This window comes from Bacillus cereus group sp. MYBK195-1 (genome assembly GCF_051916605.1).
GTDB lineage: Bacteria > Bacillota > Bacilli > Bacillales > Bacillaceae_G > Bacillus_A > Bacillus_A cereus.
Window position 1 is genome coordinate 800809 of sequence record NZ_JBQAGZ010000001.1, and the last position, 55730, is coordinate 856538.

The following is a 55730-nucleotide window of genomic DNA, read 5'->3' on the forward strand; positions in this document are numbered from 1 at the left end:
TACAATGATATTATCGTTAATCGTTATTACAGTTGCGTTATGGCAATTTAAGAGAACAAAATCATTCCAAGAAGAGGATATGATGTAAATGAATATTAAAAGACAGAAGATGTTACGTCTCTCATTAAGTTATTTAGTTATTTTCGTAATGTGTGCCATCATTTTCTATCCGTTATTATGGATTATTGGCTCATCGTTTAATCCGGGTGATAGTTTATCTGGATCAAGTATTATTCCACAAAATGCAACGTTAGATCATTATCGTAAGTTATTAGATCTAGAGAATAGTAATTACTTACTATGGTATAAAAACACATTAAAAGTAAGTGTTTTAACGATGATTTTCTCAGTGTTAGCAATTAGTTTTACCGCTTATGCATTTTCGAGATATCGTTTTGTTGGAAGAAAAAATGGTTTATTAACATTTTTAATTCTGCAAATGATTCCAAACTTTGCAGCGTTAATTGCTCTATACGTATTAGCTCAATTAACAGGATTAATTGATACACACCTTGCATTAATTTTAATTTATGTAGGCGGGGCCATTCCGATGAATACATGGCTTATGAAAGGGTATTTTGATACGATTCCGAAAGAACTGGATGAATCAGCTCGTATGGATGGAGCAGGACATTTTCGTATTTTTTGGCAAATCATTATGCCACTTGCAAAGCCAATCGTAGCGGTTGTAGCGCTATTTACTTTCATTGGTCCATTTACAGATTTCATTTTAGCGAGTATTATTTTGCGAACACCAGAAAATTATACTTTAGCAGTTGGATTATATGAAATGGTTGCGAAGAAATTCGGTAATGAATTTACAACGTTTGCAGCGGGTTCTGTGCTAATTGCGATCCCAATTTCAATTTTATTCCTATCACTACAAAAATACTTTATTTCTGGTTTAACAGCTGGAGGTACAAAAGGATGAAAAATGGGACATTACGTCCCATTTTTCTTTTCATCTCCCTATAAATAAGTTTATAGGGAGATGAAAAGAGATTTGACATCACATGTGAAAAGAAGTGAAATAAATAGTATATTATAGTATAGGAAAAAATAGCTATATCCCTTACAATACATGAAGAGGGAGAATAGGATTAGTTTTGCAAGATATAAGAAATGAAAGTTTATGACTTGCAATGAGTGCGAGATAAAATATATGAAAAATGGCAGAGAAATGAGAGGAGGGGGATTTTTATGACAGTTACAATTAAAGATGTGGCGAAGCAAGCGAATGTTGCACCATCAACAGTTTCTCGTGTAATTGCTGATAATCCAAGTATAAGTGAAAAGACAAAGCGCCGTGTTAGGAAAGTGATGAGTGAATTAGGGTATCATCCCAATTTAAATGCGAGAAATCTTGCGAACCAAACGACGAAAACACTTGGTCTTGTTATGCCAAGTTCTGCAAGTAAAGCTTTTCAAAATCCATTTTTCCCAGAAGTTATAAGAGGGATTAGTTCATTTGCACACGTAGAAGGTTATGCGCTTTACATGTCGACAGGTGAAACGGAAGAAGAAATTTTTAATGGTGTCGTAAAGATGGTACAGGGACGCCAAATTGGTGGCATTATTCTTTTATATTCAAGGGAGAATGATCGGATTATTCAATATTTACATGAACAAAATTTCCCGTTTGTTTTAATAGGAAAACCATATGATCGAAAAGATGAAATTACATATGTAGATAATGACAATTATACAGCTGCAAGAGAAGTGGCAGAATATTTAATTTCATTAGGGCATAAGCAAATCGCGTTCATTGGTGGTGGATCAGATTTACTTGTAACGAGAGATCGTTTAGCTGGTATGAGTGATGCCTTGAAATTAGCAGACATTGTATTACCAAAAGAATATATTTTACATTTTGATTTTTCGAGGGAAAGTGGTCAACAAGCTGTTGAGGAATTAATGGGACTGCAGCAACCGCCGACGGCAATTATGGCAACGGATGACTTAATTGGACTTGGTGTGTTAAGTGCTCTTTCTAAAAAAGGATTCATTGTACCGAAAGATGTTTCTATTGTAAGCTTTAATAATGCTTTATTATCAGAAATTGCGAGCCCGCCACTTTCGACAGTTGATGTGAATATTTATCAGCTAGGATATGAGGCAGCAAAAGCTTTAGTTGATAAAGTAGAGAATGCAGAATCCACTGCAAAGTGTATCATTATTCCTCATAAATTACTAAAACGTCAAACTTGTGATCATTATGCATAAAAAAAGCTAAGAGTTTAACTCTTAGCTTTTTTTATTAGAAAGGCTTCTAATCGGTCGCAGCCTTCTTTTAAAGTTTCAATACTATATGCATAGGACAAGCGGAGGTAGCCTTCACCGTATTCAGAGAATGCTGTTCCAGGAACTACAGCTAGTCCAGCTTCTTTGACAAGATCAAGTGCAAAATCAAATGATGAAGATGTCAAATGACCAACATATGGGAATAAGTAAAATGCACCTGTTGGCTTTTCAACTGTTAATCCCATTTGAGTGAGTCTATTATATACGTAATCACGGCGTTTTTTATATTGGTGGCGCATCATTTTGGGTGCGTCTTTAGCCGCTGTTAATGCTTCAATTGCAGCGTATTGAGCGATTGAAGTAGCACACGTTACATTGTATTGATGAACTTTTAATATGTGTCCTGCTAAATAGCTTGGTGCAAATAAAAGTCCAACACGCCAGCCAGTCATAGAATGTGATTTAGATAAACCGTTAATGACAATTGTCTTTTCACGCATTTCTGGGAAATGAGCGATAGATGTATGCTTTTGTTCATACACAAGCTCGCTATAAATTTCATCTGAAAGGACGAAAATATTTTTATCTTTTAAAACATCTACAATATCTTTTAATTCTTCTGTGGATAAAGTTACACCAGTTGGGTTAGAAGGATATGGTAGTACGATACATCTTGTTTTTTCTGTAATAGCATTTTTTAGCGCGTCAGCTGTTAAACGGAATCCAGTTTCACGAACATCTACAAAAATGGGCGTTGCACCGCATAATCGAATAATAGGTTCGTAACCTGGATAAATAGGAGCAGGTAAAATTACTTCTGTTCCTGGCTCTAAAATCGTTCGGAATGCAACATCAATTGCTTCGCTAGCACCAATTGTAACGATGGTTTCGTTTTCAGGTGAGTAATGTAAATCGTAGTTATCTTTTACGAAGTTACAAGCTGCCTTACGTAATTCTAGTAAACCAGCGTTATGTGTATAGCTTGTATAGTTTTCTGTAATAGCCCGTTTTGCCGCTTCTTTTACGAGAGAAGGTGTAGGGAAATCGGGTTGTCCGATTGTTAAAGAAATCAAATTATCATAGTTTTGAATCATGTTAGAGAATTGACGGATTCCAGAAATTTGGATATCCTTCACTCTAGGGTTAATGAATTGTTCCATTGTATCTCCCTTTCTTCCGTTTGAAAATTAAGTTCATTTTATCATATTTTCTATGATTGCGCTTTGTATATGTAATTTAGAAAGAGAGAGAAAAGAGAAAAAAAGTCGCTATAAGCGACTTTTTAATATCCGTATTCCCAATCTATTTCATCTTCATTCCAGAGTACAGAGGATACCTTGCCAAGGTGAACAACTGATTCGTTCACAGCACATGTACAATCTTCATCTCCTGCTTTATGCTGTAACTCTTCATATACTGATTTTTCAACATTTTCTAGAACAACCAAATTTTCTTCTTTTAAAACAAGCGTAGTACCCGCCATATTTATCTTCCTCCTACTAAAGTAATGATCACTTATTTGTAAACATAGATAGTATGGATTATATGCTGTATTTTGCTATAGTTGTCCGTCTAAAAAAGTATTTTTATATTTTCTTTGTAATCCGTATTCATTGTATACTGCACGAGGGAAATTTGGTACAGGGTTTACAATCATTTCGAAAATCTGTAACAATTATTATGAGTTGTTAACAAAGAATTAACAAATATGTTAAGAAAAATCAAAATTTTAAAACAAATACACCTATAAAATGATATAATCATATCAAAATACATATAGGGGATGAGAGGTTATGGAGCTTATCCGTGATTTGTTGATTCAAATTGCCATCATAATTTTGCCACTATTTTTATATGAAGCGATTCGTTTAAATCGCTATCAAGAAATGCCTCCGAAGCCAAATCGTTACTTTATTATGTTTTTATCTAGCGTTACGCTCGTTCTCTCCATGACATATTCTATTTGTTTTGGCAATGTGTGCGGGTATAACTTTCACCCAATTCCAATAGTCAGTGGGTTTTTATATGGTGGGATTGTTGGTTTAATCCCAGCGGTTATTTTTGTTGCATATGAATGGTTACTAAAGGGAATGAGCTTTCTTCCGGTTGTAGAAGTAATATTTCTATTAATAGTTCCGCTATTTTTATCAAAGAAATGGTCTCTTTTTTCAAGGGATAAGAAATTAATTTTAGCATTTATGATTTCATCATTTTATGTGCTTGTTTCTTTAGTATTAGGCATGATTAATGTTCTTTTGGAAACAGGATTTACACCGTATATTTCGCAAATATATAGCGGATTTATATTTGCCTCGCTTATCATGGTCATGACAATGGTATTTCAGGTGTATTTAACTGAATATTTAAATGAAAATGCATTGCTACGTACAGAGATGCAAAAATCAGAAAAGCTTAATATTGTAAGTGAGTTAGCAGCAAGTGTGGCACATGAAGTTCGAAATCCACTAACTGTTGTTCGTGGGTTTATCCAATTACTAGAAAGTACGGAAGATGTGAAGAATAAGGATTATATGAGTCTCGTATTAGCTGAATTGGATCGGGCGGAACAAATTATTTCAGATTACTTAAATTTAGCAAGGCCGCAAATTGAGAAAAAAGAACACATTTGTTTATCAGCCCAATTAATAGAAATGACCACTCTCATGTCGTCATTTGCAGCGATGCAAGGTGTGTATTTACAAGTTGAAATTTCAGAAAGTCTTTATACGATTGGTGATAAGACAAAATTGAAGCAAGCTATTATGAATGTTGTTAAAAATGGTATTGAAGCAATTCAAGGAAATAAAGGATATTTAAAAGTAACAGCTATTCAAAAAGACGAAACAATCATAATAAGAGTTAAAGATAGTGGTGTTGGTATGACGAAAGAACAGTTAGCAAGGCTTGGGCAACCATATTATTCTTTAAAAGAAAAAGGGACAGGATTAGGGCTTATGGTAACATTTAGTATTTTACAAGCGCATAATGGTACATTGGAATATAAGAGTGAAAGTGGAAAAGGCACTGAAGCAATTATTATATTACCAGCTGTACAAAATAAGGAATAAAAGTTACCGATGGAAGGTAACTTTTTATTTTATATTGTTTATTCATTTGTTTTTTCTTGTTTTGCTCGGCTAAATAAACTTTTAAATGATTGAAAGAAGCTTTGCTCTTTTGAGGCAGCAACCATTCTTTTTGTTTCTTGAATTTCTCGAATAACTTGCATAAGCTGTGCATCACGGTTACTGTCCTTGTTATAAATTTGACTAACAAGTTTATTCATTTTTTCTTCCTGTTTGGATTCTCGTTTATACATATGATTCATTAATAAGTCCATCTTTTCTTTTTGCAGTGCATCTGTTTGAGCGGCGTGATCGACTAACTCTTGAAGCATTTTTTCTTGAGAGCCTTCTTTTACATAAACTTGTTGCATCAATTCGTCTAGTTTCTCATCCTTTAAACGATTTTGTGTAATTAGAGTAGAATTTTGATGAATAATTGCTTCATTTAATTGAGCTAGCATTTCAAGTTTTAACATGAACTCCTCAAAGTTACGCCCATCTTCTTTTTCTTTCGTTTGTATCTCTTGCTTATCTTGTATAACTGGTACAGGCGGGGCCTCTTTTTCTTTTAAAATAATCGGTATCGTTTCTGAAATATCTTCTTGTAATGTAGCAGCTCTTTCGTGTATAGATTTCAATAGTTTTAAATCATCAAGTTTATAAATACGAGCATCAGCTGTTTTGGAAATCATATAACCATGTTCCTCTAACAGCTGACTATATTTGCGAACTATATGTTTTGGGATGCCTGTTTTATTCGTGACATCTTTCGTTTTATAGGTAGCTTCCATCATATTTCCTCCCCAAAAAGTATCGTATATATCATTTCAATCTTTTATGAGGACTTCCTTTGAAAAAGAATGTCGGAAGGCTATTAGTTTTCTACAGCATTAGTGAAAAAATGAAAATTTTTGGCGGAATGGCAAGGAATAACTAAAATAATGTCTGAAAACATATACAGGAGAAGTTTGTTATAATAGCGGAGGAAAAGAAACTGGTAGAAACATGGAGGTATACATGAAGCAATTAAAAGGTATTATCATTTCAATTATCGCAATTCTGTCTATTTTAGTGGCAGTTTATGAAGTACTTGTGCCAGAGGAAACAAGTGTAAAGAAAACAAATACGTATGATCAAGTGTTAGAATTTCCGAAAGAACGTTATCCAGAGACCGGAAAACATATTACGGATGCTATAAAAGAAGGGCATTCAGAAGTTTGTACAATCGATCGTGGTGGTGCTGCAGATAGAAGGAAATTGTCGTTAGCACCATATCCATCAAAAAAAGGGTATGATCGTGATGAATGGCCAATGGCGATGTGCAAGGAAGGCGGAAAAGGAGCACATATTGAATATATAAGTCCGGCGGATAACCGCGGAGCAGGCTCTTGGGTAGGGAATAAGTTAGATAAATATCCAGATGGTACGCGAGTAAAATTTGAAGTGAAGTAGTAGTTGTACATTTCATAATGAAGGAGAAGGGGAACTATGGAGTTAACGATTTCTTATTCGCAATTAATGTTGATGAACTATGACGGTGAGCAGCCTTATGTAGACTGGACTGATGAAGATTTTGAAAGAGGTTATGCTAAGGCAGATGGAACTGTTATTTTTGAAGCACTTTCAGATTATACTTGTGAAGTGAAAGTGACCCCAGGGAAACATATTGAAAAAGAAGAAGTAGTTAGAACGATTACGGTTCCTTTTACAGTTGAAAATGAAAGTATCGTTATAACGAGTATTCTTTCTAATAAATTTCAAATACCTATTCCAAATGGTGAGTATACAGTTGTCTTACAAGCAATTCCTCTTGAAGAGCCAACGGATGATGAATTATATAAAATACAATACGAATTCTTTTTTGAAAGTAAAGAATAAAAAATGGGTTATCCTGAGAAAAGGATAACCCATTTTTGTTATGCGTTTGTTTTTAAAAGGGAACGAGCATCTTTCGCTGCTTGCACCATATGTTCTAAAGCTGGAATAACTTCTTCTGTTCTTCTCGTTTTTAAACCACAATCAGGATTAATCCAGAAATATTTAGGATCACATACTTCTAAAGATTGTTCTACGATTTTATACATTTCATCTTTACTCGGTACACGTGGGCTATGAATATCATATACACCTAGGCCGATGCCTTTTTCATATGTTGTATGTTTTAAAGTATCAATAAATTCTCCGTGACTTCTTGATGTTTCGATAGAAATTACATCTGCATCTAATGCGCGAATCGCGTCAACAATATCTTCGAAGTTACTGTAACACATATGAGTATGAATTTGTGTTTCATTTGCTACAGAAGAAGTTGCTAAAAGGAAGGATTGTACTGCCCATGTAATATAAGCATCCCAATCTTTTTCTTTTAGTGGCATTCCTTCACGAAGTGCGGGCTCATCGACTTGGATTACTCTAATTCCGGAAGATTCAAGTAGTTCAATTTCGTGACGAAGAGCTAGTGCAATTTGATACGAAACTTCTTTTCTTGGAATATCATTTCGAACGAAGGACCAATTTAAAATTGTAACAGGTCCGGTTAACATTCCTTTTACAACTTTCTCTGTTAAGCTTTGTGCATAAACTGTTTCCTTAATAGTCATGCCGTTAATAAAGGCTACATCACCATAAATAACAGGTGGTTTTACGCAGCGGGAACCGTAAGATTGTACCCAACCGTTTTTAGTGAATGAGAAACCAGCAAGGCGCTCACCAAAATATTCGACCATGTCAGTTCTTTCAAATTCACCATGTACAAGTACATCAAGCCCAATTTCTTCTTGGTAACGAATCCACTTTTCTGTCTCTTTTTCAATAAATTGTTCGTATTGTTCATTTGAAATAACACCGTTACGCCATTCTTTTCGCGTTTGACGAACTTCAGTTGTTTGCGGGAAGCTACCAATGGTCGTTGTTGGTAATAGCGGTAACTCCAGGGCAACTTGTTGTAATTCGTATCGTTTTTCAAATGGAAGAGGGCGTGAAAAATCTTCTTCTTTTAGTGCTGTTCGTGCTGCTTTGACATCTTCTCGGTTACGAGCAGCAGATGACCGAATTGTATGATGTACGTTTCGATATGTTTCCAGCTCATTATTAATGCTTTCTGTACCTTGAGTGAGAGCGGAATGAATAAGAACTAGCTCTTCTAATTTTTGATTTGCAAATGCTAACGCATCAAACAGCTCAGTCGATAAGTGAGTTTCTTCTGTTTTATCGATTGGTGTATGCAATAAGCTACAAGAAGGTTGAACGATGATATCTTTCGTTTGGACTTGTTTTTGTAACGTTGTAAATAACGCAAGTACTTCATCAAGGTCAGCTCTCCAAATGTTACGGCCGTCTATACAACCGACAGCTAAAGTTTTATCAGCTGGGAATCCATATTTTGAAATAGCATTTAAATTACCTTCTTTACCATGAATGAAATCTAATCCAATACCGGATACCGGGAATGTAATAATTTCTTCATAGTTTTCTTCTACGCTATCAAAATATGTTTGTAAAAGAAGAGTCGCATTTGGAACTTCTTTACGAATAGCTTCATAAATTTCTTTTGCTTGTTGAACTTCTTCTTTCGTTAAAGAAGCGAAAATCGGTTCATCAACTTGAATGGCTTGTGCCCCAGCTGCATGTAGTTCTGAAAGCAGTTGTACGTAAGGTGCAACTAACTGTTTTAAAATGGTGGGAAATTGTTGTTGTGTATAGCCTTTAGCTAATTTTAAGAAAGTATATGGTCCTAAAATAACAGGCTTTCCATCTACTCCTAATTCTTGTTTTGCCTCTTCGTATAAGCGAAGTGGACGATTATCTTTTAAAGAGATTTGTAATCCCTCTTCATATTCAGGAACGATATAGTGATAGTTTGTGTTAAACCATTTTGTCATTTCGGAAGCTACGTGATCTTTAGAGCCACGCGCCATTGCGAAATATACATCAAGGTAAGATGTAAACTCAGAAAAGCGTGATGGAATAAATCCTAGCATATAGGCAGTATCCAAAACGTGATCATAATATGTAAAGTCGCCAATTGGAATGAGTTCAATCCCTTTTTCTTGCTGTACTTTTACGTGTTGAAGGCGAATTTCTTTCATTGTTGTTAAAAATTGTTCTTCATCGATTTTATTGGACCAAAATGCTTCCAATGTTTTTTTCCACTCTCGTTGTAGTCCGATACGTGGATAACCTAAGTTACTTGTTTGAATTGCCATTTTAAATTCCTCCCTAATTGAAAGTAAGCATTTCCGTTTACTAGGAAATACCTATAACAAAAAGTACAAAGACATAGAAAATAAGCCTTCCTTTTTGTTTTAACACCTCATCATCATCCGTGAATCTATCAGTGTTGTTAAAACAGGCAGGTCTCCTGACTTATGCTTCATATAATTTCTTTCACCTTCCCGTTTTCACAGTGGTACTAAAAAGAAATCTCAGCATTTACAGTGGCGGGACCGTGTTGGAGTTTCACCAAGCTTCCCTTTTAAACACGAAACGAAACTTTCGTGTACCTATTTTCCTTTTGAAAGGAATTTAACAAGCGATATGATATTGAAACAAATTCTAACACAATTTTTGGAATTTTGTCTACTGTTTTGAAATAAGAAAATTCTAAAGTTTTTTATTTCTTATTATTCTGAATTTTTATTCTGAAGTAATTAATAATAGTACAGTATAAAAAGAGAAATTGAGCTATGAAAGAAGTAGGGATGTCTTCTTTCATAGCTCAATTTTCATCTATAGCAACTTCTGAAAGTCGGCCTGCTATAGCATCTTTAAGGAGAGTGTTTAGCCATTGTAATTCAACTGTAATATGCTCAATTACACTTTGCAAAATATATAGTTGTGCACGTGGAACCTTTCCTTTATTACAATCATATATCGTTTGCATAGTATGTAAATATTGAAGAGTATCGTTTTTCTTTTTTTCTAAAATAGGAACTAATTCGTGATCATTGCTAAAGTGAGCGAAAGATAAGGCTGAATAAATAGGTTTATATATTTGGTTTTTGGCTTCGAATTGTTTTAATAGTAAAGTGTGGAATAGTTTTTTGCCTTCTTCTGTTATATGAAAAATCGTTTTGTCAGGTCGATTTGTGTCTCTAATTACATTTGTAATATGAATTGCGCCTTGCTTTTCTAATTGCTCGAAGGCGTAATAAAGTGATCCTTTAGCATATTTAATGTAACAATCCATTTGTCGTTCTTTCATAATATGCTGCACTTCATATGGATGTTTATCTCCTTCGAGTAGCAAGCCGAGAATGACTAATTTCATGCTCATGCTGTCTCAACTCCTGTATATAAAAACTTTATCCAGTAAGATCCCCACCCAAAAATTCAGCGGAAGCAAAGAAGTTAGGTGGGGATTAACTGCCCGTAAAAGCCCGATTGGTGAGGGCTAATAATCAGTGGAGGATCAACACCCCCCACTGATTAAAGTTTCACTTTATACATATTATAAACGGCATATCCTTTTTCATAAAGGAATATGCCGCTTCTTTTTTATATTAACTAACTTGCTTTTGTTTTTCTTTCTTTTTAGGGCCTGTAAAGAGGCGTTCATTTCCCATAAGTAAAATACAAATAATACTTAGTACAGCCGGGATGAGTGCCCAGAAGAATGTATTCGCAATAGATGTAGCGAGAGCTTCTTTAATACCCGCTAATAATTCAGCAGGAATTTTTGCGGTAGCGCCTGGTGATAATAAGAAACTTGTGTCTCCGCCTTTTGGAGCTAACTTTGCTAGTTCAGGTGGGAATACAGAGTTTAGTTTATCTGTAAAAATATGATTTTGAATTGTACCGAAAATCGTTACACCAAGAGTCATACCGAGTGATCGGAAGAATGAGTTTGTTGATGTCGCCGAACCACGGTCCCGCATTTCCAACTTGTGAATAGAGGACATACTTAATACTGAGAATGAGAAGCCAACACCAAGCCCAGCGAGAATCATAAATAGTGTTACGAGTAAACGAGGTGTGTCCATTGTTAAAGTACTTAATAAATAAATACCAAGAACGAAGAAGACACCAGATACCATCATAATGTTACGATAGCTTGTTCGAGAAGCTAATTGTCCTCCTGTTTGACTTCCAATTACAGAACCAACCATCATTGGTGTTAAAATTAATCCAGCATTAGAGGCGGAACCTCCAAGAACGCCTTGAATGAAGATTGGAATATAAACTGTACAGATAATAAAAGCGGCACCATAGAAAAAGGCAACTCCTTGGCTAGCTGCGAATAAAGGTTTTTTAAATAGATGGAACGAAATAATAGGCTCGGTTGCTTTTCGTTCTACAAAGAAGAAAATAATAAGTGTAATAAATACTGTTGTAAATAAGCCAATAATTACAGTGGAATTCCAGGCATATTCTTTACCACCAAGTTCTAATGCGAACATTAAGCAAACGATACTTATGACAAGTGTAATAGCACCAGCCCAATCAATTTTTTGTTTTCTAAATTCTAGAGACTCACTGTAGTATTTAGTAATGAAGAAAAAGGAGATAAGTCCTAATGGAATATTAATATAGAAGACCCAATGCCAACTTATGTAGTCAGTAATATAAGCACCTAATAAAGGACCGAATACACTAGATGTCCCGAAAACAGCACCAAATAGCCCTGTCATCTTCCCGCGTTTTTCTGGTGGGAAGATATCATACATAATTGTGAAGGCGATAGGCATAAGGGCACCACCACCGATACCTTGAATAGCTCTATAAATACTTAATTGCTCAATACTTGAAGCTGTTCCGCAAAGAGCAGAACCGAATAAGAAAAGAATGAGGCCCCCAATATAAAAACGTTTCCGCCCGTACATATCAGAAAGTTTCCCGAAGATAGGCATCCCTGCCATTGTTGCTACCATATAAGCTGATGTGACCCAAACAAACTTATCAAATCCTCCTAGGTCTCCAACGATTGTTGCCATTGCGGTTGCAACGATTGTATTATCCATTGCGGCCATTAATATACCAAGCAGTAAACCAGCAACAACAAATTTTGTCTTGTTGGCGTCTTTTTTTAATGGTTGAGTTTCCAAATATAACCCTCCTTTAGAAATAAGTAAACTATATTAAGTTTTGAGTGCAGTGGATAAAAAATTTTAATGTATAGTTGATTTTAATTTCTTTTCCATAAGTGCACTGATATGCCATAAAGAATATTATAGTCAAATTTGACTATAAGGCAAACTTTTTCTTCCGTCAAAATATTCTTTCGTATGAGTAGAGAACGAGTGAGCCATACTGAATATTGCTATAAAGGAAATGAAGTAAATTGTAAAAAAATTTCATAAAGAACACCTTCTGTTAATAGATGAAAAATGGTTTTTTCTTCATATTGTCGAATAGGATAAAAGGAAGAGAAATATTAAAGGTTGCTTGTAGCAAGCTTTAGTAATTTGGGGAATTCATTGTGTGTATGTTACATCTGAAATGAGGTGAATATATATTATGAAAATATGGGGACGAATTTCGGATACAGGAAAGTATTCAATACCGCTACAACCAGTATTGTGGATTGACGGATCGAAAAAGGAAAACGAATTTCCTCAAGTAGCCGTTACATTACAAATTGGTAGTATGTATACAGAACAATTTTCGTATGAATTGACCTACGATGTAAACGACATACTTATTATGCGAATTGAAGTGGAAAATAAAGGGGTAGAAATGATTTCGAGAGTCGTTGTAAGTCATATGATTCGAGATTACTTTGCTTATATTCCTAATTCTTTAAAAGTTGATAGGGGGATAAGTGAGTTTTTATTCCAGCTTGTTAGATGGCGAATTGATGAATTGTTACCGAATGAGAAGGTGGAACTACGTTGTAAAATAAAAGCTAATAAAGATAAAGCTCTTAAACAAACATTCTTTCAGGCTACATATACATTTCAAGATAAAGAGATATCATATGGCCCACTGCAAACAAATGAAGTTGTTGTGCGTCAATGATAAAAAGGAACCTGTACAAAAGGTTCCTTTTTTAGTGAAGGTTGTGTTTTTTGAGTATTTTTTTTTGCTCCATTCCTTTTTTTCCTACATAGTTATTTTTGTAGCCAAAGTATAGAATAAATAAAAATGAAACAACATTAACAATAGCGTCGATTTGATCGTTTGTAATAAAGTGTATGCCGAAAGAGGTAAATAATAATTTTAATGATAATAGAAAACCAGCTAGTAAACGCATAGCATCTGATAGATTCTCTTTTTGTAGCATATAGATTACTCCTTTCTATAAAAGTTATATTATATATATATGAAATAGAGTAGAAAAGGTATACAAGCTTAAGCAGAAATGTACATTGCATATGTACATTTTTTATTTTGTAGAAAAACATTATTGATATAGAAACATATATTGGTATAAAAGGGGGGAAAGTATGAAACATAAAGGGAAAATTAGTGGATTATTGCTTGGCAATACTGTGGCAGTTACAGAATGGATTGCACTTCAGGATGTAATTGCAAAACTGGATTCACGATCATTTTATACCGTCTTTATTATTTATATATTGCAAATGATACTAAGTTATTATTTTGGACATTGGTACGATAAAAGAGCGAACGAGCGTATGGGTATGGAAGTAGGAGGAATGGCAAGCAATGATTTTGTTGTTGATTTTTTTGGGAAAGTAGCTGCTTTATCTGAAAGAGATTCTCGTAATATTACAGTGTACATTCTTTCTGTAAAAGAATGGGAAGGATTAAAAGACACGTTGCAAGAAAAAAAGTTGGGAGTGTTAGTACAAAAATTAGAGAGTACCATTGTAAAGACAATTCGGAAGGGCGATGTTGTTACAAAGTGGGATGAAAATAAGTACGTTATTGTAGCAATTGATAATGGTCATGAAACATCAACAATAACAAAACGATTAATGAAAAATATTGAAAGTGAAATAGAAGGTGATTTACTCAGTGTCACTCTTTTATTTGGAGCAGCTAGCTATCCAGTAGAAGGAAAAACGTTTGAAGAACTGTTGAGAAAGTCGCAAAATCAATTGTACCAGTATAGAAATTTGCAAGAAAATGAGTGAAGCTTTGATTTGAAGATATATGATAGGAAGATGTTTTATTTGTAACATTTTTTTGACTTTTATTACAAAAAAACGCCACGTTTGTAATAAAAGTCTTTAAAAATATATGAAATAAGCATATAATTATGATGGTAGTGTCAATGCAATTTGCACAGTGTGTTTTATTTTAAAAGTGTAGAGGAAAGCAAGCTCTACACTTTTCCTTTTTAGGAAATGAAAAGAATATTTGTAAGTTGTTGCGAGATATCGATTGTACTGTGTAAAATGAACAAAGAGATTAATTGATAGAAAGCTGGAAAGGGAATGATAGACGTGAGAGCGGAGCGATCACCTTTTATCAGGTGAACTATTATAGTCTTATTAAGACTGAGGTGAAATTCCGTGGACATTAAAGTAATACATAGTGTGAACAGGCCTTAAAAAACACGAAGTAGTATACTTAAAGATGGATATGGAATTGCTAAATAATTCAAAAAGAATAATGTAATATCAAGTAATAATTTGTACAAACAATATTAATGATCTTCGTAAAAAAGATGCGAGTGTATAGAACAATTACATATTTTATAACTTTTTTATATTACACGATGGTCGTTTATAAGTAGGAGGAAGAGATGTTGAAATATAGTAAATTAGCAATTGTAACTGCATTATCAATGATTTTATTAGCCGGTTGTTTCGGTCCGAAACCAGAAGAAGAATTATATGTAGCGTTTGAAAACGCTGCTAAACAAGAAAAAACAATGTTTGAAGATGCAAAAAAACTTGAGACTTTAGAGAAAGAAGGACAAGAATTATATAACCAGATTGTTCAAGAAGGAAAAGATAATAATCAAACTGTTAAAGAAAAACTGAATCAAGCAGTGAAAAATACAACTGAACGAGAAAAAGTGCTTGCAAAAGAAAAAGAAGTTTTAAATAAAGCGCAAGAAGAAGTGAAGTCAGCTGATAAGTATGTGAAGAAAATTGAAGATAAGAAATTGAAAGATCAAGCTGATAAAGTGAAAAGCACGTATGAGAAACGACACGATTCATTTAATAAAATGTATGACAGCTATGACAAATCTTTAAAACAAGAAAAAGAGTTATATACAATGTTACAAGATAAAGGTACTAAATTAAAAGATATTAGTGAAAAAGTAAAAGTAGTAAATCAATCTTATAAGGATATTGAGTCAGAAAAAGATAAATTTAATGAATTCACAAAGTCTTATAATACAGAAAAAGTAGCTTTTTATAAACAAGCAAATATTAAAATTAAAGAAGAGAAAAAATAAAACAGTTTGGCCTACACTTGGCCAAACTGTTTTATTTTTTTGTATAAGTACGACTATACCATGGAACAGGTTCACTTAATTTTTTTTCTTGTTTTAATGCTTCAGGACCAATATAATCTTGAATTGTTTTTTTTGCCACTGTTAAAGATAAGGTTGTTTTCGGATTTCGATAGGAGGATTCAAGATGACCAAGATGCGGTAGAATTCGAAAATCTTCTTTCGTAGGAGGGATGTGGAAAAAATAATCGCCTAAACGTATAAGGACATCAGATTGTTGTTGGCTAAAACGTGGGTTTCTAGAAAAATGTAATCCTTCTTTAATTGCTTTTTTTTCAGCAATCAAACGTTCTAAAGCTGTCTTTTTTAACCAGTATAAATATTTAGGATTAGTAGCTGCTTTAGCATGACGATTCACAACGAAAATAGATTGAGCTAGTCGATTAATAGAATGTTGGTTTTGTAATTGAGATTGTGGTTGTGAAGGTTTCATATTGAATCTCCTTTCAATTTTTCATTATTATACCATAAATAAAATAGGTATTTATTATACGCAAAAAGTGATTGTATATATTTTCAATATTAAAGCAATATTGTTACAAAAAACAACTATTTTGTATAATAGTAATAGAATATGTTTTTGAAATTTGATAATGAAAGAGTGAGAAGTTTGAAAGAAATATTAAAACAACAGTATGCCATTATAGATATTGGATCTAATACAATGCGTTTAGTTATTTATGAAAAGCAAAATGGAGGTTTTTATAAAGAGATTGAAAATACGAAAGTTGTTGCTAGGTTAAGGAATTACTTAATTGATGGTGTGTTGAATGAAGAGGGAATAGAAGTATTATTACAGACATTATTTCAATTTCAAGAAAGTACAAGATTCCATCAGTTGCATCATGTACTTTGTGTTGCAACAGCAACAATTAGACAGTCGGAGAATCAAGAGGAAATTAAAAAGCTTGTTGAAGGACAAACGGACTTTACGCTTAGAGTATTATCAGAGTATGAGGAAGCGCGTTACGGATACTTGGCGGTTATGAATTCTACATCGTTTTCAGAAGGAATAACGGTAGATATTGGTGGGGGAAGTACGGAAGTTACATACTTTAGAAATAGAGAGATTTTAGAGTACCATAGTTTTCCTTTTGGGGCACTTTCTTTAAAGCAACAATTTATTAAAGGTGATATTCCTACTAAAGATGAGTTAGAGGGAATGCAACAGTATTTAGAGTTTCAACTTCGAACGTTACCATGGTTAATCAATAAGAAATTGCCTCTTATTGCAATTGGTGGTAGTGCTAGGAACTTAGTAAAAATCCATCAAAATTTAATATGTTATCCTATAGCAGGATTACATTTATACAAGATGAAAGAAGAAGATATTGAAAGTGTAAAAGATGAATTGGAAAGATTGTCGTTCATAGAACTTCAGAAATTGGAAGGATTGGCAAAAGATCGAGCAGATACGATTATTCCAGCGGTTGAAGTATTTCATACACTTGTTAATGTTATAGAGGCACCGGCATTTGTATTAAGTAGAAAAGGGTTAAGAGAAGGTGTTTTCTATGAAGAGTTGACAAAAGATTTGGGGATTTCATATTATCCGAACGTAGTTGAAGAAAGTCTGCATTTACTATCACATGAATACGAAATGGACATGGAATTTGTTATTCAACTTATTAAACATGGAAGACTAATTTGCAAACAACTTGAGGAAATAGGGCTTATTTCTATGTCAGTAAAAGACTGGGAAGTGTTCCATCAAGCAGCGAAAGTGTTTAATATAGGCAAATATATAGACGAAGAAGCGAGCCGTTTACATACGTTTTATTTATTAGCGAATAAGACAATTGATGGCATGATGCATAAAGATCGAGTAAGGCTAGCGCTTATTGCATCGTATAAATCAAAAATGTTATTTAAACAACATTTATCTCCATTTGAAGGTTGGTTTGATAAAAGCGAACAAAAAAAAATCCGCCTGTTAGGAGCTGTTTTACAATTTTCAGCTACTTTAAATGCAAGGCAACGATCGCTTATTGATACCATATCTATAACAGAAAGCGAAGAAGGATTAACGTTTAAAGCTTTATGTGAACAATCGGCATTAGCGGAAAAAGTGCAAGCTGAAAAACAAAAAAAACAGTTAGAAAGAGTATTAAAAACGAATATTAACTTGTCATTTGAACTAAAATATTAGGTTGTACGGATGTCTTTACAAAAAAATTACACTTTATAATATTGTAATTTGCTAAAATAAAAGTAAGTAAATTATAGTAAAAAAGTTTCAAGGGGAAGTGTGAAGAGAATGGAATTATTGAAGGGGAATGCAGTAAATTTAAATGATACAGCTTATTACAATAATCGAGAGTTAAGTTGGTTAGCATTTAATGAACGTGTCTTACAAGAAGCGCAAGATGCAAATAATCCACTTTTGGAAAGATTGAAATTTATTAGTATTTTTAGTTCGAATTTAGATGAATTTTTTATGGTACGTGTAGCGGGATTAAAGGATCAAGTGAGTGCTGGATTTAATCAGCCAGAAAATAAAGCTGGCTTAACACCAAAAAAGCAATTAAATAAAATTGCGATAAAAGCCCATGCACTAATGACAGTACAATATGATACATTTAAAAATTATGTATTACCAGCACTTGAGTTAGAGGGAATTGAACGTTTAACATTCAATGATTTGACGAAAGAGCAGCGAGAATTTATAGAAGAGTATTTTGATGAGCAAATTTTTCCGGTGTTAACTCCTGTAGCTATTGATGCATATCGCCCATTTCCAATGTTATTAAACAAAAGTTTGAATTTGGCTACTCTTTTATATGATGAGAAGCAAGCGGAAGAAGAAAACAGGACGAAGTTAGGAATTGTGCAAGTTCCTTCATTACTTGAGCGCTTCATAATTTTACCGAGCGAAGGGCAAAAGCATAAATTTATTTTATTAGAAGACGTAATTAGTAGCTTTACTCATAAATTATTTACGGGATATACAGTATCATCTGTTACTCGTTTCCGTATTACACGCAATGCAGATTTAACGATTCATGAAGAAGGTGCGAGAGATTTATTAAAGGTAATTGAAAAAGAATTAAAAAAGCGTAAGTGGGGGGCTGCTGTTCGTTTAGAAGTTGGGAAAGAACACATTGATGAAAGAGTATTAGCGTTATTATATGAGGTTCTGGAAGTAAAAGATGAAGATGTATATATAATGGATGGTCCATTAGATTTAACATGTTTGTTTTCTTTATATAAAAAACTAGCTCCTTTATATGAACATCTTGTATATCCGGCTCTTATTCCGCAACCACCTCAAGATTTAGGTGATGAAGAAGATGTATTTGAAAAAGCAATTGAGCATGATATTTTATTACATCATCCTTTTGAATCATTTCAGCCGGTAGTTGATTTTGTCCGTGATGCGGCGGACGATCCGAATGTACTTGCGATTAAACAAACGTTATATCGTGTAAGTGGTGATTCACCGATTATTCAGGCGTTAAAGATAGCGGCTGAAAAGGGAAAACAAGTGACAGTATTAGTTGAATTAAAGGCAAGATTTGATGAAGAAAACAATGTTCATTGGGCTAAAGAATTGGAACAGGCAGGCTGTCATGTTATTTACGGTGTAAGTCACTTGAAAACACATAGTAAAATTACGTTAGTTGTAAGAAGAAAAAACGGAAAAATCGAAAGGTTCGTACATCTCGGAACTGGAAACTATAATGATGCAACAGCGAAGTTATATACTGATTTTGGATATATTACATCAAGAAAAGACTTTGGGGTTGATGCAACCAATTTCTTTAATTATTTAAGTGGTTATACAACAAAGCCACATTTTCATCATTTATCGGTTGCTCCATTTGATATAAGAGAGCAATTTATAGATTTAATAGATGAAGAAATCCGTTATCATAGGCAATATGGAAATGGATATATTATCGCTAAGATGAATTCATTAACAGATAAACCATTAATTAAAAAAATGTACGAAGCATCACAAGCTGGAGTAAAGGTAGAGCTCATTGTTCGAGGGACATGTTGCCTACGACCTGGCATTCCAAATGTAAGTGAAAATATTCGTGTAGTTAGTGTTGTTGGAAGATATTTAGAACATAGCCGTATTTATTATTTCCATCATAATGGGGAGGAGAAAATATATTTATCTTCAGCTGATTTGATGACGCGAAATATGGAGAAGCGAGTGGAAATATCTTTCCCGATATTAGATATTGAAATGAAGGCACGAATTAAGGCGATTTTACAGCTTACATTAGCTGATAATGTGAAAACACGTGAACAAAATAAAGATGGTGATTACTATTATGTTATTAATAGTAGTACAGAAGAAATTGATAGCCAAGTGAAGTTGTTTAAGATGGCATATCAAAATACAGACGCTGAATAATGAAAAAAGTAAAAACCTCTTATGTCAATAAGAGGTTTTTACTTTTTTCTACTCATATGCTCCAAAAATGGAAGGATGAGTACAAACAATAGTTTTATTATAAGCGTGTAATGAGATGGCTCGTTGAGAGAATAATATTTGAAAGAATCGTTATTTTAACTTAGTAATAGTATGGTTGCTGACATGGTCCACCGTAACAAGGATAAGGTGCTGGCGGCGGGAAAGGTGTTGGATAAGGTGGATAAAATGGTCGAGGGCCGAAAGCTAATGCTCCGCCGAGCAATCCACCAGCAATTCCAGCTAGAAAGGGAACGCCAAAAAACGGGAAGAAGCGTGAGTCGCCTACTGGACCAATAGGTGCTGAACGGACTGGAATTGGTTGATAATATGGATACATGAACATACCTCCTTTATTGGACTCACTTTTATCATATGGTAAACAAAACGTGGATGAGCGCGTACAAGAAAGGATATGTAAGAAAATAGGCGAATTATTAAGAATGTTGGAGTGTGAAAATTGTGATTTCAGGTTTTGACATAAAACGAAATGGGACACGTGTTCTTCCCAGGCCTCGATTGACATAGAGAGTTAAATCCTGAATTGTATAGAAGCCTTCAATATAGTCTTTGGCGAGTGAAGGTGTAATAATAGCTCCTAAAAAAGGAATTTGTACTTGTCCGCCGTGACTATGACCAGAAAGTTGCAAGTTGATTGGATATCTAGAAACTTGGGGCGCGATATCTGGTTCGTGAACAAGAACAATGTTATAAGTACTTTGCCGTGCATGCTCTAATGTTTTCTCTATTTTTGGTTTGCCTAGTAGTATATCATCGAGACCGAAAATAGAAATTTCGCTATTATCCATTAGACGAATTCTTTTTTCACTATTGAGCAATAGCTCAAATCCTGATTCACGCATGATGTGCTCATAGTATTCAGTTCCATATCCACCGTGATCATGGTTACCATAAATAGCGAATTTACCAAAGGGGGCTTGTATATTTTTTAAAATGGATGCAACGAAAGGAGTGTCAGTATACGTTTGATAATTATCAATGAGATCTCCGGTAAAAAGGACAATATCTGGATTTACAGCATTAATTTTAGAAACAACTTTAGATAAATGTTGAAGCGAGAAATAGTATCCGAGATGTAAATCGCTGAATTGAAGAATTTTCATACCATGAAAACTTTTTGGGATGAGTTGTGATTTTAATGTGTGCTGTGTAAAAGAAATGAAATGGGGCTCTATATATTTAGCATAGTAGTATCCGATGCTACTGGTTATAAATGAATAGAGACAAGTACGCATACCAATTTTCAAAAAATTTCTTCTTGTAATGTGCTTCATAAAAATATGAGTATACCTCAATGTTTTCATTCCATTTATAGGCTACTCAAATCTCCTTTCAGTTTATTTAAAATATACTTTACATAATAAAAAGTAGTATAGATTACGAAAAAAAATGAATAAAAAGAAAGTTCTTTACGCTAAAATATCAGAAAAGTTTAAAAATATAAAGATTTCTATTAAATAAAGTGATAAAATGAATGTGTATTCATTTTTTGGAGGGGATGTATGTGAAAGAAAAGGTAGTTATTATAACAGGTGGATCGAGTGGAATGGGAAAAGGAATGGCGACTCGTTTTGCAAAAGAAGGGGCACGAGTTGTTATTACAGGACGTACAAAGGAAAAACTAGAGGAAACAAAGTTGGAAATTGAACAATTTCCAGGGCAAGTATTACCTGTACAAATGGATGTAAGAAATACGGATGACATTCAGAAAATGATTGAACAGATTGATGAGAAGTTTGGTAGAATTGATGTTTTAATAAATAATGCAGCTGGAAACTTTATTTGTCCAGCAGAAGATTTATCTGTGAATGGCTGGAATTCAGTCATTAATATTGTATTAAACGGTACGTTTTACTGTAGTCATGCTGTCGGAAAATATTGGATTGAAAAAGGTATAAAAGGGAATATCATTAACATGGTAGCAACATATGCATGGGATGCAGGTCCAGGAGTGATTCATTCGGCTGCAGCGAAGGCAGGAGTATTAGCAATGACGAAGACGCTCGCTGTTGAGTGGGGACGTAAATATGGAATACGAGTTAACGCTATCGCGCCAGGACCAATTGAACGTACGGGCGGTGCTGATAAATTATGGATTTCAGAAGAAATGGCTAAACGTACGATACAAAGTGTTCCGCTTGGAAGGTTGGGTACGCCAGAAGAAATCGCTGGCCTAGCTTATTATTTATGTTCAGATGAAGCTGCGTACATAAATGGAACTTGCATGACAATGGATGGAGGACAACATTTACATCAATATCCATTTTAAAAGGGATAAAAAAATGAATGTTTGATTCATTTTTCTACGGTTAAATGTGACGGAATTGTGACATATGAAAGAAAAGTGTTTACAAGAGGTCATATATACGTTATATTTAAGACCTCTTTTTTCTTCATAGTAGAATTGCTAATTCCCCTTAGCATTTTACCCCTCTAATCCCTTCAGGAAAACTGAAGGGATTTTTTATTATTTTTCCGTAAATATCATGTTATAATTTTTGAAAAGTAAAGGGAGGGAAGCACGTTGATAGATGCATTAGATGTAATGAGTAACTTGGATAAAGTCCTTCCTTATTATCAAGCTATTTTTAGTGCTGATGAGCATACTGTAATTGGATACGAAGTAGTAGGACGTATTCAAACAGAAGAGGGCATACAAAGTTTAGCTTCTTTCTTTCACGATGATTCGATTCCAAGTGAATTTCAACTGGAAGCGGATAATATTATAGTAGAAAAAGCTTTAAATCGTTATTTAGAAAGCGATCAAAAATTATTATTATTTATACATCGGAATGCTAATGTATTAATGAATGATAATGATGAAAGCTTGCTTCAACTTTTATTGAGGTATGAAGAACAAGGTTTAAATTTAAAACAAATTGTTTTAGAGATTACAGAGCATGAATGTAAAGAAGATATAGAGCAATTTAATCATTTGCTTATGTATTATCGTACATATGGTATTCAAATTTCGATTAATAAAGTCGGAACGGGCACAAGTAATTTAGAGCGTATTAGCGTGTTAGCACCTGATATTTTAAAAGTAGATTTAACGAACTTAAGGCAAACAGCACTTTTACAATCTTATCAAGATATTTTATATTCTTTATCATTACTTGCTAGAAGAATTGGTGCAACTTTGTTATATGAAGAAATAGATGCTTTTTATCAACTGCAATATGCTTGGAAGAACGGTGGAAGATATTATCAAGGTAATTATTTGAAAGAATGTTTACCTGATTTTATTGAAACGAATGTTTTGAAAGAGCGACTGGGTAATGAATGTCATCAGTTTATTCAGCATGAAAAGAAGAAGTTACAAAAAATTTATAATTTAACAGAGATGTTACGCGATCGCATTGGCGATGTTTTATCAAAACAAAAAAAGAATGAAGATATAAATGATTGGTTATTACAATTTAGTCAAAGTGTATCACAGTGTAGTTTTCGTATATTTATTTGTAATGAAGATGGTTTCCAACAATCAGGAAATGTTATGAAAAAAGATGGAGAATGGATTGTGATGCCGGATTATTATATGAAGAACTGGAGTTGGCGCCCGTATTTTCTCGAGAATATCATGAAAATGCGTTTTGAGAATAAGGCGAGGCTTTCAGATTTATATGCAGATATTGAAACGGGAGAAATGGTACGAACATTTTCTTTCCCGATTGATGATGACAACTTTTTATTTATAGATTTATCTTATGAATATTTATATGAAGAAGATGTTTTATTTTAATGCACGAAGGAATTCGTGCATTTTTTGTTTGTTTTTATCATAAATTGGTAATAGTGAAAATGGTGATGAAAATGCTGTCTATCGTTGTAAAGATTTTACGAACGAAATCTGTCCTTTCTTTGCATAATCATTGTTACAATGAATACTACAAAGACAAGTTCTTTTAAAAGGAAGGTGAAAAAATGAGGAAATATGGAATATGGCTTGTTCTATTTGTATGTGTTGCCTTTCTAGTTGGTTATAGTGTTACGACTGTTTTAGGAAAAGAGGAAGTGGAAGTCGATCGGAAAGAAGTATTTACAACGATACAAAAAGGCTATGAAACACAGTTTTCAATTCGTGGGAAGCATTTGCCTATGAATAAGATGATAGAGACGTTATCACCGTATTTTACAGATAATTTCCTTCAAGTATTTACAGATGAAAATAGCAGAAGTGATAAACAAAGTGGTGAATATTTACTTCCGGCAAAAGAAGCACCGTTTTCTTTTAATTCAGAAACGAAAATGTCGTATGATGAAGAACATAAAAATTTATATGTATATGAGCGGACAAAAAGTGGACAGTATCAAATTGTAACATTGAAAAGGGATCAAGATAAATGGAAATTAGCAGGATATCATGAAAGTCAGGAACTTTTAACTGAAATAAAAAGGTTGCAACAATTATAAAGTGAAATTTTTAATCAGTGAGAGGGATTACTCTTCCATCTAACTTCTTTGCTGTAGCTAAATTTGGGGTGGGAGTTTTACTACCTACAAATAGCGGGATAAGAATAGGAATAGGTATTTACCTATTCCTATTCTATATTGAGTAGTTGTTGTAACTTTTCAATTTGAAACCCTGCAACTACTTCGCCATCAATTACGACTGTTGGAGTTGAATAAGAATCATAGTCGTATAAAAGACGATTGCGAGCAGCAGCGTCTTTTTTTACGTCAAATTCTTCATATGCAACGTTATTATGCTTCAAAAATTCTTTCACAATAACACATGGCGGACAATCGGGTTGTGTATAAACCTCAATTTTTTTCATTGTTATTCCTCCTTTTTTCTGTTTTTTATTATATTCTTCCAGTATAAAAACCGCAATAAAGAAGGGGAAATATGTTCTTTCTGTTTTTTCCTTCGCATTTCGACAAATTTTTAGTTGAGTTTCTGGCCAATAACCTTTATCCTAGAGTGTGGAACATTTTTTCTGTTATGACGGATAGAATGAGTATAGCTGTAAAACCTATTGGTAGGAAGATTAGAGAAAGGAGAGATTTCATGTCTCTACTCCAAGGAATTTTAACTCGACTTGTTAGTCTACAAGAACAAGCTGAAAGCGGTGAAGTAGCACAACGCTATTTTGAAGTGAACGGTGAGCGCAAATGTAGCGTGAAATTTTTCGATAAAAGTGAAATGTATGAGTTAGAAGTGTATCAACAAGGTGAAAAACCTCAAGTGTATCAATTCGATAATATCGACATGGTTGCAATTGAGATTTACGATATCATTTCTTGATACATATAAAAAAGGTACTGCCATGTGGCAGTACCTTTTTTAGTTCTATTACTTTCTAGCGGAATGTATAGAAGTTTTTTATTTTTCCTACAATGGTATTAAAATGAAATTTTAATCCGTGCAAGTTTGCTTATCCATGTGGAAAATTAGTCCCGTCAACTGGGTGAATATGTGAAGCTAAACTTCTCACAATCGCTGGGTTCTGCAAATAGCCGGGAGAAATATAACTAGGAGGTTATCGTATGGAACGTTTACCAGTTGTGATTTGTCCTAATTGTCAAAGTTCTGCTGAGATTATTCATGTATTAACGGCTCAATCTAATCAAAATGTAATTTATACGTGCCAAGTTTGTCACTTTGTAATTCGAAATATTGAAACGAATAAAGGATAGGAAGTTATAATTTTAATTTTTGTCCCATACAATGAGAATACGAAAAGTCTGTCTAATTGAAAGGACGTGACTCTGTGGACGGTGCACATAAATTTTACAATGTTTCAGAGAGACATTTAAATTTTGATACGGTCTTTAACCGTATTTGTAGTTTCATTGAAAAGGATCCGCGAAATTTATATCGATTATCCATTGGGACAGACTCGCAAGCGCATCAAAAGGATACGAGGTTTATTACAGCAATCCATATTCATCGTGTTGGAAAAGGTGCCTGGGGCTGTTTACACCACAGATCAGTAAAAGATAAGCTGGCAACCTTACGTGAGAAAATATATTTAGAAACGCAGTTTAGTCAAGAAATCGCATGTCTATTTACGCCTACTCATATACAAACAATATGGGAGTTATTGCATCCTTATGCTCAAGATGGGGCTGGATTCATAATGGAAATTCATTTAGACATTGGGAATGATGGTTTAACAAAAGAATTTATTTTAGATATGACAGAAAAAATTCGAGCAATGGGATTAACTGCAAAAATTAAGCCGGATGCTTATGCGGCGTTTAGCTATGCAAATCGATATACGAAATGATTTTTTTGTATGTGTACGATTGCTACATATCTTTTAATAAAAACTGAATATTACATCTATTAAATAGGTTGAATTTTTTATATAATAAGAGTAACGATGCGAGTGTAAGGAGAGGGGTATATGCAAAGGGAAGTTGTTTTAACAAAGGAAGAAGAAAGTTTATTACTAGATATTTTATTTCAGCAAAATTATGCAAGTGAAATTTTAGCTGTGGAACTTACAGATATTGAGAATGGTTTGAAACAGACAGATGTGATGCAATATAAAAAAATCACAAGGTTATTTTACAGATTAAAAAATAAAGGGTATTAAGCGCTACCGGAATGGTAGTCTTTTTTTTGTGCTGTATGCTAAAATAGCTGTGTGATTGTATTTTTATTGAAATAAATTTAGGACAAAATAATAATATGAAAACGCTGTCATAAAATGTGAATAGAGTTGTGAACATAAGCAGGAAAAAAGGAAAATGGGGGATGTAATATGATTAGTATTCCGAAAGACGAATTTCAACAAATTCTTGTGAAGGATTTAATGATTTCATCGGAAAAAGTAGCTCATGTCCAAATTGGAAATAGTTTAGAACATGCTTTACTCGTTCTTGTGAAATCTGGATATTCGGCGATACCTGTCTTAGATCCAATGTATAAACTACATGGTTTGATTAGTACTGCCATGATATTAGATGGTATGTTAGGATTAGAGCGTATTGAGTTTGAAAGACTCGATGATATGAAAGTAGAGCAGGTGATGAAGGAAGATATACCTGTTCTTAAATTAGACGATTCATTTGCAAAAGCTTTAGAAATGACAATTGATCATCCTTTTATTTGCGCTGTTAATGAAGAAGGCTATTTTGAGGGGATTTTAACACGTCGGGCTATTTTAAAATTGTTGAATAAGAAAGTAAGGCAATATAATCGATAACGTGAGAAAAGTGACTTCATAGAAACGAAGAAGTCACTTTTTTTCGTGCATATCACTTGTGTATGTATTATATTTAAAAAGACATAAAACATAAGGAAAGTTTGCGCTGGACAATTGTATTTTCTGAATGAAAGCATTCGGCTAAATTAAGGATGAAAAGCTTATTAAAATAAGGTGTATGGAAGCTAAGGAAAGAGGGAGAAAGTTGCAAATTGATGATTTTCAAATGATGGTTGTGTTAGCTCAGGAATCAAATATGAGAAAAGCGGCGGAACGTTTATTTGTTTCCCAACCTGCGCTGAGTCAACGATTACAATCTATGGAGAAACAATGGGGAATGAAGTTTTTTATTCGCTCACAAAAAGGATTGACAATTACACCTGAAGGGGAAAAAGTAGCAAATTATGCTAAAGAAATGTTGCAAAGGGAAGAAGATATAAAAAGTGAGCTAGCTGTTTTTAGAACGGAAACTCATGGAACGTTAAAAATAGCTGTTGCGTCAGTTATTGGTCAATATTGGCTCCCTCCTGTTTTGAAAAAGTTTGTGCATAAATATCCTTCTGTAAAGATATCGCTGTTTACTGGATGGAGTAGTGAAGTGCAAAAGCAGTTTTATGAAGGAGACGTTCATGTTGCTATACTGAGGGGCACACAAGAATATAAAGGTCAGAAACAACAATTATTTGAAGATGAACTGTATTTAGTTGATAAAGAAATAAAAGATATTTCGATGTTAAAAGAAACAAATAGGCCGTTCATTCAATTTAAAAGTGACTCTACTTATTATGGACAAATACAAAATTGGTGGTATGGTTTATTTTCTAATCCGCCTAAGCGAACAATTGTAGTTGACCAAATTGAAACATGTAAACAACTTGTTTTAAATGGTATAGGTTATGCCCTTTTACCTTCTACTGTTTTAAAGGAAGTACAGGAAAATATGTATAAAACACCTGTTCAACTGACGAGAGAAACATGGTTGTTAACAAGTGACTCGGCAAGGCAGTTGAAGCAAGTGCAAGCATTTTTAGAAATTATAGAAGAAATTCAAAGGGAAAAATAAGATTATTATCTTGCTACTCGCTCTTTCGTTTGGTAGAGTAACATTATAAATGGATTTAGGAGGCAACAAGAATGAAAATGATGGATGCTAACGAAATTATTTCGTTTATTCAAAAAAGTGAAAAGAAAACTCCTGTAAAGGTATACATAAAAGGGGATTTAAAAGAAGTAACATTCCCTGAAACAGTACAAGCATTTGTGAATAAAAAATCAGGTGTATTATTCGGAGAATGGTCTGAAATTAAGACAATTCTTGATGAGAATAATAAGCACATCGTTGACTACGTTGTAGAAAACGATCGTCGTAATTCTGCAATCCCAATGCTTGATTTAAAAGGTATTAAAGCTCGCATCGAGCCAGGTGCTATTATTCGTGACCATGTTGAAATTGGTGACAACGCTGTAATTATGATGAATGCAACAATTAACATTGGTGCTGTAATTGGTGAAGGTTCTATGATCGACATGAATGCAGTACTTGGTGGACGTGCAACAGTCGGTAAAAACTGTCACGTAGGTGCAGGTGCTGTACTTGCAGGTGTTATTGAGCCACCTTCTGCAAAACCAGTTATCGTTGAAGATGATGTAGTAATCGGTGCAAACGTAGTTGTTTTAGAGGGTGTTACAGTAGGTAAAGGTGCAGTTGTAGCAGCGGGAGCTGTTGTAACAGAAGATGTGCCTCCATACACAGTTGTTGCAGGTACTCCAGCACGTGTAATTAAAGAAATTGATGAGAAGACAAAAGCAAAAACAGAAATTAAACAAGAGCTTCGTCAATTAAACCCAGAGAAATAAAAAGTAAAAAAAGCGTAAGAGCGTAAAAGGGCTCTTACGCTTTTTATAGATAGAGGTGCAAAAATGACAGTAAGCAAATTTGTCCAAATTCGTAGAGATCTACATAGAATTCCAGAAATCGGATTTAAGGAATGGAAAACACAACAGTATATTTTAGATTATATAGGAACACTTTCTCATGAATTTGTGGAAGTGAAGACATGGAAAACGGGTGTAATCGTTAAAGTAAATGGAAAAAATCCCGAAAAAATAATAGGTTATCGTGCAGATATAGACGGTTTACCAATTACAGAGGAAACTGGATACGAGTTTGCTTCTATTCATGAGGGGATGATGCATGCATGTGGCCATGATGTACATACAACAATCGGTTTAGGCCTTCTAACGAAAGTTGTGAGCGAAAGAATAGATGATGACCTTGTATTTCTATTCCAGCCAGCAGAAGAAGGACCAGGCGGTGCTCTTCCTATGTTAGAAAGTGAAGAGTTAAAAGAATGGAAACCAAATATAATTCTTGGTCTTCATATTGCACCAGAATACGCTGTAGGTACAATTGCAACGAAAGAAGGACTGTTATTTGCCAATACTTCAGAATTATATATTGATTTAAAAGGGAAAGGTGGCCATGCTGCCTATCCGCATACTGCAAATGACATGATTGTTGCAGCGAGTCACCTTGTTACACAGCTTCAATCCGTTATTAGTCGCAATGTAAATCCTCTTGATAGTGCAGTAATTACAATCGGGAAAATTACAGGTGGTACGGTCCAAAATATTATTGCAGAAAAATCTCGTTTAGAAGGAACGATTCGAACATTATCAGTGGAATCAATGAAGCGTGTGAAAAGCAGAATTGAGGCAATTGTTGCAGGTATCGAAGCTTCTTTCCAGTGTGAGTCGATTATAGATTACGGAGCAATGTATCATCAAGTATATAACCATGAAGAGTTAACGAGAGAGTTTATGCAATTTGTACATAAACAAACTGATATGAATGTTATTACATGTACTGAGGCAATGACAGGTGAAGATTTTGGTTATATGCTTCGAGAAATCCCTGGATTTATGTTTTGGCTTGGAGTAAATTCAGAATATGGTTTACATCATGCAAAATTAAAACCAGACGAAGAAGTGATTGAAAAGGCAATTACATTTTTAAGCCAATATGTAAAGTGGAAAGGGAATAGAAAATAAAACTTCCGCTTTCTTGAAGGTTCCAAAAAACTTTTTGTTCTGAGGTGTAAGTAACGCTCGTATAGATTGATTTTAGACATTTACATACAAATGGAAGAATTAAAGTTAATTGTACTGTTTTAATAATGAGCAGGGGGTTTAGCCACTGCTCATTATTAATTATTTGACTAACTTATATATATTTACTTTTAGTATGAAAAGTGTGTAAAATCAATGTGAAACATAGAAAAAAGGGTGGGGAATTACGTGCAAATTAGCAGTGCGATTTTATGTTTCGTCTTATATGCGTATGTTATTATTGCGGCGGTTTATTTTGGGATAAGTTTTTATGCCTATCGTCTAGTAGATAATAATGAATATGACGAAACATACAAATGGGTGAAGAGATATTTATCACCTGTACTAGAAATTATGAATGGGTTTGTGCTCTTTTTATTTATTGGATTAATTGCTTTCTCAACGAGTTTAGTAGGGAATAAAACTACGTTATTTGTATTGGGTATCATTATTTTTATGTTGTTAGGAATAAGGATTGGTAATACGGTCTTTTGGAATGAAAGAAAAGTAGATGGTTGGACGGGAATGTTAATTCCGTGCATGTTAGCTGCAATCGTGACAAATATAGAGCATGAATATTATCAATTACATTTTTGGCTTATTATCGTTTTAACAATTCTTTCTGTTTTGTATATAAGCACAGTAGTACTAACATATATTGCACATGAAAAAGGAGATGTTAAAGGTACTCGTTTCTTTAGAGGACGGGCATTATTTTGGAGTGTGCCGACGATGGCAGTTATCGCGCTTATTGCGATATTAGTAAATGGATATCAATTTTCTAATTGGCAACTATTTTTAGAAAATTGGTGGATCTTTATCTTTTCGTTTATTGCTTTTTTAGGTGCAACGCATTATTTATTCCATCAACATCATTACATATGGGCGTTGTTATTTGCATTCACACAGCTTCTATTTGCCTTTTTTGGTCAAGAAACATTATTATTCGTTTTTGAAACATTTAGTTCTTTTGGAAATATATTTGTATTTGCTATGCTACTTGTTGGTATCGCTTTTTACTTGCAACAATATTTTTATATACAAAAACAAAAATAAGAGCTAATTACAGTTTTTGTGACGCATATAAAGTGTGTTACACTGAAAATAAATAGTACTTGAAGTTATTGGAGGAATTCTTGTGGGTGAGAAAGAAAAAGAATTTGCTGTCATTGGACTTGGTCGCTTTGGTGGAAGTATTTGCCGAGAACTAGCTCAATTAGGTATGGAAGTAATGGCAATCGATTCAGATGAGGATAAAATTAATGAATTTGCAAATATAGCTTCGCATGCTGTAATTGCAGATTCAACAGATGAGATGGTATTAAAAAGCCTTGGTATTCGAAATTTTGATCACGTAGTCGTTGCTATTGGAGATAATTTAAATTCAAGTATTTTAACGACTTTGATTTTGAAAGAGTTGGGTGTAAAAAATATTACTGTAAAAGCTCAAAATGATTATCATGAAAAAGTGTTAAGTAAAATAGGTGCAGATCATATTGTGCATCCAGAACGTGATATGGGAAAAAGGATTGCTAATAATATTGCATCAAGCAATGTGCTAGACTACCTTGAGCTTTCAGATGAGCATAGTATTGTAGAGATTATTGCGAATAAAAAAATTGATGGGCACTCTTTAATTGAATTAGATATTCGTGCGAAGTTTGGATTGAATATTGTAGCAATTAAACGAGGCAAAGAAGTTATCGTATCCCCTCGAGCTACGGAGAATATTCAAGCAGGAGATATATTAATTGTCATTGGTCATGACGATGAAGTGGATCGATTTAAACACTTTTTAAGATAAGAGAAAAGGACAATGCCTTCATGGCATTGTCCTTTTTCTTATATTTCCATAATGATTGGTAAAATCATTGGACGACGTTTCGTTTTTTCATATAGGAATGGGGCTAATGTGTCTGTAATTTCATTTTTAATTTCAGACCATTGTGTTGTTTTACGCTCCATTACTTTTTCTAAATGAGTTGTAATTAATGTTTGTGCATCATTGATTAAATCGCTGCTTTCACGCATGTAAACGAAACCGCGTGAGATGATATCAGGTCCTGCTGCAACTTTAAATTCTTTCATATCAATGCTTACAACTACAATTACAAGTCCTTCTTCAGAAAGGATACGACGATCGCGTAATACGATATTGCCAATATCTCCAATACCGTTTCCATCAATGTAGACCGAACCAGATGGGATTTTTCCAGCTACGCTAGCTTCATCCGAACGTAAAGCAAGAACATCGCCATTATCCATAATGAAGCAATTTTCTTCAGGGATGCCACAATCATTTGCTATGTTCATGTGCATACGCTGCATACGATATTCACCATGAATTGGCATGAAGTACTTCGGTTTAATTAGACGTAACATTAACTTTTGTTCTTCTTGTCCACCGTGTCCACTTGTATGGATATTTGAAAGTTTCCCGTGAATTACATCAGCGCCAGCGCGGTACAACATGTTAATTGTACGACTTACGCTAATTGTATTTCCTGGAATTGGTGAAGAAGAGAAAACAACTGTATCTCCAGGAATAATTTGAATTTGGCGGTGTGTACCGTTTGCAATACGTGAAAGTGCTGCCATCGGTTCACCTTGACTACCTGTACATAAAATAACAACTTTATTAGCTGGTAATCGGTTTAGTTGAGATGCATCTATGAATGTATCTTTCGGGCAACGAATATAACCAAGGTTTTGTCCGATTTCAATCGCTGCTTCCATACTTCGACCAAACACAGCTACTTTACGGTTGTTTTCAACAGCAGCTTCAACAACTTGTTGTAAGCGGTGGATATTTGATGCAAAGGTTGCGAATATAATCCGTCCTTCTACTTTACGGAAAATGTCTTGAATGCTATCACCAACGCGACGCTCAGACATAGTAAAGTTTGGAACTTCACTGTTCGTACTATCAGATAATAGACATAGTACGCCATCTTTACCGATTTCAGCCATTTTTGTTAAATCAGCTGGTTCACCAACTGGTGTGAAGTCAAATTTGAAGTCACCTGTATGAACAACTTGACCTTGAGGTGTTTTCACAACAACGCCGTACGAATCTGGAATACTGTGAGTTGTACGGAAGAAGGATACAGACGTTTTTTTGAATTTAATAACGTCATCTTCTTGAATCTCGTAAAGTTTTGCTTTACGAAGTAAGCCGTGTTCTTCTAATTTGTTTTTGATGAGTGCAATTGCTAATTTTCCGCCGTAAATCGGAATGTTCACTTGACGTAATAGGTAAGGGATTCCGCCGATATGATCTTCGTGACCATGTGTAATGAATAACCCTTTAATTTTATCTTCGTTTCGCACAAAATAAGTGTAGTCTGGTATTACATAATCGATTCCGAGAAGTTCGTCCTCTGGAAACTTAATTCCAGCATCAATTATAATAATTTCATCTTGAAATTGAACAGCGTATGTATTTTTACCGATTTCACCAAGCCCACCGAGAGCAAATACAGCAACTTGGTCGTTTTTTAGAAATTTCATATCGCTATACGATTTCCGCTAATGTTAAATCAGCGTTTTCTTTTTCATATTCAAGATGAGCGCCAGTAACAGACTGAACAAACTCGATATTATATGCGAACTTATTTAATTTTGTACGAACATCCTTTTCAGACGTAGCCTCTAAATATAAAACTTTTGTATTTTCACGTACTGGAACCTCAGTTAATTTTTCTTGATAAAATACTTTAAAAATCATTTGGAAAACCTCTCCTTGTCTATGTTTTGCATTATCTGTTACTTATTATAAAGCAAACAGTCATGATTTTCATGTTTTTTCGAATGAGAATGAAGAAAAAGCCCGAAATGGGCACAATTTAAGCGATTGTCTTTTTACGGACTAGACCGTTTAAATAACGCTTGAGCTTTTTCTTCAGCTTCTTCAGCATGATTACTCCTTCCTTTCCTTATTTTAAACATGCCTATTACTAGTGAAAACTCTATCTCTGATATAAGAGATAGGACAAAAGTGAATGGTGAATCTTGTCCTTTCCCATACAGTGAAAGTTATTCTATAGTAACGATTAGTAGCCGTTAGTTATAGGTATAGTATGAGGAAGAATGGAAAAGAAAATTCATCCGAACAAGTATCCACATGTTTTACTAATATATATATGCAAAGTTTTTAAATAAGGTCAGAAAGGGAACGCTTTCTTCACAGATGTTTAATATGTTATACTTTTTTTTAGAATTTGAAAAGTGATATTCAAAATAGGAATATAGAGTGCCAGAAAGGATTTTGACAAATGAATGATAAAATTGTCTTTTTTGATATTGATGGAACATTATTAGATCATGATAAAAAAATTCCGCAATCTACACGAGATGCAGTAAAACAGTTACAAGAAAAAGGTGTACATGTAGCAATTGCGACAGGCCGCGCGCCATTTATGTTCGAAGATATTCGTAAGGAACTTGATATACATAATTATGTTAGTTTTAATGGGCAATATGTTGTCTTTGAAGATGAGGTAATATTTAATAATCCGTTACATCCAGATGCTTTACATAGGTTTACTCAGTTTGCAAAACAAGAAGGATATCCACTTGTATATCTTGACCATCAAGATATGAGAGCATCAGTGGAATATCATGATTATGTGAAAGAAGGCTTTGGAAGCTTAAACTTTGAGCATCCAACATATGAGCCTAATTTTTATGAGGAACGTAATATTTATCAAACACTACTTTTTTGTGAAGTAAATGAAGAGGAAAAGTTTATTAATCATTATCCAGATTTTCATTTTATTCGTTGGCATGCATATTCAATGGATATCATTCCGAATGGTGGTTCTAAGGCAAAAGGAATTGAGAAATACATTGAAAAGTTAGGTTTTAATCGTGACCAAGTGTATGCATTTGGAGATGGCTTAAATGATTTAGAAATGATCGAAGCCGTTGGCACAGGTATTGTGATGGGAAATGGCCATGAAGACTTGAAAAAACTTGCAAATCATGTGACAAAGGATGTTAATGAAGACGGTATATATCATGGACTAAAGTGGGCTGGATTGTTATAAGTGAATATGGAACCCATTTCATAATAAAGAGGCGGAAGATTAACTTCCGCCTCTTTATTATTATCGCTCTAGAGGTTTGGAATCATCAGGAGCGGCAAAAGGATTTTCTTTATTGATATGGTCATAGAACATAACGCCATTTAAATGGTCAATCTCGTGCTGGAATACGATTGCTGGTAAACCTTTTAAACGTAATTTTACTTCTTCTCCGTTAATAGAAGTTGCTTTTACTGTAATTCTTGTATAACGAGGAACATAACCAGGTACTTCGCGGTCTACAGATAGACAGCCTTCACCACCCTGTAAATATGTACGTTCAACAGAATGGCTAATGATTTTTGGATTGAATAATGCATGGCTATATAATGTACCATCCGCATCGGTTACATGAACTGCAATCATTTTTTTTGAAACACCGATTTGCGGAGCCGCTAATCCGATTCCAGGGCGTAAACTATATTTTTCAGCCATTTCAGGATCTTGGCTATTTATTACGAATTCAATCATTTCTTTTAAGGTAGTTGTATCTTCTTCGCTTGCCGGTAATGACACCTCTTCTGCAACGTTGCGCAAAATAGGATCTCCTTCGCGAATAACATCTTTCATTGTAAGCATATGTAATCTCTCCTTTCCTCTTTAGTCTACCAAAGGAGATGGAAAAAGTCATCGGCAAGAAAGGGAAGGCATTTTGGAAATCGTTCTATTATAGAGTAGGTTATGTATGTGATAAACAGAAAAAGACGGCAAAGCCGTCTTTTTCTTTCCATAGTTGTTTCGTTTTACATTAGCGAATGCAAGCAGCACCAACGATAATTAAAAGAATAAACAACACAACGATTAAGGCGAAGCCGCGTCCAGACCCGCCACAAGAACCGCCATAACCGTAGGAAGGATATGAACAAGTTGGATAGCAATATGAGTATCCGTACATGAGATGACCTCCTTTATTATTTCCCGCTAATACTGCGGTTACTATAATGTATGGAAGAGAGGGTAGAAATGTATAGGTATTTACCTAAAAAAGGAAGAGTAGTTTGTATATTTTTGTTACGAAGAGAGAAAAACTAAAGAGAATTAAATCGTTTACATATTATTCTAAGAGAAAAAATAAGTGAAAAAGGGAATAATATAACAGTAGGTCAATGCTTACTAATACAGATGTAAAAAATAAAAACACGTTTGTGTAGTAGAAACCTGCATATTATTTATAAAAAAACGTATTCAAAGTAATTGACATCGTAATTAGAATAGTTGTAAACTAAAAAACGTGATCAAGATTGTATTAATATGTTTCTGAAAAAACATTAGTACAGATTGTTAGGTACACAAAATTATTCTCAACCGACATATAAACATGTTGGTTTACATCGTTGCGCTTTTTAAACTGGAAAATAGCCAGTGAAAGCGTTTCAGAATATGGTTCAAGAGAGGAAGAGGTGAACGGAATGGGTACTAAAACAAAAAAGACCCTATTTAATGTTGATGAGCAAATGAAAGCTATCGCAGCTCAATTTGAAACATTACAAATTTTAAATGAAAACGGTGAAGTTGTGAATGAAGCAGCTATGCCTGAATTATCTGATGACCAATTAAAAGAATTAATGCGTCGTATGGTGTATACTCGCGTATTAGATCAACGTTCTATTTCTTTAAACCGTCAAGGACGTTTAGGTTTCTACGCACCTACAGCTGGACAAGAAGCTTCTCAATTAGCAAGTCATTTCGCACTTGAAGCAGAAGACTTCATCTTACCAGGATACCGTGATGTACCACAATTAGTATGGCACGGATTACCATTATACCAAGCATTCTTATTCTCTCGTGGACACTTCATGGGTAACCAAATGCCTGAGAATGTAAATGCATTAGCTCCACAGATCATTATCGGTGCGCAAATCATCCAAACTGCTGGTGTTGCGTTAGGTATGAAACTACGTGGTAAAAAATCTGTTGCAATTACTTACACTGGTGACGGTGGTGCTTCACAAGGTGACTTCTACGAAGGTATGAACTTTGCAGGTGCATTCAAAGCTCCAGCAATCTTCGTTGTTCAAAACAACCGTTATGCAATCTCTACTCCAGTAGAAAAGCAATCTGCAGCTAAAACTGTAGCACAAAAAGCAGTAGCAGCAGGTATTTACGGAATTCAAGTAGACGGTATGGATCCATTAGCTGTATACGCAGCAACTGCTTTCGCTCGTGAGCGCGCAGTAAATGGCGAAGGCCCTACTTTAATCGAGACTTTAACATTCCGTTACGGTCCACATACAATGGCTGGTGATGACCCAACTCGTTACCGTACAAAAGATATCGAAAACGAATGGGAACAAAAAGACCCAATCGTACGCTTCCGTAAGTTCTTAGAAGCTAAAGGACTATGGTCTCAAGAAGTTGAAGAGACAGTAATCGAAGAAGCAAAAGAAGATATCAAACAAGCAATTGCTAAGGCTGACCAAGCTCCAAAACAAAAAGTAACTGATTTAATGGAAATCATGTACGAAAAAATGCCTTACAACTTAGCTGAACAATATGAAATCTACAAAGAAAAGGAGTCGAAGTAAGCCATGGCTCAAATGACAATGATTCAAGCAATCACTGATGCTTTACGCGTTGAAATGAAAAATGACCCTAACGTACTTGTATTTGGTGAAGACGTTGGTGTAAACGGCGGTGTATTCCGTGCTACTGAAGGTTTACAAGCTGAATTTGGTGAAGATCGTGTAATGGATACTCCACTTGCAGAGTCTGGTATTGGTGGACTTGCAGTTGGTCTTGCACTTGAAGGATTCCGTCCAGTTCCAGAAATCCAATTCTTCGGTTTCGTTTATGAAGTAATGGATTCAATTTCTGGTCAATTAGCTCGTATGCGTTACCGTTCTGGTGGACGTTGGACTGCTCCAGTAACAGTTCGTTCTCCATTCGGTGGTGGTGTTCATACTCCTGAACTACATGCTGATAGCTTAGAAGGATTAGTGGCTCAACAACCTGGTCTAAAAGTTGTTATTCCATCTACTCCATACGATGCTAAAGGTCTTTTAATCTCTGCGATTCGTGACAACGATCCAGTTATCTACTTAGAGCATATGAAATTGTACCGTTCATTCCGTCAAGAGGTACCAGAAGGTGATTACACAATTGATTTAGGTAAAGCTGATATCAAACGTGAAGGTACAGATGTATCAGTTATCGCTTACGGTGCTATGGTTCACGCTGCATTAAAAGCTGCTGAAGAACTTGAAAAAGAAGGTATCTCTTTAGAGGTTGTTGACTTACGTACAGTTCAACCATTAGATATCGAAACAATCATCGCTTCTGTTGAAAAAACAGGTCGCGTAGTTGTAGTTCAAGAAGCTCAAAAACAAGCTGGTATTGCAGCTAACGTTGTAGCGGAAATTAACGACCGTGCAATCTTAAACTTAGAAGCTCCAGTTGTACGTGTTGCAGCTGCTGATACAGTATTCCCATTCTCTCAAGCAGAGAGCGTATGGTTACCAAACCACAAAGATATTGTTGAAGCTGTAAACAAAGTAATGAACTTCTAATTTTTAGCTTTTCATGTGCAAAAGAAATCAGCACATGCTGGTTTCTTTTGTACATATTCCATAATAATGAAATGAATCAGGGGGCTGAATTCCGTGGCATTTGAATTTAAACTACCAGATATCGGTGAAGGTATCCACGAAGGTGAAATCGTAAAATGGTTTATTAAACCAGGCGATGAAGTAAACGAAGACGATGTACTTCTTGAAGTACAAAATGATAAAGCAGTAGTAGAAATCCCTTCTCCTGTTAAAGGTAAAGTACTTGAAGTACTTGTAGAAGAAGGAACAGTTGCAATCGTAGGAGATACATTAATTAAATTTGATGCTCCTGGATACGAAAACCTTAAATTTAAAGGTGACGATCATGATGAAGCTCCAAAAGCTGAAGAAGCAGCAGTAGAAGCTCCAGCAGCGGAAGCTACTCCAGCAGCAACTGCAGAAGTAGTAAATGAGCGCGTAATCGCTATGCCATCTGTTCGTAAATACGCTCGTGAAAAGGGTGTAGACATTCATAAAGTAGCTGGTACTGGTAAGAATGGCCGTATCGTAAAAGCTGACATCGATGCATTTGCAAATGGTGGACAAACTGTAGCAGCAACTGAGGCTCCAGCAGCAGTAGAAGCTACTCCAGCAGCAGCGAAAGAAGAAGCACCAAAAGCACAACCAATCCCAGCTGGTGAATATCCAGAAACTCGTGAGAAAATGAGTGGTATCCGTAAAGCGATTGCGAAAGCAATGGTTAACTCTAAACACACAGCTCCTCACGTAACATTAATGGACGAAGTAGATGTAACAGAACTTGTTGCTCACCGTAAGAAGTTCAAAGCAGTAGCAGCTGACAAAGGTATTAAATTAACTTACCTTCCGTACGTTGTTAAAGCTTTAACATCTGCATTACGTGAATACCCAATGTTAAACACTTCTTTAGACGATGCATCTCAAGAAGTAGTTCATAAACATTACTTCAACATCGGTATCGCAGCTGATACAGACAAAGGTCTATTAGTACCAGTTGTTAAAGATACAGATCGTAAGTCTATCTTCACAATCTCTAACGAGATCAATGATCTTGCTGGTAAAGCACGTGAAGGTCGTCTAGCTCCAGCTGAAATGAAAGGTGCTTCTTGCACAATTACAAACATTGGTTCTGCAGGTGGACAATGGTTCACTCCAGTTATCAACCACCCAGAAGTAGCAATCCTTGGTATCGGCCGTATCGCTGAAAAACCAGTTGTGAAAAACGGTGAGATCGTTGCAGCTCCAGTATTAGCATTATCTCTAAGCTTTGACCATCGTTTAATTGACGGTGCAACTGCTCAAAAAGCGTTAAACCAAATTAAACGTCTATTGAATGACCCACAATTATTAGTAATGGAGGCGTAATAACAATGGTAGTAGGAGATTTCCCAATTGAATTAGATACAGTCGTTGTTGGTGCAGGTCCTGGTGGATACGTTGCGGCAATTCGTGCAGCACAATTAGGTCAAAAGGTAGCAATCATTGAAAAAGCTAACCTTGGTGGCGTATGCTTAAACGTTGGATGTATTCCTTCAAAAGCGTTAATCAATGCAGGTCATCGTTATGAGAATGCAATGCATTCTGATGACATGGGTATTACTGCAGAAAACGTAAAAGTTGACTTTACAAAAGTTCAAGAATGGAAAAACGGCGTAGTTAAGAAATTAACTGGCGGTGTTGAAGGCCTTCTTAAAGGTAACAAAGTTGAAATCATTCGCGGTGAAGCTTACTTCGTAGATGCTAATACATTACGCGTTATGACTGAAGATGCAGCTCAAACTTATACGTTTAAAAATGCTGTTCTTGCAACTGGTTCTACACCAATCGAAATTCCAGGATTCAAATACTCTAAACGTGTTATCAACTCTACAGGTGCTTTAAGCTTACCTGAAATTCCTAAAAAACTTGTTGTAATCGGCGGCGGTTACATCGGTATGGAATTAGGTACTGCATATGCTAACTTCGGTACAGAAGTTACTGTAGTAGAAGCTGGCGACGAAATCTTAGCTGGTTTCGAAAAAGCTATGAGCTCTGTTGTTAAACGTGCTCTACAGAAAAAAGGTAACGTAAATATCCATACAAAAGCTATGGCTAAAGGCGTTGAAGAAACAGAAACTGGCGTAAAAGTTAGCTTTGAAGTTAAAGGTGAAATCCAAACTGTAGAAGCAGATTACGTATTAGTAACTGTAGGTCGTCGTCCAAACACTCAAGAGATCGGTCTTGAGCAAGTTGGAGTTAAAATGACTGACCGCGGCATCATCGAAATCGATGAGCAATGTCGTACAAATGTACCAAACATCTATGCAATCGGTGATATCGTTCCTGGACCACCATTAGCTCACAAAGCTTCTTACGAAGGTAAAGTAGCTGTAGAAGCAATTAGTGGCCATGCATCAGCTATCGATTACATCGGAATTCCTGCAGTATGCTTCACTGATCCAGAACTAGCATCTGTTGGTTACACTAAAAAACAAGCTGAAGAAGCTGGAATGACTGTAACTGTATCTAAGTTCCCATTCGCTGCTAACGGTCGTGCATTATCATTAAACAGCACTGACGGTTTCCTACAACTTGTAACACGTAAAGAAGATGGTCTTCTTGTAGGTGCTCAAGTTGCAGGTGCAGGTGCTTCTGATATTATTTCTGAGATTGGTTTAGCTATCGAAGCTGGAATGACAGCTGAAGATATCGCTCAAACAATCCATGCTCACCCAACATTAGGTGAAATCACAATGGAAGCAGCTGAAGTTGCTCTTGGAATGCCAATTCACATTGTAAAATAATTTAAGTAATGTAAATAGCCCTTCTCTTATTGTAAGAGAGGGGCTATTTTTATTTTCATCAAATGACTTGCAAGGTCTTTAAACGTACTTGTCGAATGAATATATAATACTTTAACAAATGATTCAGGCTTAACTTACTTCAAAGGTAATATATATCATCCTATAATATGTAATTGATTCAAACTTAACCCCATATATTAATAAAATAGAGCATGTCAAAGGAGAAGGTTCCATGAAAATATTACATGTTATATTTTATCATTTACTACTATGGAGTGGCTTTTCCACTGTATTAACATTATCGAATGGTGATAAGTTTCATTATAAAGTTATTCTTTTTTTCGTATTTCTATATTTAGCCTATGTAATAGCATATTTTGTATTGCACGTAAGAAAGCAAGCTTTATTTCTTACATGTTCGAATTGTATATTATTTTTAATCATATTATCTATTTTTTAAATTAGCGTTTATAAAAATACATTGTTCTTCCATTAAATAATTGTAACTCTCCTTCTAATTTCTTCGCTAAAAAACGGCAAAATTCATTTGCTTTCCCTTTGTCACCAAATGTTGCATTAGGTGGTAAAGAAACTTGGATGAAAGATTGTTCATTTTCTATACCAACACCAATATAAATTGAGTCATACCGGTCGTGAGTGGATTGAAGTTTTAATGTTGTTGTAGATGTATCTAAAATTTCATAAGGAAAAGCGGTATTTGTATACGTGTAATTAATTTGGGCACCAGTTTTAGAAGTAACTGTTTTATAATAATGAAAAAGTTGTTTTATATCATCTATTGAAACTGATTGTTGGTTGGATTTCGGTACAAGCGTAATAAAGGCGTGTTGCATATAAGTTCCCCCTAGCTTAGTAGAATACTATCATTCTACATCCTACTGAATTTTTTGACAATTAAAAGGAGTATGACATGTTTTGTTTAATATACTATTAATGAAACGTGATGTAGAAAGGTGGAAACCAATGTTTGAAAAATTGTATGATGAGCATGAAAGTGTGAAGGTACGATTTTTAGGGTTTATGACACATGATACACGTTATGATTTTGGTGTTATTTATACAAATATGTTTTTTGGAAAGCCGCTCATTGTTTGTATGCAAACAGGAAGGTCTACTTTACTCGGACGAGATGATGTAGAGAATGTTCAATATATACAGGAGATTTTTAAATTAGGATCAGAAGAGGAAGCAAAGGAGTTAGCTCAGTTTTTCAAATTTCTAGTTCCGTCAACTTCTTTACATGCGGAATATGAAGAATAATTATTTTGAAACAGTCGTACTTATAAATATGGCTGTTTTTTATTTGAATATCGCATACTAATTTAAATTAAAAATATTTAATGTGTTATACTGAAAACCTATTGACGTAAAAAGTATAACATATTAAAATAAAGACAGAAAGTTAAGCGGTTACAAAAAGTTTTTGGGATTATAAACTTAGGGGGAAATGAAAAATGGGAACAATCGTATGTCAAGATTGTGAAGGTACAATTGCACACTTCGAAGATGAGAAAGTAACGGTACTTTACGGGAAATGTGGATCTTGCGGATGTGATCACACAGAGCATACAAAAGCCCAATAATTGATAGGAAATGGACAGCTAAAAGTTTTTAGGACCATAAACTCAGGGGGAAATGAAAATGGGAACAATCGTATGCCAAGTATGTGAAGGAACAATTGGACATTTTGAAGATGAGAAAACGACGGTACTTTACGGAAAATGTGGAACAAATTGTGACTGTGCTAGAAAAGATAATGCGAAAGCTTAATGATAAATAAATAGATTACTATTAAAACTCAGGGGGAAATGAAAATGGGAACAATCGTATGCCAAGTATGTGAAGGAACAATTGGACATTTTGAAGATGAAAAATCAACAGTACTATACGGGAAATGTGGATCTCATTGCGAATGTGACCATAAAGAACATACAAAAGCTTAATAATAAGAAAAAGCGCCTACATGTGTAGGCGCTTTTTTAATAAATTGTAGTTGTATGACCAACTGTTGCAACGATTGCATCATCTCTAATTGGAATAAAACTTATGGATGTCTGTGGTGTACTAGAAGAAGCGTATTGGCTCATTATACGGCTATCGATACGGGTAATAGTATCAGTCAAGAAAGCTGAAATAAAAGCGTAAGGGACTCTTCGTTCATTTAATGAATAAATAATTTCTTCTTTTGTTTTTACACCCACGCCATGTCCGTAAAAAAAGAAATTTCCTAAATAGATTGTGTTTTCTCCTTGCCACTCAATCGTAGCTGGATTCACTTGTGGGTTTTTAAAGTAAACGAGGTCACCTGGAACAAGATCGCCACCGTTTTTTGTTATGAGCCTTAGATCTTGATCGTAGTCCCATGTATAAAGTAAAAGGTTTGCAAATAGACGATTGAAAGTTTCTTCCTCATACAATGATAGTAAAGCTTTATAAAAAATAATGATCATAGCGGTTGCGCATTCAGTTCCATATAGTTTTCCGTTTTTGAAAATATCCTGTATGGCAATAGAAGGTGGTATGTTTGGAAGAAGCTCGAATCCTCCAAGAGACGTTCTTTTCCAATACTGGGGGTTGCAAAAGGATTGTTGAAATGTACGAAACTGAAATCCACTTTGAAAAAGCTCTAGTGCAGAGATAATAATATTAACTCGTAAATTGAGATCAAAGCTGAGTTCATCAGCTGTTCGGAAGGAATAAACTTCTTGATTTCCTGCCATTATTGATAAAATTTGTTGTTTCTCTGCTGCAAATGGCTCATATTCATTTGTAATATAAGGATGTACAATAGAACGGCCTATTACAATCATAATAGTATCCCCACCTATACGTTACATTCTTAAGTATCGTATGAAGAAAAGGAAAAAAGGTGAAAAAAAAAGCCTATCAACTGATAGGCTTGTACTCTTTAATAACACGTAATGTTTGTAATGTCATATCTTCAGGACCTTGTACAGGTAAACCTGCTTCTAAGTTTTTACGAATATACTCTAAGTTTTCTTGTGTAATAATTTCCCCCGGAGTAAAGATTGGAATCCCTGGCGGATAAACCATAACAAAATCAGCTATAATACGACCCGCTGCATTTTCAAATGGAATGACTTCTGTTTCCGAATAAAAAGCATCTCGAGGAGAAAGTGCTAGCACTGGAATTTCTGGAATCTCTACTTGTACTTGAACACCTTTATCTGCCCTATTTCTAAATGTTGCTGCTAAATCGTGTAAAGCTGCAATAAGTGTATTTGTATCACTTTCTGTATCTCCCAAAGTGATAAGACATAGTATGTTGTATAGATCTGAGAGTTCTACTTCAATGTTATATTGCTCTCTAAGCCATACTTCAGCTTGGTGGCCGGTAATACCTAAATCTTTTACAGATACAATTATCTTTGTAGGATCATAGTTAAAGGTAGCATCTGTACCTAACATTTCTTTTCCAGGACAGTAAAGATGCTCAATAGAATTTATAGCATCACGAACATGTTCAGCTAATTGTATTGTTTGTTCTATGAGTGCTGTTCCTTCTGTAGCAAGACGTTTTCTCGCAACATCAAGGGATGCTAACAAGATGTAAGAAGTTGATGTAGTCGTAAGCATGCTAATAATAGATTGGACATGCTTTACATTCACTAAGCCTTCTTTCACATTAAGAATAGAACTTTGAGTTAAAGAGCCTCCTAATTTGTGAACACTTGTTGCTGCCATATCTGCACCAGCTTGCATCGCTGACATGGGTAATTCATCGTGAAAATGAATATGAACACCATGAGCCTCGTCGACTAGTACAGGGATGTCATAAGAATGTGCTAATTGTACAATCTGTTCTAAGTCTGCAGCAAACCCAAAGTACGTTGGGTTAATAACAAGTAAGCCCTTTGCATCTGAGTGCTCTTCAAGTGCTTTTTTGACAGATTGAATTGTGATTCCATGAGAAATACCGAGCTTCGGATCGATTTCAGGATGCATGAAAATCGGTTTTGCGCCTGAGAAAATAATAGCTGACATTACTGACTTATGCACGTTTCGTGGTACTAGGATTTTGTCACCAGGACCGCAAACGCTCATCACCATTGTCATAATAGCACCACTTGTACCTTGAATAGAAAAGAAAGTATGATCTGCACCGAATGCAGCGGCTGCTAAATCCTGTGCTTCTTTAATCATACCTTTGGGATGATGTAAATCATCGAGTGGCGCAATATTAATTAAATCAATTGCTAATGCATTATGCCCAATAAATTCGCGAAATGTAGGATCCATGCCCTGTCCTTTTTTATGACCAGGAATATGGAATTGAATTGGATTTCGCTTACTGTGCTCAACTAAAGCGGTAAACAATGGTGTTTCGTATTGGGACAATCTATACACCCCTTCTTCTTCATAATATTTAGTGTAATTTGTTTTATATAATCCTGCTCTAAAAAAGTTTAGTCTTTTTTAGAATAAGGCTTGTTTTTCTGCCATTCAAAAAATCGTTTTTGAGATGGTAGCTTCACTTTATTTTCTATAAAACAAAAGCATTATATCACCAATAATTATAGATGTATAGAAAAAAATGTTTTTAAGGTGAGTATGTTTAATAGTTAGCCTCAACTAATGAATAGAGGAAGACAATTCCATTAAAATGAATAAATAGTGTATAATGCAGAGTGGCTATAATGAAGAATAAAATATTCTCTTTAAGATAGCATAATGAAACAAGAAGAAATGATAAATGAGGTGCGAAATGGAATATCAATATCCGTTAGATTATGATTGGTCAAATGAGGAAATGGTTAAAATTGTTAAGTTTTATGAAGCGATTGAGAAAGCTTATGAAAAAGGGATTATAAGAGAAGAATTAATGGGTTTATATCGTCGTTTTAAAGAGATTGTTCCATCGAAAGCAGAAGAAAAGAAAATTGATAAAGAATTTGAAGAAGTAAGTGGATACTCTATATATCGTGCTATTCAAAGGGCAAAAGAAGTCGAAGAACAAAAGCTTGTAAAAATGTAAAAAATATTTTGAAAAATAAAAACTGAAGTGATATAATGTGATAACAACTAAAAACGGACAATATAAATTGTCCGTTTTCTACTATCGATTACAAAGTGCATATAAAGGAAGGAGTGATTGCATCGTAGATTCAATCTTAGCAAGGAATTGTTCGTTGGTCATTGCTGAAAACTCCTCTGGTGATATATGAATACCAACTAATAATTCTGCCTTTTTTACAGTAGCTAATCGTTCAATCATCTTTTGTAAGTCTTCGGTTTCAAGTGTTTTATGTAATTTCACACTTGGTTTAGTATGGTCAATGGACCAAACGAAGTCATTTGGAATATTTGTTTTTAAATCATTTAAATGTTCTAAGAAGGCATGAGCCGTCTCAACTTTTTGTGGACACTCATAGATTAAACCAAAGTATATGAAGGCATGAGTACCCCATAAGCCGATTTGGAAATGCGGTAGCATTTTATATCCTCGTTTATTTGTTGAAAAAGCAACCCAAGTATCGTTTGGTGGATTGACTTTGCGGCGTGCGTGTTTTGCAACATGATAAAAAAAGTTCTCATCAGTTTGTTTGGATAAGTATTCTGCAAATTGTTCCCCTAAAGCTTCTAGCTTAGGATGAATGTTCGTTTTAATTGCACTCATTCGTTCTTCGAGACCATCAACTGTAAAGACATCAAAATCAGTTGACTTGAATGTTTGTATTGTCATGATTGTTCCTCCAACTCCTATTTTGCTTTTATTTTAGCATAGCTTGTACTATTCATAAAAAAAACAGCACAAAAAAATTTAAATAAAAAAATATAATTTTGTTGCATAGATGATTTATCCAACATAGTATAGTATAAAACAAAAAATCAGAAAATTGAATTAATTCTAGTCCGAGGGCAGACGAATATTGGGAGGAGGCAAATAATATGAGACAGGTGATTAATGCGTTAAAGAGAACAGATGCTGAAAAGAGAATACCGGTGCTACGTTTGGAGCTAGATTATGAATTAGCAACTTTATATGATGCGATGATGGAAGATGATAAACAGAAAAAAGAAGAGTGTGTACAAAAGTTAGAAGTGTTAAGACTTGAAATGATTCGTTTAGAAGCGTAATAATAGTATATGTATAAAAAATTAGTTGGTGCGAACCTTATAAAGGGTTCGTTTTTTCTGTGAACAGTATAGATCGGAGTGTTTAAACATGCAAGAAGTATGGAAAGACATTGATGCACACGCCAAACGGTGGATTCGGGATGCAGGAGAGCATTTAATGGCATCAATGAAAAAAGCACTTATTATAGAAACAAAATCAAATGCAGCTGACTTAGTTACAAATATGGACCGAGAGATAGAACAGTTTTTAATTGGGAAAATTAAAGAAACATTCCCGAATCATAATATTTTAGGAGAAGAGGGTTATGGAGACGAGATAACGTCTTCTGACGGGGTTGTTTGGTTAATTGATCCAATTGACGGCACGATGAACTTTGTTCATCAAAAAAGAAATTTTGCGATTTCAATTGGGATTTATGAGAACGGTATCGGAAAGATTGGACTTATATATGATCCAGTGCATGATGAACTATATCATGCAGTCAAGGGATCTGGAGCTTTTTGTAATGATATATCAATTCCTCCATTGAAAAAAGGAACTGTAGAGCAAGGTATTGTAGCTTTAAATGCGATATGGCTTACAGATAATCCATTGCTTAATATGGAAAGTATGATGGCACTTGTTAAGAAAGCAAGGGGCACAAGATCATATGGCTGTGCAGCGTTAGAGATGGTATACGTTGCAACAGGAAGAATAGATGCATATGTAACGCCGAGATTATCACCATGGGATTTTGGCGGAGGACAGATAATTGTAGAAGAAGTTGGAGGTAAGGTGACGACATTCTCTGGAGCGCCACTTTCTATCATAGAGAAGAGCAGTGTGTTAGTTGCAAAACCAGGAGTGTATGAAGAAGTGTTATCGTTTATATGAGAGCAACAAAAAAAGTAAGAGGCTGTGTATAAGCTTCTTACTTTTTAGCGTTATTGTGATTTGCGCATTTTTCTTTTTGTTACAAAACCGTATCCAACTGTAACAAATGTGCCGATAATGCAAATAATAATACCGATTGGACTATTTTCAGCAATCATAATGCCGATACCGATTAAGAAAATAACACCGATAATTGCAGTTAATAAAAAGCGATATTGAATGTGTTCCATTTCTTCACCCTCCAATCTCATTTTACTTTCACAAAAGTAAGAATACAACTATATTTTCATTCTTGCTTTTATTTTAATTGCTATTGTATCCCCTTCGCTCTTATAATAGAGAAGGATTAAAAAGACATTAGGAGTTGGACATGTTGAAAAAACGACAAGATTTACGTAATATAGCAATTATTGCCCACGTTGACCATGGTAAAACAACACTTGTTGACCAGTTATTACGTCAAGCGGGGACTTTCCGTGCGAACGAACACGTTGAAGAACGCGCAATGGATTCAAATGATCTAGAAAGAGAACGCGGTATTACAATTTTAGCGAAAAATACAGCGATTCACTATGAAGATAAAAGAATTAACATTTTAGATACACCTGGTCACGCTGACTTCGGTGGAGAAGTAGAACGTATCATGAAAATGGTTGATGGTGTTTTACTTGTTGTTGATGCATATGAAGGTTGTATGCCACAAACACGATTTGTTTTAAAGAAAGCTCTTGAGCAAAACTTAACTCCAATCGTAGTTGTAAACAAAATTGACCGTGACTTCGCTCGTCCAGATGAAGTAGTTGATGAAGTAATCGACTTATTCATTGAGCTTGGTGCAAACGAAGATCAATTAGAGTTCCCAGTTGTATTTGCATCAGCAATGAACGGAACAGCAAGCTTAGATTCAAACCCAGCAAATCAAGAAGAGAATATGAAATCATTATTCGATACAATTATCGAACATATTCCAGCACCAATTGATAACAGCGAAGAGCCACTTCAATTCCAAGTAGCACTTCTTGATTACAACGACTACGTTGGACGTATTGGAGTTGGTCGTGTATTCCGCGGTACAATGAAAGTAGGACAACAAGTTGCTTTAATGAAAGTTGATGGAAGTGTAAAACAATTCCGTGTAACAAAATTATTTGGTTACATTGGATTAAAACGTCAAGAAATTGAAGAAGCAAAAGCTGGTGACTTAGTAGCTGTTTCTGGTATGGAAGACATCAACGTTGGTGAAACAGTATGTCCAGTTGAGCATGAAGATGCGTTACCATTATTACGTATTGATGAGCCAACACTACAAATGACGTTCCTTGTAAATAACAGCCCATTTGCAGGTCGTGAAGGTAAATACATTACATCTCGTAAAATTGAAGAGCGTCTTCGTTCACAATTAGAAACAGATGTAAGTTTACGTGTAGATAATACAGATTCTCCTGATGCGTGGATCGTATCTGGACGTGGGGAACTACATTTATCTATCTTAATTGAAAACATGCGTCGTGAAGGTTATGAATTACAAGTATCTAAGCCAGAAGTAATCATTAAAGAAGTTGATGGCGTAAGATGTGAGCCTGTAGAGCGTGTACAAATCGATGTACCTGAAGAATACACTGGTTCTATTATGGAATCTATGGGTGCACGTAAAGGTGAAATGTTAGATATGGTGAATAACGGAAACGGTCAAGTTCGCCTTACTTTCATGGTTCCAGCACGTGGTTTAATTGGTTACACAACAGAATTCTTAACATTAACTCGTGGTTACGGTATTTTAAACCATACATTCGATTGCTACCAACCAGTACACGCTGGACAAGTTGGTGGACGTCGTCAAGGTGTTCTAGTTTCACTTGAAACAGGAAAAGCATCACAATACGGTATTATGCAAGTTGAAGACCGTGGTGTAATCTTCGTTGAACCAGGTACAGAAGTATATGCTGGTATGATTGTAGGAGAACACACTCGTGAGAACGACTTAACAGTTAACGTTGTGAAAATGAAACAACAAACTAACATTCGTTCTGCGACGAAAGATCAAACTTCAACAATGAAGAAACCACGCCTAATGACTTTAGAAGAATCATTAGAGTACTTAAACGATGACGAGTTCTGTGAAGTAACTCCAGAATCAATTCGTCTACGTAAAAAGATTCTTGATAAGAGTGAGCGCGAAAGAGCTGCTAAGAAAAAGAAATCTGTTGAAGCGTAAAAATAAAAAAACAACGCCCTTTATAAAGGGCGTTGTTTTTTATTTTGTTTATTTTTTAGAATATTTACTCATTTTTGTGGACAGTATTTTTTTTGCGAGTTACTCTTGTATTAAGTGTATAAAGAAAATTGCATTTTACTGCTAGGGGGGGAAGAGTGTGTTAGAAAGGATGTCTTTTTTTGCAAAATTGTGTAAGGTAGATGAAAATCCAGAGTTAGGAATGTGGTTACTTTATGGGACGATTATTATATTAAGTGCTCTCGTTTATAATTTAGGATTTGCTAGAAAGTTGTCTGTACTAAAAAATATTGTGATATACATATCATTAGCAATTGGATGCACAGTATTAACCTTTTTTGCTGTGTTTTTACCTGTTGGAGAAGGACTTGTTGTAGCGGCAATTGTACTTGGAATTTATAGATTGCGTTTGCGTCAAGCGAAACAACAAAAAGCAGGATAAGGAAGGGGAGTTTTCATGCGTTCAGTACAAGATGCACTATATAATTGGTTAACAATTAAAACAGTTGCGGAAGCACGTCCAGATGATAGTGCTGCAAAAGAAACATATTTGTTATTTCAAAATATGATATATGAAGAACATAAATTAAGAAATGTGGAAGTCGAAAAGAACGAGGAAATGTATTTAATTACATATGAAATGAATGGAGAACGGAAATCTGCAAGGTTTCCGTTAGAAGCCATTGATTGTTTTTTGGATCAGATGAATCGTGAACCAGAAAAATATAAATAAGTCCTTATCTATATGAGTAAGGACTTATTTACATTTTACCAATCATCTTCGATTTTTTTATCACGATATAATCGGAAATTACCACTTGCATGACGTTCCATTGTACGCTCTGCAATTCGTTCCGAACATTCCATGCACATATATGTATGAATAGGGCGATTACGCAGTTTTTTTGCCATAGGATTTTCATCATCTAACATATCTTTTTTATCACAAATCATACATTTGACTCTCATTTCGTCACCTCAATACGAATTCTATCAGTATAAGTATATCATGGAAGTATAATGTTTTTGAATAATAGCGGGAAAAAATAATATTTTCGCAATTCAAAAAATAAGTTATGATAAGGATATACCAAGTATGTTTGGAGGTGAAAATATGGCGAATGTAGTAGAGCCTACCTTAACAGAGGATTTAGTACAAACGTTGCGTAAAGAATGTATCGTTATGATAGCAACGACAGATTTCGAAAAACAAGTTCCTAACGTAAGTGCTATTTCTTGGGTGTATGCAGTGAGTAAAACTAGTATTCGATTTGCAGTAGATCAACGTTCACGTATTGTGGAAAATATACAGCATAATACAGGTGTGGTATTGACTATAATGGCGAATGAATCCGTATTTTCTATAAGTGGTGCAGGTGAAATTTTGACAGATAGAATGGAAGGTATTTCTCTAAAATTAACTGTAATAGAAGTAAATGTGCAAGAAGTGCGTGATGTTATGTTTTATGGAGCGAAACTTGCAATTGAACCAACATATGAAAAAACATATGATCTTCGGGCAGCGAAAAAGCTGGATAATGAAGTGTTAGTAGGGATAAGAGAATTATAAAGATGCTAAATAGGAAATTTGTTTATTCACTTTTGTAATCGGTTATTGTGATTTAACGTTAATAATTATAATAAAAAGTAATATATTGAATAGAAATGAATAAAGAATAAATAAAAGGTTTAATGACTATGATTTTCGATTCTACCTCGTTTACACGGTACATATAATTATAACAATGGTTCGTCCATATTTTATGGATGAAACCCTTGTTCTACAAATTTAAAAGTGGAGTCAGGGGGTAACAGGTTGGATAAAATTTATGTGTTAGATACGAATGTACTTTTGCAGGATCCTTTATCTATTTTTTCATTTGAAACCAATGAAGTAGTGATTCCAGCAGTTGTATTAGAAGAGGTTGATTCGAAAAAACGTTATATGGATGAAGTAGGACGAAACGCTCGTTATGTATCTAAGTTAATAGATAAATTTCGTGAAATAGGAAAGCTGCATGAAAGTATCCCGCTAGAAAACGGCGGAACATTTCGTATTGAATTGAACCATCGTTCATTTGTGCAACTACAAGATATTTTTGTAGAAAAAACAAATGATAATCGAATTTTAGCTGTAGCAAAAAATCTATCTTTAGAAGAACAGGAAAAAGAGGACGGGAAGTCTGTTATTTTAGTAAGTAAAGATGTACTCGTAAGAGTAAAAGCTGATGCAATTGGTTTGAAGGCTGAAGATTATTTAAGTGATCGCGTAATTGAAGTAGAAAATATATATTCTGGTTTTTTAGAAGGATATATATCAAAAGAACAATTGGATTATTTTTATGAGAAAGGTGAATTGCCTCTATCTGAAATTGCGAATCATCCTTTTTATCCAAATCAATTTGTAGTGATGAAAGATGCATTAGGGGGCTCTAGTTCTGCTCTTGGCATTGTGGATCACTTAGGTAAGAAGGTAAAGAAACTTATTTTTCACAATGAACAAGTGTGGGGGATACGACCACGAAACGTGCAGCAAATTATGGGATTAGAATTGTTGCTTCGTGAAGATATTCCGCTTGTAACGTTAACGGGGAAAGCCGGCACAGGAAAAACGTTACTTGCGTTAGCTTCGGGACTTATGCAAACAGAAGACTTAGGGTTATATAAAAAATTACTTGTGGCAAGACCAATTGTTCCAGTCGGAAAAGATATCGGTTATTTACCAGGAGAAAAAGAAGAAAAGTTAAGACCATGGATGCAGCCAATTTTTGATAACCTAGAGTATTTATTTAATACGAAAAAGCCAGGAGAGTTAGATGCTATTTTAGCTGGAATGGGTTCGATTGAAGTAGAGGCCCTTACTTATATACGCGGGAGAAGTATTCCAGATCAGTTCATTATCATTGACGAAGCACAAAATTTAACAAAGCATGAAGTGAAGACGATATTAACTAGGGTAGGGGAAAAGAGTAAGATTGTATTGATGGGAGATCCTCAGCAAATTGATCACCCATATTTAGATGAATATAATAATGGCTTAACGTATGTTGTAGAGAAGTTTAAAGAACAGCGTATTAGTGGTCATGTGAAGTTTGTTAAAGGGGAGCGATCTAATTTAGCTCAACTAGCAGCAGATTTATTGTAAAAAGGAGTGAGCTTAAGCTCACTCCTTTTCTTTAAATAATTGTAAATTTACGGATGTTACGGATTGGATTTTGTTGATTAGATCCATCATTAAAATAGAGATGAACAGGCCCGTCTTCTTTTAATGGTTTTCCTTCTTTTGAAAAGCCTAGTATAGCATTTTTGACAGTTTCTAATGGAAGTGTCATTGTATGATCTACCGTTTCAATTTCAACTTGCGTAGCGTCCTCTAAAATTTCAGCGTTAGCAAGGAATGGATGAAATGGTATACCAAATGTTCCAGTAATCAGCTGTTCTTTTTTATATTTCTTCACACTTTGTTGTATTGGAGGAAAAGCGGCACCATCACGGATTTCGCGATCCCAATGTTCTGAAGTGTTTTTTAAATAAGTTTCTAGTTCAGACGTGTTTTCTCTAGTTTCATCAAAGTAAGTTGTCAAATCTACTTTTCGATCATCAAAGATCCAAACAGTTGGATCAATAGTGATTGGAAAACGTACTTTTCCGTTAATAAATAAAATTTCGCTCATTGTTGTTCCCCCATTTGTGTTATACTCCCACTTTTCAGTATAATAGTATTAGACACTGTTGTCACAAAAAATGTTTCTATTGCAATTTATTAAAACTATCGCTAATATTAATAGATAGGATAGAGGAGAGTAGGACGGAAACGGAGGGAATCAATTTGGCGTCTGAGACAGTAGCAAATCATCAGGAAAAGGCACTAGCCCTTCTACAAGCGGATGCAGAGAAGATTTTAAGACTTATTAAGGTGCAAATGGACCATCTTACAATGCCGCAATGTCCATTATATGAAGAAGTGTTAGACACACAAATGTTTGGACTATCCCGCGAGGTCGATTTTGCGGTTCGCCTTGGTCTTATTGCAGAAGAACAAGGGAAAGCAATGTTAGGTGAGCTCGAACGTGAGTTATCTGCACTTCATGAAGCATTTACAAACAAACAACAATAACGGGTTCAAATAAGGGGGCTCAAACTAAATTAGTTTGAGCTTTTTATTTGTATAATAAAGCAGGAAGAATCAATGTACATATGGAATACAACAATAATTAAATTGAAACAGAAAGAGGAAATGAAATGAAAAAAGTATGGAAATCAATGGATTATTCATTATTACTTCCTCTTGTTATCTTATGTGTGCTGGGAGTAATAATGGTATATAGTTCTAGTTCCATTGTTGCGATTTCGAGGCATAACTGGCCGGCAAATTACTTTTTTAAAAAACAATTAATAACTTTAGCTATTGGAACGGTATTGTTAGTAATTGTAGCTTCGTTACCTTATAAGTTTTGGAGAAAACGAATAATTTTATCGGCGATGGGGCTAGGGAGTATTGCTTTACTAGCAGCAGCCTTGATTTTTGGTAAGGAAATAAATGGTGCAAAAGGTTGGATATTAGGTATACAGCCCGCTGAATTTGTTAAATTATCGATTATTATTATATTAGCTCGCTTTTTTGCAAGGAGACAAGAAACAAATACACCTGTTTTTAAAGGGTCGGGACTTACACTTGGTTTTGTTGGAATGGCAATGTTTTTAATTTTAAAGCAAAATGATTTA

General features: G+C 34.7%; 66 protein-coding genes and 1 riboswitch (2 of these 67 only partly in view). Of the genes, 44 read left to right on the forward strand and 22 right to left on the reverse strand.

Annotated features, from left to right (window positions below; all coding sequences use genetic code 11):
- The 3 genes from malC to malR form a co-directional block, all read left to right on the forward strand.
- Window positions 1-88 carry the 3' portion of a maltosaccharide ABC transporter permease MalC gene (gene malC / locus ACTFRY_RS04415; protein ID WP_001194993.1) on the forward strand. 1214 nt of this gene lie to the left of the window's left edge, so only the last 88 of its 1302 coding nucleotides appear in the window; the start codon falls outside the window, past its left edge; it ends in the stop codon at window positions 86-88.
- Window positions 89-931: a maltosaccharide ABC transporter permease MalD gene (gene malD, locus ACTFRY_RS04420; protein WP_001022608.1), complete on the forward strand. Its 843-nt coding sequence runs from the start codon at window positions 89-91 to the stop codon at window positions 929-931.
- A gap of 269 nt (window positions 932-1200) precedes the next feature.
- Window positions 1201-2223, forward strand: a complete 1023-nt coding sequence (malR, locus tag ACTFRY_RS04425; RefSeq protein ID WP_000219051.1) for a maltose operon transcriptional repressor MalR — start codon at window positions 1201-1203, stop codon at window positions 2221-2223.
- A 14-nt stretch (window positions 2224-2237) separates the two neighbouring features.
- On the opposite strand, the gene ACTFRY_RS04430 is transcribed toward malR, so the two are convergent.
- Complete coding sequence (locus ACTFRY_RS04430) at window positions 2238-3401, reverse strand: aminotransferase A (RefSeq protein WP_000434574.1); 1164 nt, start codon at window positions 3399-3401, stop codon at window positions 2238-2240.
- 122 nt (window positions 3402-3523) lie between these two features.
- The gene (locus ACTFRY_RS04435; RefSeq protein ID WP_000929276.1) at window positions 3524-3724 is read right to left on the reverse strand and encodes a hypothetical protein; all 201 of its coding nucleotides are present in this window, start codon (window positions 3722-3724) and stop codon (window positions 3524-3526) included.
- A gap of 310 nt (window positions 3725-4034) precedes the next feature.
- Between ACTFRY_RS04435 and kinB the strand changes: the two genes are divergently transcribed.
- Window positions 4035-5309, forward strand: coding sequence for a sporulation sensor histidine kinase KinB (kinB, locus tag ACTFRY_RS04440; RefSeq protein ID WP_016118571.1), 1275 nt, complete (start codon window positions 4035-4037; stop codon window positions 5307-5309).
- Between the two features lie 38 nt (window positions 5310-5347).
- Here kinB and ACTFRY_RS04445 read toward each other — a convergent pair whose 3' ends face one another.
- Entirely contained in the window at window positions 5348-6097 is a 750-nt protein-coding gene (locus tag ACTFRY_RS04445) for a DUF3967 domain-containing protein (RefSeq protein ID WP_000388471.1), read from the reverse strand.
- 226 nt (window positions 6098-6323) lie between these two features.
- Here ACTFRY_RS04445 and nucA point away from each other — a divergent pair, with 226 nt between their 5' ends.
- The gene (nucA, locus tag ACTFRY_RS04450; RefSeq protein WP_000811494.1) at window positions 6324-6758 is read left to right on the forward strand and encodes a DNA-entry nuclease; all 435 of its coding nucleotides are present in this window, start codon (window positions 6324-6326) and stop codon (window positions 6756-6758) included.
- 36 nt (window positions 6759-6794) lie between these two features.
- Window positions 6795-7184, forward strand: coding sequence for a competence protein ComJ (comJ, locus tag ACTFRY_RS04455; RefSeq protein WP_000424030.1), 390 nt, complete (start codon window positions 6795-6797; stop codon window positions 7182-7184).
- 38 nt (window positions 7185-7222) lie between these two features.
- Here comJ and metE read toward each other — a convergent pair whose 3' ends face one another.
- The 3 genes from metE to ACTFRY_RS04470 all read right to left on the reverse strand — a co-directional run bounded on the left by metE (window position 7223) and on the right by ACTFRY_RS04470 (window position 12349).
- On the reverse strand, window positions 7223-9511 hold the full coding sequence (metE, locus tag ACTFRY_RS04460) for a 5-methyltetrahydropteroyltriglutamate--homocysteine S-methyltransferase (RefSeq protein ID WP_001007614.1): 2289 nt from the start codon (window positions 9509-9511) through the stop codon (window positions 7223-7225).
- A 128-nt stretch (window positions 9512-9639) separates the two neighbouring features.
- A riboswitch (cobalamin riboswitch) is annotated at window positions 9640-9827 on the reverse strand.
- A gap of 196 nt (window positions 9828-10023) precedes the next feature.
- Window positions 10024-10581, reverse strand: coding sequence for a PadR family transcriptional regulator (locus ACTFRY_RS04465; RefSeq protein ID WP_000062063.1), 558 nt, complete (start codon window positions 10579-10581; stop codon window positions 10024-10026).
- Between the two features lie 226 nt (window positions 10582-10807).
- Window positions 10808-12349 carry an MDR family MFS transporter gene (locus tag ACTFRY_RS04470; protein WP_098616208.1) on the reverse strand — a complete coding sequence of 514 codons (1542 nt, stop codon included), beginning with the start codon at window positions 12347-12349 and terminating at the stop codon, window positions 10808-10810.
- Between the two features lie 412 nt (window positions 12350-12761).
- Here ACTFRY_RS04470 and ACTFRY_RS04475 point away from each other — a divergent pair, with 412 nt between their 5' ends.
- Window positions 12762-13262: a hypothetical protein gene (locus ACTFRY_RS04475; protein WP_000708122.1), complete on the forward strand. Its 501-nt coding sequence runs from the start codon at window positions 12762-12764 to the stop codon at window positions 13260-13262.
- A gap of 31 nt (window positions 13263-13293) precedes the next feature.
- Here ACTFRY_RS04475 and ACTFRY_RS04480 read toward each other — a convergent pair whose 3' ends face one another.
- Complete coding sequence (locus ACTFRY_RS04480; RefSeq protein ID WP_000939448.1) at window positions 13294-13527, reverse strand: SPP1 phage holin family protein; 234 nt, start codon at window positions 13525-13527, stop codon at window positions 13294-13296.
- Between the two features lie 163 nt (window positions 13528-13690).
- On the opposite strand from ACTFRY_RS04480, the gene ACTFRY_RS04485 reads away from it, so the two are divergent.
- Window positions 13691-14344 (forward strand): diguanylate cyclase domain-containing protein, encoded by a 654-nt coding sequence (locus ACTFRY_RS04485; protein ID WP_000680811.1) that lies wholly within the window; start codon window positions 13691-13693, stop codon window positions 14342-14344.
- Window positions 14345-14958: 614 nt separating this feature from the next.
- Window positions 14959-15621 carry a YkyA family protein gene (locus ACTFRY_RS04490; RefSeq protein ID WP_000922482.1) on the forward strand — a complete coding sequence of 221 codons (663 nt, stop codon included), beginning with the start codon at window positions 14959-14961 and terminating at the stop codon, window positions 15619-15621.
- Between the two features lie 31 nt (window positions 15622-15652).
- On the opposite strand, the gene ACTFRY_RS04495 is transcribed toward ACTFRY_RS04490, so the two are convergent.
- Window positions 15653-16111 carry a YkyB family protein gene (locus tag ACTFRY_RS04495; RefSeq protein ID WP_000804862.1) on the reverse strand — a complete coding sequence of 153 codons (459 nt, stop codon included), beginning with the start codon at window positions 16109-16111 and terminating at the stop codon, window positions 15653-15655.
- A 141-nt stretch (window positions 16112-16252) separates the two neighbouring features.
- Here ACTFRY_RS04495 and ACTFRY_RS04500 point away from each other — a divergent pair, with 141 nt between their 5' ends.
- Window positions 16253-17827 carry a Ppx/GppA family phosphatase gene (locus ACTFRY_RS04500; RefSeq protein ID WP_002000750.1) on the forward strand — a complete coding sequence of 525 codons (1575 nt, stop codon included), beginning with the start codon at window positions 16253-16255 and terminating at the stop codon, window positions 17825-17827.
- Window positions 17828-17935: 108 nt separating this feature from the next.
- The gene (locus tag ACTFRY_RS04505) at window positions 17936-20044 is read left to right on the forward strand and encodes a polyphosphate kinase (RefSeq protein WP_000421677.1); all 2109 of its coding nucleotides are present in this window, start codon (window positions 17936-17938) and stop codon (window positions 20042-20044) included.
- A gap of 160 nt (window positions 20045-20204) precedes the next feature.
- Here the strand turns inward: ACTFRY_RS04505 and ACTFRY_RS04510 are convergent, their stop codons facing one another.
- Together ACTFRY_RS04510 and ACTFRY_RS04515 are read right to left on the reverse strand one after the other, a co-directional pair.
- The gene (locus tag ACTFRY_RS04510) at window positions 20205-20441 is read right to left on the reverse strand and encodes a hypothetical protein (protein WP_000283741.1); all 237 of its coding nucleotides are present in this window, start codon (window positions 20439-20441) and stop codon (window positions 20205-20207) included.
- 97 nt (window positions 20442-20538) lie between these two features.
- On the reverse strand, window positions 20539-21396 hold the full coding sequence (locus tag ACTFRY_RS04515; RefSeq protein ID WP_044795990.1) for a metallophosphoesterase: 858 nt from the start codon (window positions 21394-21396) through the stop codon (window positions 20539-20541).
- Between the two features lie 230 nt (window positions 21397-21626).
- Between ACTFRY_RS04515 and fadH the strand changes: the two genes are divergently transcribed.
- From fadH to ACTFRY_RS04530, 3 genes are all read left to right on the forward strand, one after another.
- A complete protein-coding gene (gene fadH / locus ACTFRY_RS04520; RefSeq protein ID WP_000660913.1) occupies window positions 21627-22391 on the forward strand; it encodes a 2,4-dienoyl-CoA reductase in 765 nt (254 codons plus the stop codon).
- A 255-nt stretch (window positions 22392-22646) separates the two neighbouring features.
- Entirely contained in the window at window positions 22647-23864 is a 1218-nt protein-coding gene (locus tag ACTFRY_RS04525; protein WP_000564310.1) for an EAL domain-containing protein, read from the forward strand.
- 182 nt (window positions 23865-24046) lie between these two features.
- Window positions 24047-24535, forward strand: a complete 489-nt coding sequence (locus tag ACTFRY_RS04530) for a DUF3993 domain-containing protein (protein ID WP_001233804.1) — start codon at window positions 24047-24049, stop codon at window positions 24533-24535.
- A gap of 128 nt (window positions 24536-24663) precedes the next feature.
- Here the strand turns inward: ACTFRY_RS04530 and ACTFRY_RS04535 are convergent, their stop codons facing one another.
- Entirely contained in the window at window positions 24664-24900 is a 237-nt protein-coding gene (locus ACTFRY_RS04535) for a glutaredoxin family protein (RefSeq protein ID WP_000717875.1), read from the reverse strand.
- 233 nt (window positions 24901-25133) lie between these two features.
- Between ACTFRY_RS04535 and ACTFRY_RS04540 the strand changes: the two genes are divergently transcribed.
- From ACTFRY_RS04540 to ACTFRY_RS04585, 10 genes are all read left to right on the forward strand, one after another.
- Window positions 25134-25370: a YkuJ family protein gene (locus ACTFRY_RS04540; protein WP_000055151.1), complete on the forward strand. Its 237-nt coding sequence runs from the start codon at window positions 25134-25136 to the stop codon at window positions 25368-25370.
- Between the two features lie 242 nt (window positions 25371-25612).
- Complete coding sequence (locus ACTFRY_RS04545) at window positions 25613-25762, forward strand: hypothetical protein (protein WP_000440540.1); 150 nt, start codon at window positions 25613-25615, stop codon at window positions 25760-25762.
- 74 nt (window positions 25763-25836) lie between these two features.
- Window positions 25837-26355: a ribonuclease H-like YkuK family protein gene (locus ACTFRY_RS04550; RefSeq protein ID WP_044795977.1), complete on the forward strand. Its 519-nt coding sequence runs from the start codon at window positions 25837-25839 to the stop codon at window positions 26353-26355.
- A gap of 120 nt (window positions 26356-26475) precedes the next feature.
- Window positions 26476-26667: an antirepressor AbbA gene (abbA, locus tag ACTFRY_RS04555; protein WP_001188692.1), complete on the forward strand. Its 192-nt coding sequence runs from the start codon at window positions 26476-26478 to the stop codon at window positions 26665-26667.
- A 168-nt stretch (window positions 26668-26835) separates the two neighbouring features.
- Window positions 26836-27279 carry a cyclic-di-AMP-binding protein CbpB gene (cbpB, locus tag ACTFRY_RS04560; RefSeq protein ID WP_000623580.1) on the forward strand — a complete coding sequence of 148 codons (444 nt, stop codon included), beginning with the start codon at window positions 26836-26838 and terminating at the stop codon, window positions 27277-27279.
- Window positions 27280-27457: 178 nt separating this feature from the next.
- The gene (locus tag ACTFRY_RS04565) at window positions 27458-28342 is read left to right on the forward strand and encodes a LysR family transcriptional regulator (RefSeq protein ID WP_001987174.1); all 885 of its coding nucleotides are present in this window, start codon (window positions 27458-27460) and stop codon (window positions 28340-28342) included.
- A gap of 71 nt (window positions 28343-28413) precedes the next feature.
- The gene (dapD, locus tag ACTFRY_RS04570; protein ID WP_000783241.1) at window positions 28414-29136 is read left to right on the forward strand and encodes a 2,3,4,5-tetrahydropyridine-2,6-dicarboxylate N-acetyltransferase; all 723 of its coding nucleotides are present in this window, start codon (window positions 28414-28416) and stop codon (window positions 29134-29136) included.
- Between the two features lie 63 nt (window positions 29137-29199).
- On the forward strand, window positions 29200-30330 hold the full coding sequence (locus tag ACTFRY_RS04575; protein WP_000218675.1) for an N-acetyldiaminopimelate deacetylase: 1131 nt from the start codon (window positions 29200-29202) through the stop codon (window positions 30328-30330).
- Window positions 30331-30576: 246 nt separating this feature from the next.
- Window positions 30577-31443, forward strand: coding sequence for a cytochrome c oxidase assembly protein (locus tag ACTFRY_RS04580; RefSeq protein WP_001167321.1), 867 nt, complete (start codon window positions 30577-30579; stop codon window positions 31441-31443).
- A gap of 82 nt (window positions 31444-31525) precedes the next feature.
- Window positions 31526-32191: a potassium channel family protein gene (locus ACTFRY_RS04585; protein ID WP_000504032.1), complete on the forward strand. Its 666-nt coding sequence runs from the start codon at window positions 31526-31528 to the stop codon at window positions 32189-32191.
- A 38-nt stretch (window positions 32192-32229) separates the two neighbouring features.
- Here the strand turns inward: ACTFRY_RS04585 and rnjA are convergent, their stop codons facing one another.
- Together rnjA and ACTFRY_RS04595 are read right to left on the reverse strand one after the other, a co-directional pair.
- The gene (gene rnjA, locus ACTFRY_RS04590; protein ID WP_000670377.1) at window positions 32230-33897 is read right to left on the reverse strand and encodes a ribonuclease J1; all 1668 of its coding nucleotides are present in this window, start codon (window positions 33895-33897) and stop codon (window positions 32230-32232) included.
- Window positions 33898-33901: 4 nt separating this feature from the next.
- Entirely contained in the window at window positions 33902-34114 is a 213-nt protein-coding gene (locus tag ACTFRY_RS04595; protein ID WP_000576435.1) for a DNA-dependent RNA polymerase subunit epsilon, read from the reverse strand.
- 547 nt (window positions 34115-34661) lie between these two features.
- Between ACTFRY_RS04595 and ACTFRY_RS04600 the strand changes: the two genes are divergently transcribed.
- The gene (locus tag ACTFRY_RS04600; protein WP_044795980.1) at window positions 34662-35435 is read left to right on the forward strand and encodes a Cof-type HAD-IIB family hydrolase; all 774 of its coding nucleotides are present in this window, start codon (window positions 34662-34664) and stop codon (window positions 35433-35435) included.
- 60 nt (window positions 35436-35495) lie between these two features.
- Here ACTFRY_RS04600 and def read toward each other — a convergent pair whose 3' ends face one another.
- On the reverse strand, window positions 35496-36050 hold the full coding sequence (def, locus tag ACTFRY_RS04605; RefSeq protein WP_000957048.1) for a peptide deformylase: 555 nt from the start codon (window positions 36048-36050) through the stop codon (window positions 35496-35498).
- A gap of 169 nt (window positions 36051-36219) precedes the next feature.
- On the reverse strand, window positions 36220-36366 hold the full coding sequence (locus tag ACTFRY_RS04610; RefSeq protein ID WP_000274562.1) for a YjcZ family sporulation protein: 147 nt from the start codon (window positions 36364-36366) through the stop codon (window positions 36220-36222).
- 514 nt (window positions 36367-36880) lie between these two features.
- Here ACTFRY_RS04610 and pdhA point away from each other — a divergent pair.
- The 5 genes from pdhA to ACTFRY_RS04635 all read left to right on the forward strand — a co-directional run bounded on the left by pdhA (window position 36881) and on the right by ACTFRY_RS04635 (window position 42238).
- The gene (gene pdhA, locus ACTFRY_RS04615) at window positions 36881-37996 is read left to right on the forward strand and encodes a pyruvate dehydrogenase E1 component subunit alpha (RefSeq protein WP_000536895.1); all 1116 of its coding nucleotides are present in this window, start codon (window positions 36881-36883) and stop codon (window positions 37994-37996) included.
- Window positions 37997-37999: 3 nt separating this feature from the next.
- Window positions 38000-38977, forward strand: a complete 978-nt coding sequence (pdhB, locus tag ACTFRY_RS04620) for a pyruvate dehydrogenase complex E1 component subunit beta (RefSeq protein ID WP_000068168.1) — start codon at window positions 38000-38002, stop codon at window positions 38975-38977.
- A 93-nt stretch (window positions 38978-39070) separates the two neighbouring features.
- A complete protein-coding gene (pdhC, locus tag ACTFRY_RS04625) occupies window positions 39071-40360 on the forward strand; it encodes a pyruvate dehydrogenase complex dihydrolipoyllysine-residue acetyltransferase (RefSeq protein WP_000863419.1) in 1290 nt (429 codons plus the stop codon).
- 5 nt (window positions 40361-40365) lie between these two features.
- Complete coding sequence (gene lpdA, locus ACTFRY_RS04630) at window positions 40366-41778, forward strand: dihydrolipoyl dehydrogenase (protein ID WP_000260104.1); 1413 nt, start codon at window positions 40366-40368, stop codon at window positions 41776-41778.
- Window positions 41779-42010: 232 nt separating this feature from the next.
- Complete coding sequence (locus tag ACTFRY_RS04635; protein WP_000697469.1) at window positions 42011-42238, forward strand: hypothetical protein; 228 nt, start codon at window positions 42011-42013, stop codon at window positions 42236-42238.
- 1 nt (window position 42239) lies between these two features.
- Here ACTFRY_RS04635 and ACTFRY_RS04640 read toward each other — a convergent pair whose 3' ends face one another.
- Complete coding sequence (locus ACTFRY_RS04640) at window positions 42240-42632, reverse strand: DUF1885 family protein (RefSeq protein WP_001163302.1); 393 nt, start codon at window positions 42630-42632, stop codon at window positions 42240-42242.
- Between the two features lie 130 nt (window positions 42633-42762).
- Here ACTFRY_RS04640 and ACTFRY_RS04645 point away from each other — a divergent pair, with 130 nt between their 5' ends.
- The 4 genes from ACTFRY_RS04645 to ACTFRY_RS04660 all read left to right on the forward strand — a co-directional run bounded on the left by ACTFRY_RS04645 (window position 42763) and on the right by ACTFRY_RS04660 (window position 43742).
- Window positions 42763-43059 (forward strand): DUF3055 domain-containing protein, encoded by a 297-nt coding sequence (locus tag ACTFRY_RS04645; protein WP_000462038.1) that lies wholly within the window; start codon window positions 42763-42765, stop codon window positions 43057-43059.
- 194 nt (window positions 43060-43253) lie between these two features.
- Window positions 43254-43382, forward strand: a complete 129-nt coding sequence (locus ACTFRY_RS04650; protein WP_000536778.1) for a GapA-binding peptide SR1P — start codon at window positions 43254-43256, stop codon at window positions 43380-43382.
- A 58-nt stretch (window positions 43383-43440) separates the two neighbouring features.
- Window positions 43441-43569 (forward strand): GapA-binding peptide SR1P, encoded by a 129-nt coding sequence (locus ACTFRY_RS04655; RefSeq protein WP_000536803.1) that lies wholly within the window; start codon window positions 43441-43443, stop codon window positions 43567-43569.
- Between the two features lie 44 nt (window positions 43570-43613).
- The gene (locus ACTFRY_RS04660; protein ID WP_000536796.1) at window positions 43614-43742 is read left to right on the forward strand and encodes a GapA-binding peptide SR1P; all 129 of its coding nucleotides are present in this window, start codon (window positions 43614-43616) and stop codon (window positions 43740-43742) included.
- Window positions 43743-43778: 36 nt separating this feature from the next.
- Here ACTFRY_RS04660 and ACTFRY_RS04665 read toward each other — a convergent pair whose 3' ends face one another.
- Both ACTFRY_RS04665 and speA read right to left on the reverse strand, forming a co-directional pair.
- The gene (locus tag ACTFRY_RS04665) at window positions 43779-44609 is read right to left on the reverse strand and encodes a protein-glutamine gamma-glutamyltransferase (protein WP_000635337.1); all 831 of its coding nucleotides are present in this window, start codon (window positions 44607-44609) and stop codon (window positions 43779-43781) included.
- A 76-nt stretch (window positions 44610-44685) separates the two neighbouring features.
- Window positions 44686-46158 (reverse strand): arginine decarboxylase, encoded by a 1473-nt coding sequence (gene speA, locus ACTFRY_RS04670; RefSeq protein WP_000084898.1) that lies wholly within the window; start codon window positions 46156-46158, stop codon window positions 44686-44688.
- A 367-nt stretch (window positions 46159-46525) separates the two neighbouring features.
- On the opposite strand from speA, the gene ACTFRY_RS04675 reads away from it, so the two are divergent.
- Window positions 46526-46795: a UPF0223 family protein gene (locus tag ACTFRY_RS04675; protein WP_000456547.1), complete on the forward strand. Its 270-nt coding sequence runs from the start codon at window positions 46526-46528 to the stop codon at window positions 46793-46795.
- Window positions 46796-46876: 81 nt separating this feature from the next.
- Here ACTFRY_RS04675 and ACTFRY_RS04680 read toward each other — a convergent pair whose 3' ends face one another.
- Window positions 46877-47503 (reverse strand): YktB family protein, encoded by a 627-nt coding sequence (locus tag ACTFRY_RS04680; RefSeq protein ID WP_000155317.1) that lies wholly within the window; start codon window positions 47501-47503, stop codon window positions 46877-46879.
- A 206-nt stretch (window positions 47504-47709) separates the two neighbouring features.
- On the opposite strand from ACTFRY_RS04680, the gene ACTFRY_RS04685 reads away from it, so the two are divergent.
- Both ACTFRY_RS04685 and ACTFRY_RS04690 read left to right on the forward strand, forming a co-directional pair.
- On the forward strand, window positions 47710-47898 hold the full coding sequence (locus ACTFRY_RS04685) for a hypothetical protein (protein ID WP_001250164.1): 189 nt from the start codon (window positions 47710-47712) through the stop codon (window positions 47896-47898).
- An 88-nt stretch (window positions 47899-47986) separates the two neighbouring features.
- Window positions 47987-48772, forward strand: coding sequence for an inositol monophosphatase family protein (locus ACTFRY_RS04690; protein ID WP_001158703.1), 786 nt, complete (start codon window positions 47987-47989; stop codon window positions 48770-48772).
- A 50-nt stretch (window positions 48773-48822) separates the two neighbouring features.
- Here the strand turns inward: ACTFRY_RS04690 and ACTFRY_RS04695 are convergent, their stop codons facing one another.
- Window positions 48823-49002, reverse strand: coding sequence for a DUF5325 family protein (locus ACTFRY_RS04695; RefSeq protein WP_000400127.1), 180 nt, complete (start codon window positions 49000-49002; stop codon window positions 48823-48825).
- 140 nt (window positions 49003-49142) lie between these two features.
- On the opposite strand from ACTFRY_RS04695, the gene typA reads away from it, so the two are divergent.
- The 3 genes from typA to ACTFRY_RS04710 all read left to right on the forward strand — a co-directional run bounded on the left by typA (window position 49143) and on the right by ACTFRY_RS04710 (window position 51738).
- Entirely contained in the window at window positions 49143-50987 is a 1845-nt protein-coding gene (typA, locus tag ACTFRY_RS04700) for a translational GTPase TypA (protein ID WP_000914759.1), read from the forward strand.
- A gap of 157 nt (window positions 50988-51144) precedes the next feature.
- A complete protein-coding gene (locus ACTFRY_RS04705) occupies window positions 51145-51447 on the forward strand; it encodes a YlaH-like family protein (protein ID WP_000893662.1) in 303 nt (100 codons plus the stop codon).
- Between the two features lie 15 nt (window positions 51448-51462).
- Window positions 51463-51738, forward strand: a complete 276-nt coding sequence (locus ACTFRY_RS04710) for a hypothetical protein (protein ID WP_001258147.1) — start codon at window positions 51463-51465, stop codon at window positions 51736-51738.
- Window positions 51739-51773: 35 nt separating this feature from the next.
- On the opposite strand, the gene ACTFRY_RS04715 is transcribed toward ACTFRY_RS04710, so the two are convergent.
- Window positions 51774-51974 carry a YlaI family protein gene (locus ACTFRY_RS04715; RefSeq protein ID WP_002082250.1) on the reverse strand — a complete coding sequence of 67 codons (201 nt, stop codon included), beginning with the start codon at window positions 51972-51974 and terminating at the stop codon, window positions 51774-51776.
- Window positions 51975-52119: 145 nt separating this feature from the next.
- Between ACTFRY_RS04715 and ACTFRY_RS04720 the strand changes: the two genes are divergently transcribed.
- Together ACTFRY_RS04720 and ACTFRY_RS04725 are read left to right on the forward strand one after the other, a co-directional pair.
- A complete protein-coding gene (locus tag ACTFRY_RS04720) occupies window positions 52120-52575 on the forward strand; it encodes a pyridoxamine 5'-phosphate oxidase family protein (RefSeq protein ID WP_000024595.1) in 456 nt (151 codons plus the stop codon).
- A 246-nt stretch (window positions 52576-52821) separates the two neighbouring features.
- The gene (locus ACTFRY_RS04725; RefSeq protein ID WP_000358083.1) at window positions 52822-54150 is read left to right on the forward strand and encodes a PhoH family protein; all 1329 of its coding nucleotides are present in this window, start codon (window positions 52822-52824) and stop codon (window positions 54148-54150) included.
- Window positions 54151-54181: 31 nt separating this feature from the next.
- Here the strand turns inward: ACTFRY_RS04725 and ACTFRY_RS04730 are convergent, their stop codons facing one another.
- Window positions 54182-54679, reverse strand: coding sequence for a hypothetical protein (locus ACTFRY_RS04730; protein ID WP_001289809.1), 498 nt, complete (start codon window positions 54677-54679; stop codon window positions 54182-54184).
- A 155-nt stretch (window positions 54680-54834) separates the two neighbouring features.
- Between ACTFRY_RS04730 and ACTFRY_RS04735 the strand changes: the two genes are divergently transcribed.
- Together ACTFRY_RS04735 and ACTFRY_RS04740 are read left to right on the forward strand one after the other, a co-directional pair.
- Window positions 54835-55122 (forward strand): YlaN family protein, encoded by a 288-nt coding sequence (locus ACTFRY_RS04735; protein ID WP_000135694.1) that lies wholly within the window; start codon window positions 54835-54837, stop codon window positions 55120-55122.
- 125 nt (window positions 55123-55247) lie between these two features.
- Window positions 55248-55730, forward strand: the 5' end (the start) of a protein-coding gene (locus ACTFRY_RS04740) for an FtsW/RodA/SpoVE family cell cycle protein (RefSeq protein WP_000758413.1). 696 nt of this gene lie beyond the right edge of the window; the window shows 483 of its 1179 coding nt (coding positions 1-483); its start codon is at window positions 55248-55250; the stop codon falls past the right edge of the window.

Excerpts from the sequence above, each read along its gene's own strand:
- malD (WP_001022608.1), top strand. The coding sequence starts at position 89 with ATGAATATTAAAAGACAGAAGATGTTACGTCTCTCATTAAGTTATTTA.
- malR (WP_000219051.1), top strand. The coding sequence starts at position 1,201 with ATGACAGTTACAATTAAAGATGTGGCGAAGCAAGCGAATGTTGCACCA.
- ACTFRY_RS04430 (WP_000434574.1), bottom strand. The coding sequence starts at position 3,401 with ATGGAACAATTCATTAACCCTAGAGTGAAGGATATCCAAATTTCTGGA.
- ACTFRY_RS04435 (WP_000929276.1), bottom strand. The coding sequence starts at position 3,724 with ATGGCGGGTACTACGCTTGTTTTAAAAGAAGAAAATTTGGTTGTTCTA.
- kinB (WP_016118571.1), top strand. The coding sequence starts at position 4,035 with ATGGAGCTTATCCGTGATTTGTTGATTCAAATTGCCATCATAATTTTG.
- ACTFRY_RS04445 (WP_000388471.1), bottom strand. The coding sequence starts at position 6,097 with ATGGAAGCTACCTATAAAACGAAAGATGTCACGAATAAAACAGGCATC.
- nucA (WP_000811494.1), top strand. The coding sequence starts at position 6,324 with ATGAAGCAATTAAAAGGTATTATCATTTCAATTATCGCAATTCTGTCT.
- comJ (WP_000424030.1), top strand. The coding sequence starts at position 6,795 with ATGGAGTTAACGATTTCTTATTCGCAATTAATGTTGATGAACTATGAC.
- metE (WP_001007614.1), bottom strand. The coding sequence starts at position 9,511 with ATGGCAATTCAAACAAGTAACTTAGGTTATCCACGTATCGGACTACAA.
- ACTFRY_RS04465 (WP_000062063.1), bottom strand. The coding sequence starts at position 10,581 with ATGAGCATGAAATTAGTCATTCTCGGCTTGCTACTCGAAGGAGATAAA.
- ACTFRY_RS04475 (WP_000708122.1), top strand. The coding sequence starts at position 12,762 with ATGAAAATATGGGGACGAATTTCGGATACAGGAAAGTATTCAATACCG.
- ACTFRY_RS04480 (WP_000939448.1), bottom strand. The coding sequence starts at position 13,527 with ATGCTACAAAAAGAGAATCTATCAGATGCTATGCGTTTACTAGCTGGT.
- ACTFRY_RS04485 (WP_000680811.1), top strand. The coding sequence starts at position 13,691 with ATGAAACATAAAGGGAAAATTAGTGGATTATTGCTTGGCAATACTGTG.
- ACTFRY_RS04490 (WP_000922482.1), top strand. The coding sequence starts at position 14,959 with ATGTTGAAATATAGTAAATTAGCAATTGTAACTGCATTATCAATGATT.
- ACTFRY_RS04495 (WP_000804862.1), bottom strand. The coding sequence starts at position 16,111 with ATGAAACCTTCACAACCACAATCTCAATTACAAAACCAACATTCTATT.
- ACTFRY_RS04500 (WP_002000750.1), top strand. The coding sequence starts at position 16,253 with ATGTTTTTGAAATTTGATAATGAAAGAGTGAGAAGTTTGAAAGAAATA.
- ACTFRY_RS04505 (WP_000421677.1), top strand. The coding sequence starts at position 17,936 with ATGGAATTATTGAAGGGGAATGCAGTAAATTTAAATGATACAGCTTAT.
- ACTFRY_RS04510 (WP_000283741.1), bottom strand. The coding sequence starts at position 20,441 with ATGTATCCATATTATCAACCAATTCCAGTCCGTTCAGCACCTATTGGT.
- ACTFRY_RS04515 (WP_044795990.1), bottom strand. The coding sequence starts at position 21,396 with ATGAAGCACATTACAAGAAGAAATTTTTTGAAAATTGGTATGCGTACT.
- ACTFRY_RS04530 (WP_001233804.1), top strand. The coding sequence starts at position 24,047 with ATGAGGAAATATGGAATATGGCTTGTTCTATTTGTATGTGTTGCCTTT.
- ACTFRY_RS04535 (WP_000717875.1), bottom strand. The coding sequence starts at position 24,900 with ATGAAAAAAATTGAGGTTTATACACAACCCGATTGTCCGCCATGTGTT.
- ACTFRY_RS04540 (WP_000055151.1), top strand. The coding sequence starts at position 25,134 with ATGTCTCTACTCCAAGGAATTTTAACTCGACTTGTTAGTCTACAAGAA.
- ACTFRY_RS04545 (WP_000440540.1), top strand. The coding sequence starts at position 25,613 with ATGGAACGTTTACCAGTTGTGATTTGTCCTAATTGTCAAAGTTCTGCT.
- abbA (WP_001188692.1), top strand. The coding sequence starts at position 26,476 with ATGCAAAGGGAAGTTGTTTTAACAAAGGAAGAAGAAAGTTTATTACTA.
- cbpB (WP_000623580.1), top strand. The coding sequence starts at position 26,836 with ATGATTAGTATTCCGAAAGACGAATTTCAACAAATTCTTGTGAAGGAT.
- ACTFRY_RS04565 (WP_001987174.1), top strand. The coding sequence starts at position 27,458 with ATGGAAGCTAAGGAAAGAGGGAGAAAGTTGCAAATTGATGATTTTCAA.
- dapD (WP_000783241.1), top strand. The coding sequence starts at position 28,414 with ATGAAAATGATGGATGCTAACGAAATTATTTCGTTTATTCAAAAAAGT.
- ACTFRY_RS04575 (WP_000218675.1), top strand. The coding sequence starts at position 29,200 with ATGACAGTAAGCAAATTTGTCCAAATTCGTAGAGATCTACATAGAATT.
- rnjA (WP_000670377.1), bottom strand. The coding sequence starts at position 33,897 with ATGAAATTTCTAAAAAACGACCAAGTTGCTGTATTTGCTCTCGGTGGG.
- ACTFRY_RS04595 (WP_000576435.1), bottom strand. The coding sequence starts at position 34,114 with ATGATTTTTAAAGTATTTTATCAAGAAAAATTAACTGAGGTTCCAGTA.
- ACTFRY_RS04600 (WP_044795980.1), top strand. The coding sequence starts at position 34,662 with ATGAATGATAAAATTGTCTTTTTTGATATTGATGGAACATTATTAGAT.
- def (WP_000957048.1), bottom strand. The coding sequence starts at position 36,050 with ATGCTTACAATGAAAGATGTTATTCGCGAAGGAGATCCTATTTTGCGC.
- ACTFRY_RS04610 (WP_000274562.1), bottom strand. The coding sequence starts at position 36,366 with ATGTACGGATACTCATATTGCTATCCAACTTGTTCATATCCTTCCTAC.
- pdhA (WP_000536895.1), top strand. The coding sequence starts at position 36,881 with ATGGGTACTAAAACAAAAAAGACCCTATTTAATGTTGATGAGCAAATG.
- pdhB (WP_000068168.1), top strand. The coding sequence starts at position 38,000 with ATGGCTCAAATGACAATGATTCAAGCAATCACTGATGCTTTACGCGTT.
- lpdA (WP_000260104.1), top strand. The coding sequence starts at position 40,366 with ATGGTAGTAGGAGATTTCCCAATTGAATTAGATACAGTCGTTGTTGGT.
- ACTFRY_RS04635 (WP_000697469.1), top strand. The coding sequence starts at position 42,011 with ATGAAAATATTACATGTTATATTTTATCATTTACTACTATGGAGTGGC.
- ACTFRY_RS04640 (WP_001163302.1), bottom strand. The coding sequence starts at position 42,632 with ATGCAACACGCCTTTATTACGCTTGTACCGAAATCCAACCAACAATCA.
- ACTFRY_RS04645 (WP_000462038.1), top strand. The coding sequence starts at position 42,763 with ATGTTTGAAAAATTGTATGATGAGCATGAAAGTGTGAAGGTACGATTT.
- ACTFRY_RS04650 (WP_000536778.1), top strand. The coding sequence starts at position 43,254 with ATGGGAACAATCGTATGTCAAGATTGTGAAGGTACAATTGCACACTTC.
- ACTFRY_RS04655 (WP_000536803.1), top strand. The coding sequence starts at position 43,441 with ATGGGAACAATCGTATGCCAAGTATGTGAAGGAACAATTGGACATTTT.
- ACTFRY_RS04660 (WP_000536796.1), top strand. The coding sequence starts at position 43,614 with ATGGGAACAATCGTATGCCAAGTATGTGAAGGAACAATTGGACATTTT.
- ACTFRY_RS04665 (WP_000635337.1), bottom strand. The coding sequence starts at position 44,609 with ATGATTGTAATAGGCCGTTCTATTGTACATCCTTATATTACAAATGAA.
- ACTFRY_RS04675 (WP_000456547.1), top strand. The coding sequence starts at position 46,526 with ATGGAATATCAATATCCGTTAGATTATGATTGGTCAAATGAGGAAATG.
- ACTFRY_RS04680 (WP_000155317.1), bottom strand. The coding sequence starts at position 47,503 with ATGACAATACAAACATTCAAGTCAACTGATTTTGATGTCTTTACAGTT.
- ACTFRY_RS04685 (WP_001250164.1), top strand. The coding sequence starts at position 47,710 with ATGAGACAGGTGATTAATGCGTTAAAGAGAACAGATGCTGAAAAGAGA.
- ACTFRY_RS04690 (WP_001158703.1), top strand. The coding sequence starts at position 47,987 with ATGCAAGAAGTATGGAAAGACATTGATGCACACGCCAAACGGTGGATT.
- ACTFRY_RS04695 (WP_000400127.1), bottom strand. The coding sequence starts at position 49,002 with ATGGAACACATTCAATATCGCTTTTTATTAACTGCAATTATCGGTGTT.
- typA (WP_000914759.1), top strand. The coding sequence starts at position 49,143 with ATGTTGAAAAAACGACAAGATTTACGTAATATAGCAATTATTGCCCAC.
- ACTFRY_RS04710 (WP_001258147.1), top strand. The coding sequence starts at position 51,463 with ATGCGTTCAGTACAAGATGCACTATATAATTGGTTAACAATTAAAACA.
- ACTFRY_RS04715 (WP_002082250.1), bottom strand. The coding sequence starts at position 51,974 with ATGAGAGTCAAATGTATGATTTGTGATAAAAAAGATATGTTAGATGAT.
- ACTFRY_RS04720 (WP_000024595.1), top strand. The coding sequence starts at position 52,120 with ATGGCGAATGTAGTAGAGCCTACCTTAACAGAGGATTTAGTACAAACG.
- ACTFRY_RS04730 (WP_001289809.1), bottom strand. The coding sequence starts at position 54,679 with ATGAGCGAAATTTTATTTATTAACGGAAAAGTACGTTTTCCAATCACT.